Genomic DNA, 56,253 nt, shown 5'->3' with positions numbered 1-56,253 from the left:
TGAGCTGCGGCAGAAGCCGCTCGGCACGCTCGCGCAGATCGGCCAGCGCACGCGGCTTGTCCTCGACCTGGTCCCACTTGTTGACGGCGAAGACCACGGCGCGGCCCTCGCGCTCGGCGAGGTCGGCGATGCGCAGGTCCTGGGCCTCGAAGGCGTTGTCGGCATCCATCAGCACGACCACGACCTCGGCGAAGCGTACCGCGCGAATCGCGTCCGAGGTCGAGAGCCGCTCGACCTTCTCCTGCACCTTGGCCTTCTTGCGCAGCCCGGCCGTGTCGAAGATGCGGAACGGCCGCCCGCCCCAATCGGTGGTGACGGCGATGGCGTCGCGCGTGATTCCGGCCTCGGGCCCGGTCAGCAGGCGGTCCTCGCCCAGCACCGCGTTGACCAGGGTCGACTTCCCGGCATTGGGGCGGCCGACGACGGCGATCTGCAGCGGCCGGTTCTCGGCCAGCGCGTCCTCCTCGGCGTCGGGATCGAACTCGATCTCGGCGGCAGCGGCCTCGAAGCGCTCGGCATAGGGCTCGAGCGTCGCATAGAGGTCGCCCATCCCCTCGCCATGCTCGGCCGAGATGGCGAGCGGCTCGCCGAGGCCCAGTTCGAACGCCTCGTAGAGACCCGCCTCCCCGGCGCGCCCTTCCGACTTGTTGGCGACCAGGATCACCTCGGTGCCGCGCTTGCGCAGGATCTCGGCAAAGATCCGGTCCACGGGCGTGATGCCGCTGCGCGCGTCGATCACGAAGAGGCACAGGTCCGATTCGGCGACCGCGCGTTCGGTCAGGCGGCGCATGCGTGCGGGCAGGCTGTCGTCAGTCGCATCCTCGAGCCCGGCGGTGTCGACGACGGTGAAGCGCAGGTCGCCCAGCCGCCCCTCGCCCTCGCGCAGGTCGCGCGTGACGCCCGGCTGGTCATCCACCAGCGCCAGCCGCTTGCCGACGAGGCGGTTGAACAGGGTCGATTTGCCGACATTGGGCCGGCCGATGATGGCGAGGGTAAAAGACATGGCGGCGTTGTCTACGCGTTGCCGGGGCGGGTGGCAAGCAGCCTTGCGCGGACTGCAATCGAAAGCTCTGGCGCCGTGCGCCAAGGAAGGCCATTAGGGGGGCTCAGATCCATTCCGGCGCCGCGTCCGGGCCAATTTCCGGCCCGACCGTCGCATGCGCCCAATTCCGGAGGCTCTCGAGCAATGATCGCCGGTCTGACCGACAACATGCGCGGCGCTGCTTTCATGTCGGTCAGCATGGCAGGCTTCGTGGTCAACGACACGCTGGTCAAGCTGGCCTCGTCCGATATGAGCGTCTTTCAGCTCCTGTTCGTGCGCGGTCTGATGGCCAGCGCCCTGATCGCGGTCATCGCCTGGCGCGCCGGCGCCTTCCGGGCCCACATCGTGCCACGCGACCGGCGGGTGCTGGCGCTGCGGGTCGTGGGCGAGATGGCGGCGGCGACGCTGTTCCTCACCGCACTGTTCCAGATGCCGCTGGCGAATGTCACCGCGATCCTGCAATCGGGCCCGCTCGGCATCACGCTCGCGGCCGCGGTTTTTCTTGGCGAGCCCGTGGGTTGGCGCCGCGTGTCGGCCATCATCATCGGCTTCACGGGCGTTCTGCTGATCGTGCGGCCGGGGGCCGAGGGCTTCTCGTCCGCCTCGCTGTTCGCGATCGCCGCGGTCGCCTTCGTCGTCCTACGCGAGCTTGCGACCCGCCAGCTCTCGCCGGGCGTGCCGTCGCTGCTGGTCGTGTTCGCCACCGCCAGCGCGGTCAGCATCATGGGGGGCGCGGTGACCCTGTTCGACGACTGGCGCCCGCTCAGCGGCCCCACGCTGGCGCTGCTGGCCGGATCGGCGATCGCCGTCAATGTCGGCTACTTCTTCGGCGTGAAGGCCGTGCGCGTCGGCGAGATCGGCTTCGTCGCGCCGTTCCGCTATGCCGTGATGATCTGGGCGCTGGTCCTGGGCTATGCCGTGTTCGGCGACCTGCCCGACGCGCTGACCCTGACCGGCGCCGCGCTGGTCGTGGGCAGCGGCGTCTACAGCTTCCACCGCGAGCAGCGCCTCGCCCGCGCTGCCGCCGCCGCCGCGCGCCGGGCCGAAGGCGCGCGCGGCGTCCTCTGAGCCCTGCCCACGCGCGGCGTCAGCGCAGGGCCTGCACCGTGCCCCGGTCGGTCAGCACGAAGATCGTGTCGCCCGATACCACCGGCCCGGTGATCGACCCGCCAGCGAGGTCGATGCGGCTCAGTTCCTCGCCGCCCACGCCGTCGAAGGCGATCAGCTCCCCCTCGGACGAGGTGATCAGCAGCCGTCCCTCGACCAGCACCGGGCCGGAATACGAAATCGGGTCCTCCCGGTCCTCGGGGTCGTCGAAGGCCTGAAGCTCGGTCTCCCAGATCGTGGTGCCGTCGCGCGCCGAGATGCGCATCAGCTTCGAATCGTCAGTGGTGACGAAGACCGTGTCGCCCGCCGCCCAGATCGGCCCCTGCGCGCCGACCGACCGGGTCCAGGCCCGCTGGCCCGAGCGCGCGTCGATGGCGACCATGCGCCCGGCCTGGTTGGCCGCGATGACATAGGGGCCGACGACCACCGGATCGCCGGTCACGTCCGAGATTGCCGCACGGGCAAGGCCGCGCCTTCCGCCGGACAGCACCGCGCTCCACAATCGGCGCCCGCTGCGCGCCTCGATGGCGATCAGCTCGCCCGAGGCGAAGGGCAGGAACGCCAGTCCGCCAGCCAGCGACGGGCTGGCCCCACCCAGAACGCCCGCGTCCGAGGTCACCGAAGGAACCCGCCAAACCGGCGTGCCCGTCTCGGCATCCAGCCCGAAGGCACGGTTGTCGCGGGTCACCGCCACGACAAGGCCGGCCTCGGCCGCCGGCGCCGCGCGCACCGGGGCGCCCAGCGGAGTGCGCCACGCGATCTCGCCCGAGGCAGGGTCAAGCGACACGACCTCGCCGAACCCCGTGGCGGCGAAAATCCGGCCACCCGAGGCGGCAAGCCCGCCGCCAAAGCCCTCGCGCCCGCTCTCGCCCTCGGGCGACAGGTCGACCCGCCATTTCTCGGTGCCGCTCGCGGCATCGAGCGCGCTGACCTCTGCAGCGGCGTCCATGGCGTAGACGACACCGCCGACCACGATGGGCGCGCTGGTGATCGCGCTCTCGGAGCTGCTGCCGGCGCCGATGTCCCGACTCCAGGCCACCGCCAGCGACGCGGGCCCGGCCAGGTGACCCGAGTTGTGCGAGGCGCTTCCGTTGGTTTGCGTCCAGTCGCGAATCTCGCGCGGCTGTGGCAGCGCGGCGCCGCCGAAGTTGCTGGGGGCGGCCGAGGATTCGGAACGCAGACGGATGCGCTCGCCTTCGAGGATCTCCTCGTCATCGAAGAGCCCGCAGCCGCTCAGCAAAGCCGCCGCGGCGATGACCATCGCCGTCGTCCGCGCCACCGCGCCGACCGAACGCCACTCACCCCTCATGCGTCGTCCCTCCCCTGCGCCGCCGGACCAGGCCGACGGCGGGATCAATATCCTCTTGCACCACGCGGCTCCGGCGCGGCTCAGCTCGCCGACGCCGCCGGCCCCAGCGTCTGTATCACCGCCTGTACGCGGCTGCGCGTCTCGCCCGTCGCTGCGGGATCCGAGACGATGGCATCGAGATCCGCGCGCGCCGCCGCGACATCGCCCGCGTTGAGCGCCAGCGCCGCGCGCAGCTCCAGCGCCAGCAGCCGGTAGGGCGCACCCTCGGCGACCAGCGGCGCAAGCTCGGCGATCATCTCGTCCGGCGCCGCGCTCGCCGAACGCAGCCGGATCGCCTCGAGGCGCGCGAGATCGGTATAGGCCGCGCCCGCCTGCGCCTCGGCCGCAACCTGCTCATAGGTGGCAATCGCCGCGTCGGTGTCGCCCGAGGCCGCCTGCGCCTCGGCCATCCGCAGCCCGGCGAGCGCGGCAGCCGCACCCTCCTGCTGCGCGATCAGTGCCTGGTGCGCCGCGACATCGCCCGCCGCGACGGCCAGGAACGCCTCGCCACGCTCGGCGCGGGCCTGCAGTTCCTGCTGCTCGAGCCACGACCACACCGCCGTGCCGCCCACGATCACCGCGATCGCGCCGATCACCAGCGCTCCGTACTTCTTCCACAGACGGAACATCCGGTCCTGCCGGACTTCCTCGCTCACCTCGCGGATGAAGCTGTCGGTATCGCTCACACTGCCCCCATGACGGTTGCGCCCGCTGTCCGGGCCGCGCGCACATTATCGCCGCCGTCGCCCCAGTCAAAGGCGGAAGTGCCCTGCCGAGCCGATCCCGCACGGCTCATTTCGCCGCGCGCGGTGCACGCTGGAAGAAATCCGGCGGATTGATCCAGTCGCAATAGGTCCCGTCCGGAGCATAGAAGCCCTCGAGATGCGCCTCGGGCGCGACTCGCTCGCGCGCCTCGTCGCTCAGGGCGATCAGGGTCGCGATGTCCTCGGTGCCCGTGACTGCCAGTATTCCGGGAGCGGACAGCGCGAACGGGCCAAAGAACGGGATGCGCCGGGCGATGGCGGGCGCCGCGGCAAGATCGCCCGGCGTCAGCATGGTCGAAACCTCGCGCGTCTCGTCCCAGGCCGTGACCTCGCCGACGCCCAGCCGCGCGAAGGCCTCGCCCAAGGGGCGCTCGAGAATCGGCGCCACCGTGTCCTCCCACGGCGCCGCCAATTCGTTGGCGGCCAGCGTGCGCTCGATCCGGTCGACCAGACGGGCATCGGCATCGTCGCGGTTCGCGGCCAGCGCCGCGCACCACAGCGCCAGCGCGAATGTCGGGAATGGCGGTGTTCCGACCGCGCGGCGCAACTCGTCCCAGCGGACCGGCCGCGCGGTCTTGATCGCGTCGAGATCGTCCTCGCCGCCGCGATGCAGCGCCACGCGGTGAAGCGGGTGCAGGGCCACAAATACATGGTCGTATACACCCGCCCACCAGTCGTGCAGCTCGATCTCGAGCGGCGGGTAGGCAATCTCGCGCGGGGGCGTGCTCACTTCTTCTTGTAGGTGTGCTCGTCGCCCGGGAAGCTGCGCGCCTGCACCTCGGTCGCGTAGGTTGTGACCGCGTGGCGCATCATCTCCTCCATGGTGCCGTAGCGCTTCACGAAGGACGGGACGGTCGGGAACAGGCCGACCATGTCCTCGAACACCAGGATCTGGCCGTCGCAGTTCGCCGAGGCGCCGATGCCGATGGTGGGAATCGAGATCGCGTGAGTGATCCGGTCTGCCAGCGGCGCCGCCACCCCCTCGACGACGACCGAGAAGGCGCCCGCCTCCTCGACCGCCTTCGCGTCATCGACGACCGCGTCGAATTGCGCCTCGTCGCGCACGGCCTTGAACCCGCCGGCGGTGTTCATCGCCTGGGGCATCAGCCCGATATGCGCCATCACCGGGATCCCGCGCCGGGCGAGGTACTGGATCGTCGGTGCCATCTCGCGCCCGCCCTCGAGCTTGATCGCGTGGCACCCGGTCTCCTTCACCACCCGGCTCGCGTTGCGGAACGCGACCTCGGGGCTTTCCTCGAAGCTCCCGAAGGGCATGTCCACGACGACCAGGGACCGCTCGGCCCCGCGCACCACGGCCTGGCCGTGCATGATCATGTGCTCAAGCGTCACACCCAGAGTGTTCGGCATGCCGTGGATCACCATGCCGAGGCTGTCGCCCACCAGCAGCAGGTCGCAGACCTCATCACAGATCCGCGCGACATGGGCGGTATAGGATGTCAGGCAGACCAGCGGGTCGCCGCCCTTGCGTGCCATGAAGGCCGGCACGGTCATGCGCTTGCGCCCACCCGGTTTCTGGTCCGGGTCGCTGATCGCGGATTTCTTCGAGATGGTGCTCCGCGTGGACATCGCTCTACTCCCTCTGCGCCGTGGCGGGGCGACGACCATAGCCCGGCGCCATGCGACGGTGAAGGGGCCTGAAGCGGGGCCTTGCCGGGCCTCCGCGTGTTTACGCCGCGGCACCCTTCCCCGCACGTCACGAAGCGATTATCTTCTGCACTGCAACGGAAATCCGGCCGGACGGCGTTAGACGTGCCGACGCTTTAGACCGGCGGAGAGTGAGGAATGCGCGTCGCGCCGCTGATACTGGCCCTTGGCCTCGCCGCCGGCCTTGCCTGGTGGTTCGTCCCGCATGTCTCGGGGCGGCAGGATTCTGCTGGCGCGCAGGACGCCACGGCGACGGCCGAACAGGCAACCACCAGGGCCGGAAGCCCCGCCAGCGCCGACGCCCCCTCGCCCGGCGCCCCATCGCCCGGCGCCGTGCCCGTGATGATCATGGAGATCAGCGCCGAGCCGACCATCGACCGCATCACCCTGCGCGGCAGGACCGAGGCGAACCGCAACGTCGTGGTGCGGGCCGAGACGCCTGGCCGCGTGATCTCGGAGCCGCTGCGCGCGGGAACGCGGGTCGACGACGGGACGCTCTTGTGCCGGCTCGAGCCGGGCGCGCGCCAGGCCCAGGTGGCCGAGGCCGAGGCCGCGCTGGCCGAAGCGCAGGTCGAGGCCGATGCCGCGACCCAGCTCTCGCAGAAAGGGTTCACCGCCGAGACGACCCGCGTTGCGCGGCTCGCAGCGCTTCAGCGCGCCGAGGCAGCGCTCGACCTCGTGCGCCTCGACATCGCGCGGCTCGAGATCCGCGCCCCCTTCGCCGGCATTCTCGAGAGCGACACGGCGGAATTCGGGGCGCGCCTTGGCATCGGTGACGCCTGCGCGACGGTGATCGACCTCTCGGAGGTCAAGGTCACCGGCTATGTCTCGGAACAGGATGTCGACCGGCTCTCGGTCGGCCAGCCGGTGACCGTGCGGCTGATCTCGGGCGCGGTGCACGAGGGCGCCATCGGCTTCATCGGCAGCATGGCGGACGAGAGCACCCGCACCTATCGCGTCGAAGCCCGCCTGCCGAACGCGGACGGCTCGATCCGCGACGGAATGACGGCCGAGATCGGGGTGGAATTGCCGGCCGAACGCGCCCACCGCATTCCCCAGGCCGCGCTCACGCTCGACGACGAGGGGCGGCTGGGCGTGCGGCTTGCCGACGACAGCACCGCCCGCTTCCTGCCGGTGCGCATCGTGCGCGAGGATACCGGCGGCGTCTGGGTCACGGGCCTGCCCGAGACCGCGCGCGTGATCGTCGTTGGCCAGGAATTCGTGCGCGACGGCCGGCCAATCCTTTCCACGCCCGTGAGCTGGGACGACCTCGGATGACGCGCGTCGTCGACTGGCTCGCCGCCCGTGCGCGGATGATGATGGTGTTCATCGCGGTGTCGATCGGCGCCGGCATGCTCGCCTATCTCGGCCTGCCGAAGGAAGGCGCGCCCGACATCGACGTGCCCGTGCTCTACGTCTCGGTGCCGCTGCCGGGCGTCTCGGCGACCGATTCCGAGCGCCTGCTGGTCAAACCGCTCGAACAGGAGCTGCGGGGCCTCGAGGGGCTCAAGCAGATGACCGGCATCGCGAGCCAGGACCACGCCGGCGTCCTGCTCGAATTCGAGTTCGGATGGGACAAGGCCGCCGTGCTGGCCGATGTGCGTGACCGCGTGGACCGCGCCCAGGCCGAGTTTCCCGACGACGCCGAGGTCGCGGTCATCAACGAGGTCAATCTCAGCCAGTTTCCGATCCTCGTGATCTCGCTCTCGGGCGAGGTGCCCGAGCGCGCGCTGCTGCGCCTGGGCAAGGACCTTCAACGCGCCGTCGAGGCCGTGCCCGCCGTCCTCGAGGCCGAGCTCGCCGGTCATCGCGACGAGATGATCGAGGTGCTGATCGACCCGCTCAAGATGGAGAGCTACGGCGTCACCGCAGCCGACCTGCTCAGCATCGTCGACCGCAACAACCGCCTCGTCGCCGCGGGCCAGGTCGAGAGCGGCAGCGCCGAGTTCGCCGTCACCCTGCCCGGCGCCTTCGAGAACCCCGCCGAAGTCGGCAACCTGCCCGTGAAGGTCAAGGGTGACCGGGTCGTGCGCCTCTTCGACATCGGCGAGGTTCGGCGCACCTTCGAGGACGCCGAGGGGCGCGCGCGCTACAACGGCGAGCCGGCAATCTCGCTCCAGGTCTCGAAGCGCGTGGGCGAGAACATCATCGATACGGTCCGGACCGTGCGCGGCGTCGTCGAGAGCGAGATCGCGGCATGGCCCCCGGCGCTGCAATCGGCCGTGAACGTCGACTTCTCGATGGACGAGAGCGCGCGCGTCCTCGACATGGTGGGCCAGCTGGAAAGCTCGGTCATGACGGCGGTGCTGCTGGTCATGATGGTGGTGCTGGCAACGCTGGGCTTCCGCTCGGCTGTGCTGGTGGGCATCGCCATCCCCTGCTCGTTCCTGCTCACCTTCGCGCTCATGGCCGTGCTGGGCATGACCGTGAACAACATGACGATGTTCGGGCTGATCCTCGCCGTCGGCATGCTGGTCGACGGCGCCATCGTGGTGGTCGAGTACGCCGACAAGCGCATCTCGGAGGGCGTGGGCCCGATGACCGCCTACACCGAGGCCGCGCGCCGCATGTTCTGGCCGATCACCGCCTCGACGGCGACGACGCTCTGCGCCTTCCTGCCGATGCTGTTCTGGCCGGGAATGCCGGGCGAATTCATGGGGCAGCTGCCCGTGACGCTGATCTTCGTGCTTTCGGCCTCGCTGATCGTGGCGCTGCTCTATCTGCCGGTGATGGGCGGGGTCGCGGGCCGCATCTCGCGGTTGCTGGGCCGCATCGTTCCGCAGCGCAAGGCCGCACCAGCCCCCGGCGTGCAGCCCTACCGCCGCACACCCTTCGGCCGGTTCATCGCCGCGATCGTGCTGCGCCCGCTCGGGCCGTGGCTCGCGCTGGGTGTCGCCGGCGCGGCCCTTGCCGGCGTCTTCACGTGGTATGGCGCGGCCAACAACGGCACCGAGTTCTTCGTCAAGACCGACCCCGAGCGGGCCATCGTCTATGTCCGCGCCCGCGGCAACCTTGGTGTCGACGTCCGCGACCGGCTGGTGCGTTCGGTCGAGGAGCGCGTGGCGGGCGTGCCCGGCGTCGCGTCGGTCTTTTCCTTCTCCGGCACTGGCGGGCTCGCGGCGAAATCCGGGGCCGAGGGGCCGCCCGACGCGATCGGCCAGGTCCAACTCGAACTCGCCCCGTGGGCCGAGCGCGGCTCGGGAGACCCGATCATCGAGGAGATCAAGCGCCGCGTCGCCAGCGTGCCCGGCGTCATCGCCGAGCTCTCCGAGCAGCAGGACGGCCCACAGCAGGGCAAGCCCATCCAGCTCGAGCTGCGCTCGAACAACTGGGCCGAGCTGCACGCGGCCGCCGACATCGCGCGCGCCAAGTTCGAGACGATGCCGGGCCTGATCAACATCGACGATACGCGGCCTTTGCCCGGCATCGAGTGGCAGGTCACCGTCGACCGCGCCACCGCGGGGCGCTTCGGCGCCGATGTCGCGAATGTCGGGCCGATCGTGCAGCTCGTCACCCGAGGCGCCACGCTCGACACCTTCCGCCCCGACGATTCCGACGACGAGCTCGACATCCGCGTCCGCTTCCCCGCCCAGGACCGCAGCCTCGGCACTCTCGACACCCTCAAGATGCCGACCGCGCTTGGCCTCGTGCCGGTTTCGAACTTCGTCGAGCGCAACGCCGTGCCCAAGCTGGGCGAGATCCAGCGCCGCGACGGCGAGCGCTTCTTCATGGTCCGCGCCGGTGTCGACGCCGACACCTCCGAGATCGCGCGGATCGAGGAGCTCGAGCGCTGGATCGCCGAGGAGAACCCCTTCCCGCCCGCCGTCGCCACGCGCTTCACCGGCGACCGCGAGGAACAGCAGGAAAGCATGGCCTTCCTGGGCATGGCCTTCGCGGGCGCGCTGGGGCTGATGTTCGTGATCCTGCTGGCGCAGTTCAACTCGCTCTACAACGCCGTCCTCGTCCTCTCGGCCGTGGTGATGTCGGTGGCCGGCGTGCTGGTCGGCATGATCGTGATGGGGCAGACCTTCTCGATCATCATGACCGGCACGGGCATCGTGGCGTTGGCCGGCATCGTGGTGAACAACAACATCATCCTGATCGACACCTTCCAGGAATTCAGCCGGCGCATGCCGCAGCTCGAGGCCATCGTGCGCACCGCCGAGGCGCGCATCCGACCGGTCCTGCTGACCACCGTCACCACCATGGCGGGGCTTGCGCCGATGATGTTCGCAGCCTCGCTCGATTTCTCGGAAGGGCGGATCATGCAGGGCGCGCCGACGGCGCTCTGGTGGGTGCAGCTTGCCACGGCCGTCGTCTTCGGGCTGGGCATTGCGACCTTCCTGACGCTGATCGTGACGCCCGCGGCACTCGCCGCACGGGTCTGGGTGACGCATGGGGTGGGCGTCGGGCTCAGGCTCGGATGGCACCTCGCGCTGGCCGCAATCTGGCCCGCGCATCGCGCGCATCCCTATCTCGCCGACTGGCGGCTGCGTACGGCCCTGGCGCGCAAGGCCGAGACCGAGATCATCTGGGACGAGCCCCCCAGGGTCAGCCGCCGCATCGTCCGCGCCGCCGAGTGAGCCCGCAGGCCGGGCCCCGCGCCCTCTCGGTCTAAGCCGTCTCGGCCTCCGCCTCCTGGCGCGCCCACATCTCGGCATAGCGACCGCCCAGCGCCAAGAGCCGCTCGTGCCGGCCGCGTTCGACCACCCGGCCGGCCTCGAGCACCACGATCTCGTCGGCATCGACCACGGTCGACAGGCGGTGCGCGATCATCAGCACGGTGCGTCCCTGCCCCAGCCGCCGCAGCTCGGCCTGGATCTCGCGCTCGGTCCCGGTATCGAGCGCCGAGGTCGCCTCGTCGAGGATCAGGATCGGCGGGTCCTTCAGGATCGTCCGCGCGATGGCGACGCGCTGCTTCTCGCCACCCGACAGTTTCAGGCCCCGCTCGCCCACCATGGTGTCGTAGCCCTCGGGCAGCGTCATTATGAAGTCATGGATGCGCGCCGCGCGCGCCGCGCGCTCGACATCGTCGCGTGACGCTTTCTCGGCGCCATAGGCGATGTTGTAGCCGATCGTGTCGTTGAACAGCACCGTGTCCTGCGGGACCACGCCGATCGCGGCGCGTATCGAGGTCTGCTGCACCCCACGCAGGTCCTGCCCGTCGATCTCGATGGCGCCACCGGTCACGTCGTAGAAGCGGAACAGCAGCCGCGCGATGGTCGACTTTCCCGCCCCCGACGGCCCGACCACCGCCAGCGTGCCGCCGCCCGCCACGTCAAAGTCGACGCCGCGCAGGATCGGCCGCTCGGGGCCGTATCCGAACTCGACATCGCGAAACCGCACCCGCCCCTCGCCCACACGCAGCGGCGGCACGCCGGGGCGGTCGACGACCTCGGGCGCGGTGTCGGCCAGCGCATACATCTCGCGCATGTCGATCATCGACTGCCGGATCTCGCGATAGACGGTGCCGAGGAAGTTGAGCGGAACCGTGATCTGGATCAGGAAGGCGTTCACCATGACGAAGCTGCCGACCGTCAGGCTTCCCGCCTGCACCTCGACTGCCGACATCGCCATCACGCCGACCAGCCCCGCGGCGATGATCGCAGCCTGGCCCGAGTTCAGGATCCCCAGCGACGTCGCCGTCTTGATCGCGGCCTCCTGGTAGGACGCCATCGCCCGGTCGTAGCGCGCGCTCTCGCGCGACTCGGCGTTGAAATACTTGACCGTCTCGTAGTTCAGCAGGCTGTCGACCGCCTTCTGGTGCGCGTCCTGGTCGTCCTTGTTCATCTGCACCCGGATCTTCAGCCGCCACTCGGTGACGCGGAAGGTGAAGACCACGTAGGCGGCGATGGTCGCCAGCAGGACGGCGAAGTAGGCGAATCCGAACTCGACCCAGAAGATGATGCAGACGACGACCAGCTCCAGCGCCAGTGGCACGACGTTGAACACCAGGAAGCGCAGCAGGAAGTCGATGGCCTTGATGCCGCGGTCGACCACGCGGCTCAGCTCGCCCGTGCGCCGCGCCAGGTGATAGCCAAGGCTCAGCCGGTGGACATGGGCGAATGTCCGGTTCGCCAGACCGCGCAGTGCATGCTGGCTGACCCGGGCAAAGATCATGTCGCGCACCTGCTGCAGCACCGTGCCCGACAGGCGCACCACGCCATAGGCGACCACCAGCATGACCGGCGCCGCCACGGCCTGGGCCGCCGTACCGGGCTCGAGCGCATCGACCGCGGCGCGGTAGAGGAAGGGCGTCACGAGGGTCGCGCCCTTGGCCGCGACCAGCAGCAGCAACGCGATCACGACCCGGACCCGCAGCTCGGGCCGGCCCTCGGGCCAGAGGTCGGGCAGCACACGCCACAGCGTCTTGATGTCGGGCGTCCCCTGGGTCAGGGCACGCCGCCGCGATCCACGCATCACTCTCTCCGCGTCACGCGCGCGGCGCGAGCTGCCACGCGGCACATGCGCTCCATCTAAGCGCTGAAAGCCTCTTTCCAACCCGGGAGGCGCGCACAAGTCGTCGGGCCCACCTGCCTCGGGCCGGGAAGCGGGCCCGGACGGGCGACCGCTCAATCGGCGGCAATCAGTTCGGGGATGCTGAAAACCTGCCCGGGATAGATCAGGTCCGGATCGCGGATCAGCCCGGAATTCGCGCCGAAGATCACCGAGTAGCGGATCCCCTCGCCATAGTGCTGCTCGGCGATGCGCCACAGGTTGTCGCCGCGCTGCACCACGATACGCCGCTGGCGCGTCTCGACCCCGCCCGACCCGTTATCGTAGCTGAACGGCGTCTCGAGCCGGCTGGTCACCTCGCCCGACGCCGAAACCTCGTCGAAGCGCAGCAGCTTGGCGGTCTCGGCCACGGCGCGCGGCAGGGTCAGCTGCCAGTCCCCGGTGGCCGAGACCGCGGCATCCGTCACGAATTCGGCGTTCGCATAGGCGCGCACCGCGTGTCCGGGACGCGCGCGCCCCGCTGCGACGGCGTCTCCGCCCTGGCTGTAGGAAATCCGGTCGAGCACGACGCGCGCGCTCTCGGTCGCCGCGGGTTGCAGAAGGGCCACGCTCTCCGCCTCGGGCGCCACGATCAGCGGCGCATCGCTGCCGGTCTCGGAGGGCAGGATCACCACGGGCGCGCTCAGCCCCGCGCGGGCAGGCTCGGCCGTCAACGCGGCCTTCGCCTGGCCGGCCGCCGTATCGGCATCCGCCGCGGCCGCGACCTCGCCCTCGGCCGTGCCGGCCTGCTTCCCGTCGCTGGCGGCCTCGGGCGACGTGGTGACGACCTCCACCGCCTCCTGATCCACCGCCGATGCCGCCGCCGCGCCGGCGGCGCGCAGCTGCAGCGCGCGCGCCCGGTCACTGCGGCCAAGGCTTGCGAGGACCACGAAGCTGCCATCGCCGCCCGCGATCGCACTGGCGATCACCACGCCGTCGATCAGCAACTCGACCTCGGCGCCCGGCTGGGCGCTCCCCGCGATGACCGCCTCGCCTTCGGGGTCGACGCGCACCACGTCGAACACCGGCGTCGTGTCGTCGGCCAGGGCGACGACGGGCGCGGCGTCCTCGGCCGTGACCGTCTCGGCGTCCGTTCCGATCGCCGGCATGTCGGCGGCGGCCGGCTCGGTCTCCGCCTCGCCCGCGTCCGCAGGGGCGGCGCCATCGGCCGCGGCCTCGGGCACGGCGGCGATCTCGGCGTCGCTGGGTATGATCTCGGTCTCGGAGGGCTCGGCCTGGGTGTCCGTGGCCACGTCCGTGGCCGGGGCGGCGGCGCCATCGGCAGCCTTCTCGGCGGGCGCGGCGTTGTCGGGCGCGGGCTCGGCCGGCGCATCGGCCGCGGGCGTCACGGTGCCATCGGCCTGCGCGACCGCCTCGGGCACGGGCGCCTCAGGGCGCTCCAAGCCGAGCCGCACGCGCCAGTCCGGCACAAGATGGGTCAATGCGACCCCCGCCAGCGCCAACACGACGGCAGAGATCAGCCAGCCTCGGCGAGCCCTCTTCATCCCAGATGCCTCATCCTGCGGCCCAGCCGCAACACCCCGTTCCTCCGCCCCTCTATTGCATGAAAGCCACGCCATGTGGATAGTCAAGCCACGTTCAGGCACGAGGGGGCAGGATGACCGGGCAGACGGCAACGATTTGCATCTATTGTGGCTCTCGTGCCGGAAGACGGCCCGGTCACGTCAAGGTCGCACGCGCAGTGGGCGAGTCGCTCGGGCGCGCCGGATTCGGTGTCGTCTACGGCGCCGGGGACCTTGGCCTGATGGGCGAAACCGCCCGTTCAGCCCGCAATGCCGGCGCCCGCGTCACCGGGTTCATCCCGCGTCACCTCTTCGAGCTCGAGGTCTGCAAGAACGACATCGACGCCCTGATCGTCACCGAGACCATGCACGAGCGCAAGAAGCTGATGTTCGGCAACTCCGATGCGGTGCTGGCCCTGCCCGGCGGTCCCGGCACGCTGGACGAACTGATCGAGGTGCTGACCTGGCGCCACCTCGGCCTGCACGAGAAGCCCGTCGTCCTGCTCAATCCCGAGGATTACTGGGGCCCGCTCCTCGCGCTCTTCGACCACATGATCGACGAGGGCTTCGTCGGCGCGCCCTTCCGCGACTACCTGACGGTCGTCGACACCGTCGACGCGGCCGTCAGCGCCCTGCGCGACGCCCTGTCGCGCCGGTAGGCCGAGGCGGAATAGAGCGCCAGCGCCGCCCAGATCATCGGCAGCGCCACGGCGTGCCAGTCGGTAAGGTGCTCGCCCAGCACGGTCACGGCCAGCAGCACCTGCAAGGTCGGGCCGATATAGAGGATCAGCCCCGTGGTCGAGTAGTTGAGCCGCCGCGCGGCCTCGGCGAACAGGATCAGCGGGACCCCGGTCACCGGACCCGCCGCGATCAGCAGCAGCGAGGTTTCGAGGTCGGTGCCGAAATGCCCGCCCTGGAGGCCCGACAGGCCGCTCCACCCCAGCGCGTCCGCGCCCCAGACCCAGGCCAGCGCCAGCGGCACCAGCACCAGCGTCTCGACCACGAAGCCCGAGATCGCGCCCGTCGCCGCGCGTTTGCGCAGAAGCCCGTAGACCGAGAAGCTCAGCGCCAGCGACAGCGGCAGCCAGGGCGCCGTGCCGGTGCCGACCGACAGCACCACGACTGCCAGGCCCGCCAGCGCCACCGCCGCCCATTGCGCGCGGTCGAGCCGCTCGCCCAGCACCATGACGCCCAGCACCACACCGACCAGCGGCATGATGTAGTAGCCGATGCCGCACTCGGCGACGCGGCCCGCCTGGATCGCCATGAGGAAGATGAACCAGTTCGCGCCGATCAGGAGCGCGCTCAACGCCAGCACGCGGCGCTCGCTGCGGTCCGCGAGCGCGGCGCGGATCCGCTCGGTGCGCCCGGTCAGCAGGCAGAAGCCACCCACGAACACGGCCGCCCAGATGATGCGGTGCGCCAGCAGTTCCTCGGCCGGCACGTGACGCAACAGCGCGAAGAACAGCGGCGCGAAACCCCAGATGGTCGCCGCCGTCACCGCGGCCCAAAGCCCCGCCATGCCCGTCCTCCACGCAAAGACCCCGGGGCAAGCTGCCTCGCCCCGGGGCCGTTCCTCGCAGGGCCCCGTGCCGGGGCCCGCCGTTGCCTCAGCCGCCGGCCTTCGCCAGCCGCTCGGCCACGTTTTCCCAGTTCACGAGATTGTCGAGGAAGTTCGACAGGTATGCCGGCCGCTTGTTGCGATAGTCGATGTAGTAGCTGTGCTCCCACACGTCGCAGCCCAGCAGCGCGGTCTGACCGAAGCACAGCGGGTTCACGCCGTTCTCGGTCTTGGTCACCTTCAGCGAGCCGTCCTTGTCCTTGACCAGCCAGCACCAGCCCGAGCCGAACTGGCCCGCACCCGCGGCGGCGAAGTCGTCCTTGAACTTCTGGACCGAGCCGAAGGCGTCGGTGATCGCCTTCTCCAGCGCGCCGGGCATGCCCGTGCGCTTGGGGCCCATCATTTCCCAGAACTGGTTGTGATTCCAATGCTGCGAGGCGTTGTTGAAGATGCCCGACTGCGCCACGGCACCGGCCTGGTAGGTGCCCTTGACGATCTCCTCGAGCGACTTGCCCTCCCACTCGGTGCCGGCGATCAGCTTGTTGCCGTTGTCGACATAGGCCTTGTGGTGGAGGTCGTGGTGGAACTCGAGCGTCTCCTTCGACATCCCGAACGGCGCCAGCGCGTCATGGGCATAGGGAAGGTCGGGAAGCGTGAAAGCCATGGGGGTCCCCTCTCTGTCGGGTCGCTGAAATCCTCGGGGGCGTGGTCGCCCCTCGGGGCGGAATATATGACCTTGCCGCCCGGATGAAAGGGAATTCGGCGCGATCCGGCCAATGCCGGCGATACGGTAAGCCAGCGCGACGCCCGGGCTATGGCCCTGCCCCTCGCCGGCCGCGCGGCCGGGCTCAGCCCACAGCGATCAGCAGCGCCGCGACCCGGCGATCCTCGGCCAGAAGAACGTTGTAGGTGCGGCAGGCGGAGGGGGTCGACATCATCTCGACACCGATGCCCGCGGCCTCGAAAGCCTCGCGCAGCGCCCGCGGCAGGGGTGCGATCTCGGCACCCTGCCCGACCAGCACCACGTCGATCTCGGCCGCCGCCGCCAGCACGGGGGCAATCGCGGCATCGCCCAGCGCGCCCCCGGCCATCGGCTGGATGCCCGAGGGCAACAGCACCAGTGGCCCCTCGTGCCATTCGCCCGCGATGCGAAAGCCGCCGGGCCCATAGCCATCGACCGGGCGCTGGCCGCCGAATGTGATCTCGTTCATGCGCATGGCCCCGAGTGATGGGGGCTCACCGCCCCCGCGTCAAGGCCGCGCGCCGAACGGCGCTCATCCCTCGGCGCTGCCGAACTGGACGCCCGCCTTCTGCGGGTCTTCCTCGGTCCAGTCGCGCTTGATCTTCAGCGACAGCAGCAGCGCCGCCGCCACGAAGATCGAGGAATAGGTGCCGATCACGATTCCCCAGATCATGGCGAAGGTGAAGCCCTGGATCACCTGCGGTCCCAGCAGGAACATCGCGACCAGCGCGACCAGCGTGGTGAGCGAGGTCATCAAGGTGCGCGAGAGGGTCTCGTTGACCGAGAGGTCCAGCAGCTGGGCCAGATCCATCTTCTTGTATTTTCGAAGGTTCTCGCGCACGCGGTCATAGACGACCACGGTGTCGTTGAGCGAGTAGCCGACGATCGCCAGCAATGCCGCGATGATCGACAGGTTGAACTCGATCCCGACCAGCGCAAAGACCCCGATGGTCAGTGCCACGTCATGCACCAGCGCGATCACCGCACCCACGCCGAACTGCCATTCGAACCGCAGCCAGATGTAGACCAGCACCGCCGTCACCGCGAGCACGATGGCCAGGATGCCCGCCTCCAGCAACTCGCCCGAGACCTTGGGACCGACGACCTCGACGCGCCGCACCTCGCCGCCCTCGAAGACCTCGGTCAGCCGGTCGCCCACGGCGTCGGCCACGGCCATGCGCTCGTCGCCATCGGCGCCCTGCGCCTCGACCCGGACCAGCACGTCGCGCTCGGTGCCGAAGCTCTGGACCTGGACATCGCCGATCCCAAGCCCCGAGACCTCCGAGCGGATCGCGCCCAGATCGGCCTCCTGCGCGGTGCGGAACTCGATCATCGTGCCGCCGCGGAAGTCGATGCCGAAGTTCAGCCCCATCGCGACCAGCAGGCCCAGCGACACCACGACGCCGGCGACCGAGACGCCGAAGCAGGCCCGGCGCATCTTCATGAAGTGGAGATGCGTCTCGTCGGGCACCAGCCGGAACCGCTCGACCTGCAGCGTCTTGGGTCGAGCGCGCTCGAGCCACATCGAGATCATCAGGCGCGTCAGCAGCACCGCGGTGAAGACCGAGGTCACGATGCCGATGCCCAGCGTCACGGCGAAACCCTTCACCGGCCCCGAGCCGATCGCAAACAGGATCACCGCCGCGATGAGCGTGGTGATGTTGGCGTCGATGATGGCCGAGAACGCCTCGGAATAGCCCTTCTCGATGGCGCGGCTCACGCCTTTCGAGCGGCGCAGCTCCTCGCGTATTCGCTCGAAGATCAGCACGTTGGCATCGACCGCCATGCCGATGGTCAGCACGATGCCGGCGATGCCCGGCAATGTCAGCGTGGCCCCGATGGCCGACAGCACGCCCATGATCAGCGCGACGTTGACGACCAGCGCGACGCAGGCAAAGACGCCGAAGATCCGGTAGACCAGCAGCATGAAGCCGATGACCGCGGCGAAGGCCAGCGCGGTCGCGACCTCGCCCTTGGCAATCGAATCCGCGCCGAGATCGGGCCCGACCGTGCGCTGCTCGAGCACCTTGATCGAGGCGGGCAGCGCGCCCGAGCGCAGCAGGATCGACAGCTCGGTCGCGCTCTCGACCGTGAAGTTGCCCTCGATGAAGCCCGATCCGCCCAGGATCGGCGACTGGATGCGCGGCGCGGTGATCACCTCGTTGTCCAGCACGATGGCGAAAAGCTGCCCGACATTCGCGGCCGTGTAGTTGCCGAAGATGCGCGCGCCGCCGGAATCGAAGCGGAAATTGACCACCGGCAGGCCGGTGTCGGGGTGGAAGCCCAGCTGGCTGTCGACCAGCTGATCGCCGGTCAGGATCGCCCGGCGCTCCAGCAGCAGCGGCTCGGCGCTCGTGGCGTCGTTCAGCACCATCTCGCCCGGCCCCGGGTTCTGCGCCTCGGCGCCGATGCCCTTGACCGCGTGGAAGGTCAGCTTCGCGGTGCGCCCGATCAGCCCCAGAAGTTCCTCGGCCGAGCCGATGCCCGGCACCTGGACCAGGATACGGTCCTCGCCCTGGCGCTGGATGGTGGGCTCGCGCGTGCCGCTCTCGTCGATGCGGCGGCGCACGATCTCCAGCGACTGCGCCATCGTGCGCTCGTTCATCGCGGCGATGGCGGGCTCGGTCAGACCGATGCGCAGGGTCTGGTCGCCGCTGTCGGTCACCTCGAGGTCGCTGCCCGCCGCCATGCCCGGCAGGCCCGTGCCCAGCAAGCCCGTCACCGGCTGGGCGAGCGCGCGCAGCGCCTCGAGCGCGCGCGCCATGTCGTCGGCATTGGTGATGCGGACCGAGACGTGGTCCTCCGCCGCCCGCAGGCCGGTGAACCGGCGCACATCGGCGTCGATCAGGGCCTGGCGCACATCGGCGCGCAGCGCCTCCATCCGGTCGGCCTCGACCTCGCCGACCTGGACCTCGACCAGCAGATGCGCCCCGCCCCGCAGGTCGAGCCCCAGGTTCACCGAATCGCGCGGCAGCCAGTCGGGGATGCTGTCGCGCATCTCCTGCGTCGCCAGGTTCGGCAGGGCGAACAGGATGCCGAGCACGCAGAGCCCGATGATCCAGATCTTTTTCCAGAGCGGGAAGTAGAGCATAGGGCGCGGCCTTCAGGGGCTTGGTGTCGTGGGTCCCGAGGGCGAATGGCCAGGCCCGCGATCGCGCCCGGCCCTCCGCGGGTCTCAGGCGTCGTTCGCGGGCTCGGTCTTGGAGACGACCTGGGCAATGGTCGACTTGACCACCCGGATCTTCACGCCCTCGGCGATCTCGACCTCGGCCTCGTCCTCGTCGCGGACGCGGACGACCTTGCCCATGATGCCGCCCGCCAGGACGACCTGGTCGCCGCGCCGCAGCGCCTCGATCATCTGCTTGTGCTCCTTCGCGCGTTTTTGCTGCGGGCGGATCAGCAGGAAGTAGAAGATGACGAAGATCAGGATCAGCGGCAGCAGCGAAGGCAGGAAGCCTCCACCGGGCGCGGCGCCGGCGGCCTGGGCGTAGGCGGGGGTCGCAAACATGCGGACTCCTTTCGTGACAACTGTTTCTGGCGCGCCACGAACGTCGCGAGCGCAGGCACCGGCGATATATACGGCGCCCCCGCCCCATGCAAGCAACGCCCGGCCCGACCGGCCCGCTTCACCCGGCAACGCCCGCAGGGTGCCTTGTGGCGCGCTTTTTCGCGCTTGCAGCACGACTTCGCACTTGCAATAAATTTTTATCCCTGCAATATTGTTGCGCGGAGATCGAGACCTTTGACACATGTCAAAGTTGCTCGGCTCTGGTGCGGTTATCGTACCAACGGCGAAAAGAAAAACGATCTGCCCGGGAGAGAACGCATGCTCGACGTCATGTATTACAGTGCCGCCGCGCTCGGCATTACCCTCTACGCCGCAGTGATGGCCATCGCGTTCGTCTGATACCCGACCCGTAGGACCTGCCTGCCCTGCATGCCCGCGCACGCCCAACGGGGCCGCGCGCGCCGGTTCGCGCGTGCTGGAAAAGCCCATCAGGATCGGCTATGCCGCGCCGGGTCCATCCCGCCCGCTCGGTCCCGAAGGAGCTGACCATGCACGACATCCGCGCCATCCGCGAAAACCCGGCTGCATTTGATGCCGCGCTCTCGCGCCGCGGGCTCGCGCCGGTCGCGGCCGAGATCCTCGCGATCGACGAGGCGCGCCGCGCCAGGATCACCGCGGCCGAGGCCGCACTGGCCGCACGCAACGCGGCATCGAAGGACGTGGGCAAGGCCAAGGCCAGCGGCGACGAGGCCGAGTTCGAGCGGCTGCGCGCGCTGGTGGCCGAGAAGAAGGACGAGATCGCCCGCCTCGAGGCCGAGGCCAAGGCCGAGGACGAGCGTCTCGAGGCGCTCCTGCTCACGATCCCCAACCTGCCGCTCGATTCGGTGCCCGACGGCGCCGACGAGAGCCAGAATGTCGAGCTGCACCGCTGGGGCACCCCGCGCACGTTCGATTTCGCGCCGCGCGAGCATTTCGAGTTGGGCGAGGCCATGGGATGCATGGATTTCGAGTTCGCCGCCCGCCTCTCGGGCGCGCGCTTCGTCACGCTCAAGGGCGCGCTCATCCGCCTGCATCGCGCGCTGGCGCAGTTCATGCTCGACACCCATGTCGACGAGAACGGCCTGACCGAGGTCTGGACCCCCGTGCTGGTCAAGGACGAGGCCATGGTCGGCACCGGGCAGCTGCCGAAATTCGCCGAGGACAGCTACCAGACGACCAATGGCTGGTGGCTCATCCCCACGGCCGAGGTGACGCTCACCAACATCGCGGCCGGCGAGATCCTCGATGCCGGCACCCTGCCCCTGCGCTTCACCGCCTGGACGCAATGCTTCCGGTCCGAGGCGGGCTCGGCCGGCAAGGACACCCGCGGCATGCTGCGCCAGCACCAATTCGAGAAGGTCGAGATGGTCTCGATCACCACGCCCGAGGACGCGCTGGCCGAGCACGAGCGCATGACCCGCTGCGCCGAGGGTATTCTCGAGAAGCTCGGCCTGCCCTACCGCACCGTGGTGCTCTGCACCGGAGACATGGGCTTCGGCGCCCAGCGGACCCACGACATCGAGGTCTGGCTGCCCGGCCAGGACACCTACCGCGAGATCTCGTCGTGCTCGGTCTGCGGCGATTTCCAGGCCCGGCGCATGAACGCCCGCTTCCGCCGTGAAGGGGAAAAGCGGCCCGATTTCGTGCACACCCTGAACGGCTCGGGCCTCGCGGTCGGCCGCGCGCTGATCGCGGTGATGGAGAACGGCCAGCAGGCCGACGGCTCGATCACTATCCCCGAGGTGCTGCGGCCCTACATGAAGGGCGCCACGGTCATCCGCGCGGACGGCTCGCTCGGCTAAGTAACCAGCAGGATCCCGGACCAGCGCCGGGATCCCTTCCGCGCGGGCAATGATTGCCGAAGACCCTTCCTGTCGTCGATGCACTCACGTGCGTTCACACATAAACTATATAAAAACAATATGTTACGTAGGGTTTCACGCGTGAAAGCCCGCGTCCTCGACATGTCGCGGCGTCACTTCCACGCGATCCGCGGCCGCATATCGGCCCGCTCACCGGAGCGCCCGCCCATCGCACCCGAGAAATCCGCCATGGACGCGGCTCCGCCTCACCCCTAAAACGCCCCACAGGCAAGACAGGCGGCGGGAGCGGGCAGCATGCGGATTCTCATCACCAACGACGACGGCATCAACGCGCCGGGCCTGAAGCTGGCCGAGTCGATCGCGGCTGAGATCGCCGGCCCGTCAGGCGAGGTCTGGGTGGTGGCCCCCGACAACGAGCGGTCGGGCGCGAGCCACGCGATCTCCTACACCGCGCCGATGCGCCTCACCCGGCTCTCGGACCGGCGCTTCTCGGTCGACGGCTACCCCGCCGACTGCGCGCTGGTGGGGCTCCATCGCGTCATGAAGGAATGCCCGCCCGATCTGGTGATCTCGGGCATCAACCGGGGCCACAACGTGGCCGAGGACCTTGTCTATTCCGGCACCGTGGGCGCGGCGATGGAGGCGGCGCTGGCCGGCTTCCCCGCGATCTCGATGAGCCAGTTCTTCCGCAACTGGGAAGGCGCGCCCGACGACCTTTGGGACCCCGCGCGCGCCCATGGCACCGAGACGCTGCGCCGCGTCCTCGCCATGCCCCGCCGGCGCGGCGTGTTCTACAACGTGAACTTCCCCGCCGTGCGCCCCGAAGCGGTCAAGGGTTTGGCCGTCTGCCCGCACGGCCTGCGCGCCGAGGCCACCTTCGAGGTTGTCCCCTACACCGCGCCCAACGGGCGCGAGTTCCAGTTCCTGCGTCACACCACGGCGAACAGCTCGGCGCCCGAGGGCTCGGACGCGCGGCTCTGCCTCGAAGGCTGGATCACCGCGACGCCGGTCATCCCGCAGATGACCGCCTATGACCTGATCGAGGGCGCCCGGGCCACGCTGTCGAATGACAGCCGCGCGGCTTCGGTCTAGGCTCGGCCAGATGTCGCGTCCTTCCAGTCGGAGCTTCCCATGACGCCCGATCATCGTTCCGAGAGCCTGATGCGCCTGATGCTCAGCCTCAGACAGGCGGGCGTCACCGACAAGCGCGTGCTGACGGCCATGGAGTCGGTGCCGCGCGACGTGTTCGTCGACCGCGCCTTCAAGGATCGCTCGTGGGAGGACCGGCCGCTTCCCATCGCCTGCGGCCAGACGATCTCGCAGCCCTCGATCGTCGCCGTGATGACCGAAGCGCTCAACGTGACACCACGCTGCAAGGTGCTCGAGATCGGCGCAGGCTCGGGCTACCAGACCGCGATCCTCGCGCGCCTCGCGCGCCGGGTCTACGCCATCGAGCGGCACCGACCGCTGGTCCGGCTGGCCCGCGAGCGGCTCGAGGGCCTTGGCATCCACAACGTCACCATCCGCACCGGCGACGGCACGCGCGGCTGGCCGGAGCAGGCGCCGTTCGACCGCATCCTGGTCGCCGCCGCGGCCGACGACGCGCCGCGCATGCTGTTGGATCAGTTGCGCCCCGGTGGCATAATGGTGGTGCCCGTCGGGCAGTCGGACGAGGTTCAGCAGCTGATCAAGATCGAGAAGACTGAGGACGGTCTCGATTACACGGTCTTGTCGGACGTGCTTTTCGTTCCGCTGATCGAGGGGATGCCCGAGGAGAACGGCCCCTGAGCAGGCGGGCCGCAGCGGGTAGATGCGGCGGCCGCCGACGGCGGTCGCAACCGGACCAGAAACGAAAGAGGCAGGAGCTGGAAGCACCATGCGGTCCATCAGTCAGAAGGCGGGGCTCGGCCTCGCGCTCGTATCGGCGATGACGCTCGCCGGCTGCGCCGGCAGTAAATCCTCGAACCAGGCCGCGGTCGAGTATCGCGGCACGGGCAGCGGCGGCGCGGTCACGCAGCCGGCCCCCGGCGCGCCGGCCACAGGCCCCGGAGGCGTGATCGCCTATGACGGGTACGAAGCCATCCGTGCGAGCCAGGGAGACACGGTCGCAAGCCTCGCAGACCGGGTCGGCCTGTCGGCCAGCGAGCTCGGCTCATACAACGGCCTCTCGCCGACGCAGCAGCTGCGGGCCGGCGACGAGCTGGTCCTGCCTCCGCGACCGGGCGGCTATGGCGGCACAGCGGTCGCGTCGGCCAGCACCGCCACGGGCGCTGGCGCAACGCCGGGCATCGTGACGACGACCCCAGGCCCGACCTTCGACACCGCTGCCCCGGCGAGCGCGGGAACCGCCGCCGCCGAGAGCGCAGCCCCGGCGACGTCCAGTGGCGGCTGGTCGCCGGACCTCGCGGCCGCGGCGATCGATCGGGCAGGCACGGCGGACGCGCCGCTCGAGCCGCCTCCCTCGGCTGCCACGCCGCTTCCGCCGGAGCCGGAACGCCCGGCGGATCTGCCCTCGCCCGATCTGGGGCAGTATCAGACCCCTGCCCCGAGCGCGGACCCCTCGGGCACCGCAGCCGCTACCACCGCAGCAACCGAGCGCGCCGCCGTCGAGGCAGAGCGCGCCGCCGAGCAGGAACTTGCCGCCGCCTCGCCGTCGGCGCGGCCCGCCGGGCTCGAGAACCTGCGCCTCACCAAACCCGTCGATGGCCCCGTGGTGGTCGGCTACGATACCTGGGGTGCCGGCGGCACCCGCAACGAGGGCGTCGACTTCGCCGCCCCTGTCGGCACGCCGGTGGTGGCGGCCGCGGACGGCTCGGTTGCGCTCGTCTCGCCGTCGCTGGGCGGTCTCGGCACGATCGTGGTCGTCCGTCACCCGGACGAGCTGCTCACCGTCTATGGTCGCGTCGAGGGCGTGACGGTCGGCAAGGGCACCACGGTGCGGCGTGGGCAGCCGATCGGGACGGTTGCCCCCTCGCCCGACGGCGGCGAGCCGCGCATGCATTTCGAGGTGCGCCGCGGCGCGGTCAGCGTCGACCCGATGCCGTTCTTCTGACGCTCGGGCCGAGAGGCCGGACCGATCAGGCCCGAAACCGCGAAGGGCGCTGCTGCGATCAAACGGCAGCGCCCATTTCATTAGAGCCCGTACACGCCGACCAAGGCCCGGCGCATTCGATCAGAGGTCGAGCGGCACGCCCTCGCGTCCGGCGAGGTCCTGGACGAACTGCCAGGCCACGCGGCCAGACATGGCACCGCGTGACTGTCGCCATTCCACCGCCTCGGCCCGCAGCCGCGCGTCGTCGATGTCGATGCCGAAGTGATCGCAGTAGCCACGGATCATCGCCAGGAACTCGTCCTGCGTGCAGGGGTGGAAGCCAAGCCACAGCCCGAAACGGTCCGAGAGCGAGACCTTCTCCTCGGTCGCCTCCGACGGGTTGATCGCCGTCGAGCGCTCGTTCTCGATCATGTCGCGCGGCATCAGGTGGCGGCGGTTCGAGGTGGCGTAGAACAGGACATTCGCGGGACGCCCGGCAATACCGCCGTCGAGCACCGCCTTGAGCGACTTGTAGTGGCTGTCGTCCTTGTCGAAGGAAAGGTCGTCGCAGAACACCAGGAATCGCAGGCCCTGATCGCGCAGCAGGCCGAGCAGACGGCCGATGCTCGGGATATCCTCGCGGTGGATCTCGATCAGGCGCAGCGTGCCTGTTTCGGCATTGGCGCGCGCATGCGCCGCCTTTACCAGCGACGACTTGCCCATGCCGCGCGCGCCCCACAGAAGTGCGTTGTTCGCGGGCAGGCCTCGGGCGAAGCGAAGCGTGTTCTCCATCAGCGTATCGCGCGACCGATCGATGCCGACCAGCAGCCCCATCTCGACGCGGTTGACGCGGGGGACGGGGATCAGGCGGTCGGGCTCGGGCGCCCAGACGAACGCGTCCGCGGCCGAAAAATCCGGTGCCGGCGCAGGCGGAGGCGCGATCCGTTCGAGCGCCTCGGCGATCCGTACCAGCACCGCGTCGTCAGCGCTCACGAGTCCTTCTCCGGCGTCGAGGAGGCGGACTCGACACTCTCGGGCAAGCCTGCTTCCTCGTCTTCCTCCTCGTCGGCCGCGGCGGCCGCGCGCTTTCGTTCGTTGAAACGAACGAGATGGATCGAGATCTCGTAGAGGAGATAGACCGCCGCGCCGAGGCCAACCTGGCTGATCACGTCGGGCGGCGTCAGCACGGCCGCGACCGCGGCGATCCCGACGATGGCGTATTTGCGCTTGCGGGCAAGACCATCGGCCGTCACGAGCCCCGCCCGACCCATCAGCGTCAGCAGAACGGGCAGCTGGAAGCACACGCCAAAAGCAAGAATGAAGGTCATGGAGAGCGTGAGATACTCGTTCACCTTGCCCAGGAACTCGATATGCGTAGCGCCCGTGCCATCCCCCGGAACCTGGAAGTTCAGGAAGAAGTCGATGGCGAGCGGCATGATCAGGAAGTAGACGAAGCTGCCGCCAAGGATGAACAGGATCGGCGTCGCGACCAGAAACGGCAGAAACGCCTTCTGCTCGGAGGTGTAGAGGCCGGGCGCGACGAAGCGCCACAACTGGTTGGCGATCACCGGGAAAGCTAGGCAGAAGCCGCCGAACAGCGCGAGCTTGAGGTAGGTGAAGAAGGCTTCATGCAGGGCGGTGAAGATCAGCCCGCAACGCTGGCCGCGGTCTTCGAGCGCTTCGCACAACGGCAGCGTGAGGATCGTGTAGATGTCCTCGGCGAAGATCCAGCAGACCACGAAGCCCCCGCCGAGACCGACGAGCGACCAGATCAGGCGGCTCCGGAGTTCGATCAGATGCTCGATCAGCGGCGCAGAGCTGTCGTCGATATGCTTTTCAGTCATCTGCCATCCGGTGTCAGGCGTCTTCTGCGCCACCGGACCGGGCCGCCGCCGGTTCGGGCGCGGGCGCCGGTGCTGGCGCCTCGGCTACTTTCTTTGGCTCGGCCGGAGCCTTGTCGGGAACGGCGGTCTTGGTGGAGCCCGATGATGTCGTGCCACCGCTCTTGCCGCCCGCCGCCAGGCTCGCGCTGCTGCGCTTTGCCTGCTCGGCGAAATCGAGCCGGGTCATCGAGTCGAGGTCGCGCTTGGCGTCACGAAGCTCCTTGAGGTTCCCGATGTCGGCCTCGCGCGCGGCATCCTCCATCGACCTCTGGAACTCGCGCGCGACCGAGCGCGCCTTGCCGACATACTGGCCGACCGTCCGCAGCAGCCCAGGAAGCTCCTTGGGGCCGACCACGATCAGCGCCAGCATGCCGATGACGAGAAGCTCGCTCCAGCCGATGTCGAACATGGGGCGCGCTCCCCCTCCCGCCGATCAGGCGTTGTCCTTGCCCTGCTCCGACTTGCTGGGCGTCACGTCGATGGTCTGGTCGCGCTGTTCGGCAACCTTCGGAGCCTCGTCGGGATCTTCGGCCATCCCTTTCTTGAAGCTCTTGATGCCCTTGGCCATGTCGCCCATCAGCTCGGAAATCTTGCCGCGCCCGAAGAGCAGGACCAGAAGCAGCACCACAATCAGGATTTGCCAGATGCTGAGGCCCATGAATCTCGTCTCCCTGTCACTGCGATGCGCCGCCTCTCGGGCGGGCGCGGATCGTCGGTCCCGGACACACATATTCGCTCGGCGTCGCGGTTGAAAGACCTGATTTGACGTGCTGACACAATCGCCCGAGGCGGACGGAATCCGCGAGGGCGATGCTTGCCGAAACCGCTACTCGGCCGCCGCCGCGTAGGGTGTCGCGACGCGGCTCTGCTGGGCGCAGGGGAACACGAAGCAGCGGTCGCGCCGCATCGACAACCATACGGGCGCCCCTGCCTCGGGCAGCCAGGCATGCGGCACGGTCGCGCGCAGCACCTGGCCGTCATGGTCCATCGCGACCTCGATGAGGCTTTGCGCGCCCACGAAGCGGGCACGCACCACGCGTCCGCGGGCGGCGATCCCGTCGTCGGGGCTGAGCGCGGGCGCCTGCCCCTTGTCCGCCGTCACCTTGAGGTGCTGGGGCCGTACGATGATCTCGACATCCGCGCCGTCGACGAGCCCGGGCGTCAGGAACAGCCCGAAAGGCGTATCCGTCTGGCGGTCGTTAACCACCCCGTGGATCACGTTCAGATCCGAGAAGAAGGCCGCCGCCGCGCGGTCCTTGGGGTAATTGTAGATGTGATAGGCCGCGCCCACCTGCACGATCCGTCCCTCGCGCATCAGCGCGATGCGGTCGGACATGCGCATCGCCTCGTCGGGGTCATGGGTCACCAGAAGGACGCCCGCCCCCTCCTCCTTGAGGATAGAGAGCGACTCGTCGCGCACTTCATCGCGAAGCCGGTTGTCCAGCCCCGAGAAGGGCTCGTCCATCAGCATCACGCGCGGCCGCGGCGCGAGCGCGCGCGCCAGGGCCACGCGCTGCTGTTCTCCGCCCGAAAGCTGGTGGGGATACTTTCGCTCGTATCCCGAAAGACCTACACGCCGCAGGTAATCGGTCACCGTCGCCGCACGTTCGGCAGCGCCCACGCCCTTGCGCAGCCCGAAACCGACATTTTCCGCCACCGTCAGATGGGGAAACAGCGCGAAATCCTGGAACATGAGGCCAACCGACCGTGCCTCGGGCGGAGCGTGGACGCGCTCGTCGGACACCACCGAGCCGTCGACAAAAACCCGACCGCTGGTCTGGCGCTCGACACCGGCTGCGACACGCAAGGTCGTGGATTTTCCGCAACCCGATGGGCCCAGAAGGCACACCAACTCGCCCGCCCCGACATCAAGCGTCAGGTCCTGAACGGCGGGAACGCCATCGAAATTCACGCAAATACCGTCGAGCGCGAGCCGCGGCGGCGGCTTGCCCCCTTCGATCACGTGCACGACGTTCTTTCCAGCCGGCATACCCATCCCGAGCAATTTTGTCAGGCTCGCATCAAGTCACAGGTAACAAGCCGCCCCAAGGCTGACAAGGCCTGCACCGCGGGGCGAGACAGTGAGGCGCACCACCCATGCCGCTTCGCCCTTCACCTCGGCGCGGCGCCGGGCTATACGGCGCGCCATGCGCGACCATGGATCAAATGCCCCCGTCCTGCCGCCCGAGATCGCGCGGCGACGGACCTTCGCAATCATCTCGCATCCCGATGCGGGCAAGACGACGCTGACCGAAAAGCTGCTGCTGTTCGGAGGCGCGATCCAGATGGCGGGCCAGGTCCGTGCCAAGGGTGAGGCACGACGGACACGGTCGGACTTCATGAAGCTCGAGCAGGAGCGCGGGATCTCGGTCTCGGCCTCGGCGATGTCGTTCGAGTACGGCAAGAACTGGTTCAACCTGGTGGACACGCCGGGCCACGAGGATTTCTCGGAGGACACCTACCGCACGCTGACCGCCGTCGACGCCGCGATCATGGTAATCGACGGCGCCAAGGGCGTGGAAAGCCAGACAAAAAAACTGTTCGAGGTCTGCCGCCTGCGGGATCTGCCGATCCTGACTTTCTGCAACAAGATGGACCGCGAGAGCCGCGACACCTTCGAGATCATCGACGAGATCCAGGAGAGCCTGGCCCTCGACGTCGCACCCGCGTCCTGGCCGATCGGCATGGGCCGCGATTTCCTCGGCGCCTACGACCTGATCCACGACCGGCTCGAACTGATGGACCGGGCCGACCGCAACAAGCGCGGCCAGTCGATCGCGCTTGACGGCCTCGACGACCCGCGGATCGAGGCTCATGTGCCGACCGAGCTGCTCGGCAAGCTGCGCGAGGAAGTCGAGATGGCGCGCGAATTGCTGCCGGCCTTCGACAAACAGTCTTTCCTCGAAGGGCATATGACCCCGATCTGGTTCGGCTCGGCCATCAATTCCTTTGGCGTCAAGGAGTTGATGGATGGAATTGCCGAGAACGCCCCCGCGCCTCAGCCCCGCCTGACCGCCTCGCGCCAGGTGGGCGCCGAGGAGAAGAGGGTCACGGGCTTTGTCTTCAAGGTGCAGGCAAACATGGATCCGAAGCACCGGGATCGTGTCGCTTTCGTAAGGCTTTGCAGCGGACACTTCATGCGAGGCATGAAGCTGCACCACGTCCGCGCGGGCAAGCCGATGGCGGTCTCAAACCCGGTTCTCTTCCTTGCCAGCGAGCGCGAGATCGCCGAGGACGCCTGGGCGGGCGACATCATCGGCATCCCCAACCACGGGCAGCTTCGCATCGGCGACGCGCTGACCGAAGGCGAGGATCTGCGCTTCTCGGGCATCCCCTCCTTCGCGCCCGAGTTGCTGCAGGCCGTCCGGGCAGGCGACCCGATGAAGGCCAAGCATCTCGACAAGGCGCTCACACAGTTCGCCGAGGAAGGCGCCGCCAAGCTTTTCAAACCCGCCATCGGCTCGGGCTGGATCGTGGGCGTCGTCGGCTCGCTCCAGTTCGACGTGCTGGCCAGCCGCATCGAGATCGAATACGGCCTGCCCGTCCGCTTCGAGCAGACGCAATTCACCTCGGCCCGCTGGATCTCGGGGCCGCAGGACAAGATCGACGCCTTCGTCAAGGCGAACCGGGGCCACATGGCGACGGACCACGACGGCGACCCAGTCTACATGACGCGGCTGCAATGGGACATCGACCGGGTCGAGCGCGACTGGCCGGAGCTCAGATTGAGCGCGACCAAGGAAACGCACGTCTAGGGCGCCGCTATCGCGTTGAGAGGACAGTTATTCTGCCCTTTGCCATGAAACGGTCCCAGATTGGTGTTTCATTGCGTCAGGCAGACGAGCGGACCGCGGCACATGTTTCTCGATACCCTGATCGATCAGACCACCTCGCACCTCACAGCGCTGGTTCTCCCCAGCCAACGGGTGTTCTGGCTCTATCTTCTGGCGGCCTTCGTCATCGCGACGGGCACCTACATCTTCTTCAAGGCCCATGAGGAAGGCGCGGATCGTCCCGATGGCGTGAGCAAGGGGCTCTGGGGGTATATCTTCGACCGCGAGGTTTGGCTCCACCGCTCGGCCCGGCAGGACTACGTGTATTTCGTGGTGAACGGCCTGATCTATGCCGGCATCGTCTCGCAACTGCTGATCGGCGCGCACATCTTCTATGGCGTCTTCGGTGTCACGCTCGACGCGATCTTCGGGCGCCCGGAAACTCCGGTCTTCCCGGCAACGCCGCTGACCGCGATCCTCTACACCCTCGCGGCCGTGATGGCGGCGGATTTTGCCGTGTTCATAACGCATTACCTGCAACACAAGGTGCAGGTTCTCTGGCAGTTCCACCAGGTGCACCATTCGGCCGAGGTCCTGACGCCGGTCACGGTCTACCGCATGCACCCTGTCGACCTGTTCTTCACGGGGATCGTGGGCGCGGCCTGCGTGGCGCTGGCCCTGGCGCTCTTCGTCTACCTCACGGGCGAGCCGCCGAAGGAGACGACCATCGCCGGCGTCAACGTGGTGATCTTCGTCTTCTACCTCGTCGGCTATAACCTGCGGCACTCGCATATCTGGCTCGGCTATCCTCGCTGGCTCAGCTTCATCCTGATCAGCCCCGCCCAGCACCAGACGCACCACTCGGTCGAGGTGCGGCATTTCGACAAGAACTTTGGCCTCGTCTTCGCGTTCTGGGACTGGATGTTCGGAACGCTCTATGTGCCGAAGGGCTACGAGAAGCTGAGCTTCGGCATCAACCGGTCCGAGCCCAACCCGTTCTCGTCGGTGCGCGAGCTCTATCTCAAGCCCTTCGCCAATGCCTGGGAGATCATCGCACCGCGCGAGGGCGGCAAGCGCCGGCGCATCGTGATGGCGGCATCGGTGGGCATGTGCGTTGCCGCCTATGGTCTCGTGTTTCACGCCCAGCGGCAGGTGATCGCGGCGGCGTCGGCGGTCCCCAGCGTGCATCTCGAGGACCTGACCTGGACCGAGATTGCCCGCGCACAGGACCGCGGCTTCGACACCGTGATCATCCCTACGGGCGGAACCGAGCAGAACGGGCCCCACGTCATCCTCGGAAAGCACAACTACATCATTCACGAGACGGCAGAACGCATCGCGCGCGCGCTCGACCGCACATTGGTCGCTCCGGTCCTGTCATACGTCCCCGAGGGCGACCCCGCGACGCGCGAGGGCCACATGGCGTTCGCCGGAACCCTCAGCCTGCCGGAACCCCTGTTCCAGTCGGTTCTGGAAGCCGCGGCGGCAAGCTACAAGGCGCATGGCTTCAGGAACATCCTGCTCATCGGCGACAGCGGCGGGAACCAGGCCGCTCAGGCCGAAGTCGCCCAGCGGCTCACCGCGGCCTGGGCCGACGAGGGCGTGCGCGTCCTCCATGTCGGCGCCTACTATGCCGCCAACGGTCAGATCGACTGGCTCAGGGCCCAGGGCTTCACCGACGCCGAAATCGGCTCGCATGCCGGCATCCGCGACACGTCGGAACTGATCGCCGTGAACCGCGAGGGCGTCCGCATGCGCCCGGTCGAGCCGCCAGAAGGTGCCGAACCTGGATATTCCGGTGCCCCGTCGCGCGCGACGGCCGAGATCGGCGAGCAGATGCTGATGCTGAAAGTCGAGGCCGCGCTCAGACAGATCCGCGAGATGGGGATCGAACCTCGCGGCGCGGCCGGCGACCGTGAGGGGATGGGCGCCTCGATCCTCAACTGAGCCGTCTCGCCGAACCGGACTGACGTGGCACACTCGCACGGATTTCGCGGCTTTCGGCCGCGATCGGGCCTGTTTCCGCCCCGCTTCATTGACTTTTCGCGCCCGATCCGCCATCTAGGCGCCACGAGATGCAGGGCACCAATCCGGGTGCCCGGGGCCGCGAGATGATGCGGCCACCCTGAAGCCGCACAATCGCGAACAAGCCAGCATCCAAGGAGCCCTATGAAATTCTCAGAACTCGAGCTCGACCCCAAGGTTCTCCAGGCGGTCGAGGAAGCGGGGTATGAAACCCCGACCCCCATCCAGGCGCAGGCCATTCCCGAGGCCCTGAAGGGCCGCGATGTTCTTGGCATCGCGCAAACCGGCACGGGCAAAACGGCGTCCTTCACGCTTCCGATGATCTCTCTCTTGGCCAAGGGCCGTGCCCGGGCCCGGATGCCGCGCTCGCTGATCCTTTGCCCCACGCGGGAACTGGCGGCCCAGGTCGCCGAGAACTTCGAGATCTACGGCAAGTATCACAAGCTCACGATGGCGCTCTTGATCGGCGGCGTCAGCTTCAAGGATCAGGACAAGCTGATCGACCGCGGCGTCGACGTTCTGATCGCGACCCCGGGCCGCCTGCTCGACCATTTCGAGCGCGGCAAGCTGATGCTCACCGGCGTCCAGGTCATGGTGGTCGACGAGGCCGACCGGATGCTCGACATGGGCTTCATCCCCGATATCGAGCGCATCTTCAGCCTGACGCCGTTCACCCGTCAGACGCTGTTCTTCTCGGCGACCATGCCGCCCGAGATCACGCGGCTGACCGAGCAGTTCCTCCACAACCCCATCCGGATCGAGGTCGCGCGGCAGGCAAGCACCGCCGAGACCGTCACTCAGGGCGTGTGCATGTTCCGGCCCTCGCGCCGCGACAAGGCCGACACCGAGAAGCGGGCGCTTTTGCGCGCGATGATCGACGGCGAGGGCGACAAGTTCCGAAACGCGATCGTCTTCTGCAACCGCAAGCGCGACGTTGGCATCCTGTTCAAGTCGCTGCAGAAGTACGGTTACAACTGTGGCGCGCTGCACGGCGACCTGGATCAGTCGGTGCGCACCGCGACCCTCAACGCGTTCCGCGATGGCGGTATCAAGATCCTGGTTGCGTCGGACGTGGCGGCGCGCGGGCTCGACATCCCGAATGTCAGCCACGTGTTCAACTTCGATCTGCCGATGCACGCCGAGGACTACGTCCACCGGATCGGCCGCACCGGACGCGCCGGGCGCGAGGGGATCGCACTGGCCATCTGCTCGCCCTACGACCAGAAGTATCTCGACAAGATCGAGGAGCTGATCGGCAAGCAGGTCCCGCGCCGGGAGCTGCCCGAAGGCGTCGTGGCACCGGAGCAGCCGGAAGCCGCCGAGACCATCGACGAGGAACGTCGTGATCGACGGCGGCGCGGAGGCGACAGCCGCAAGCGGCGCGGGGACGACGCGGACGCGCCCGCGCAGAAGCAGCAGAACAAGTCGGAAGCCCCTGCCCCGAGCAGCGAGGATACGACGCCGCGACGCGCGCCCGAGCGTGACCGTCGCCGTGGCGAAAAGCGCGACGACAAGCCCGTGGTCGGGCTAGGCGATCATGTGCCCGACTTCCTGTTGCGCCCGGTTCCGGTGCGCTCGACGCGAAAGAGCGCGTCGTCGCAGACCGAGGGTCAGGACGAGGACAGCGACAGCGAAGCCGCGTGACGCCAGGGCCGAATCCGGCCTTTCACAGGAACTCGGGATCGGCCTCGGCACCACGCCGAGGCCTTTCTCTTTTGCGCCGGAGATGACGCGTGCCCGTGCGGCCCTCGAAATGGGGTTACCGAAGGCCCGCGAGCAAGAACGCCTCGAGGATCAGCGGCCTGCCGGCGGAGACACGCGGCCGCCACGGTAATTGTCGGCCCAGGCGCTGGGCCGTTCGGCCGCATTCAGGTTGACGGGCTCGAACGTCAGGTTGCAGCCCGAAACCGTGAATGCAAGCGCCAGTACGGAGACCTGCAAGACCGTCAGCATCACAGATCGCATCTCGATCCCTTTCTCTCGCCGCCGCTTGTCAACGCCTCGCGGCAATCACAGCACGGAGCCGGCGAGCCCGTCAACGACGGGCGCATGGGCACCCCGTTTCTTGCCGCGTGACGCGGCTGCGTCGCCCGCGCGGCCATGCGCGGGCGCCCTTCGCGTCACCCCTCCTCGAGACGGTGGATGATCAGGCTCACCATCGGCTTCTTGCCCCAGAAGCGATTGGTCACCCTGCGGACCGCCCGCATGACGATCTCCTCGATCCCGTTGTCGGTGCGCTTGGCCTTGCGCGGCGCACTTTCCATCGCGGTGTCGACTTCGTGAGCGATCATCTCGGCAAGCGGCGCTGACCAGCCCGGTCCATCCTTCGGAGCGCCGTGGCAACGGATCTCGGGATCCGCGATCAGCTCGCCTTCCTCGTCGGTCACCAGCGAGACGATGACGACGCCAAGCCGCGCCATCTTCAGCCGTTCGCGGATTACCCCGTCATAGGCCCCGACATGCGCGGTGCCATCGAGATAGACGCGTCCGGTCTCGACTTCCTCGACGATTCCCGGGGCATTTCCGTCGAGCCGGGCGACCGAGCCGTTGGGAGCGACGATCGCATGCGCGGCACCCCAGCCCGGTGCCGAGGCCGCATGCTCGACCAGATGCCGATGCTCGCCGTGGATCGGGACCGCGACGCGCGGCTTGAGCGCGGCATAGATGCGTTCGAGGTCGCCTCGCCGGGCATGGCCCGAGACATGGATCCGCTCCATGTCACCATCGATCACCTTGATCCCCTGCTCGGAGAGGCGATTGTAAAGGCGATAGATACCGCCCTCGTTTCCGGGGATCGTCTTCGAGGAGAACAGCACAAGATCGCCGGCCGACAGCGACACCGTCGGATGGTTTCCGGCCGCGATCCGCGCGAGCGCCGCCCGCCCCTCTCCCTGGCTGCCGGTGACGAGGTAGAACACGTTCTCGGGCGGGATCGACGACGCGTCCTCGTCCGGAACCACCTTGGGGAAATTGTCGATCTGGCCGGTCTGCACCGCCACCTCGATCATCCGGCGCATCGCGCGGCCCACGATCACGATCGAACGGCCCGCTTCCGACGCGGCCTCGGCCAGCGTGCGAAGACGCGCCACGTTCGAGGCGAAGGACGTCGCGGCAACGGCTCGGGGTGCCTCGCTGATGAGGCGCGTGAGATTACCGATGATGTCGCCTTCCGACCCGGCCTGCCCATCGAGAAACACGTTCGTCGAGTCGCAGGCGAGCGCCTGGACGCCCTCGTCGCCAAGGGCTTCGAACTGCGCCATGTCCATCGGCTCGCCGATCTGCGGTGCGGGGTCGAGCTTGAAATCCCCCGAGTGAACCGCAAGCCCGGCCGAGGTTCGGATCGCCAGCATCGATGCCTCGGGTATCGAGTGCGTGACATTCAGATACTCGACCGAGAACGGTCCCGCCTCGGTGTGCTCGCCAAGCTCGACCTCGCGCACGATGGAAGGGTCGAGGCCGAGGTCGGCCAGCTTCCGGCGCGCCAGCTCGGCCGTGAAGGGCCGCGCGTAGACCGGCACCTTGAGCTTGGGCCACAGATGCGGCAGCGCGCCGATATGATCCTCGTGGCCATGAGTGAGAAAGATCGCGTCGATGCGTGATCGCTCCTCGACCGCGAAGGTGATGTCGGGCAGCACCAGTTCTACGCCCGGCGCGGTTTCCATGTCACCGAACCCGATGCCCAGATCGACGATGATCCAGCGCCGTGCGCTGCCCTCGCCCACCCCGTACATGTAGCAATTCATCCCGATCTCGCCCGCGCCGCCAAGCGCGACGTAGACGAGCGGGCCAGCAGAAATATCTTTCATCCGTTCAGCTTGCCTGTCTTGTTGTAGTTGTGGATCAGCACCAGCCCGCGCACGGTCAGGTCCTGATCCACCGCCTCGATCACATCGGTGCCGCGGGCAAAGAGGGGCGAGAGCCCTCCGGTCGCGATCACCCTCATCTTGCGCTCGCGTTCCGCGGCGAGCCTCGCGCATATTCCTTCGATCAGCCCGACGTATCCCCAGAAGATGCCCGACTGCATGCACGCGACCGTATTCCGGCCCAGCACCGTCTGCGGCTGCGTCACGTCGACCCGCGGAAGATGGGCCGCGGCGGTGTGCAGCGCGTCGAGAGAGAGATTCACGCCAGGGGCAATGACGCCGCCAACATAGGCGCCATCATGAGCCACAACGTCAAATGTAGTCGCGGTTCCGAAATCCACAACGATCAGATCCGGACCGTAAAGCTGGAATGCGGAGACCGTGTTCACCAGGCGATCGGCGCCGACCTCGTGCGGATTGTCGACGCGAACATCGACCGGGAGCCGGCATCCCGGTTTGCCGACCACGAGGGGGCGGCAGTTGAAGTACCTGTCGCACAGCACCCGAAGATTGAACAGCGTGGCGGGCGCGACGTTGGAGATCACGACATCATCGATGTCGGTCATCGCGTGCCCGCCATGCTCCATCAGTTGCTTGAGCCAGACGAAGTACTGGTCGGCGGTGCGAACGCTCTCGGTGTTGCAGCGCCACTCGCCGACACTCACGCCGTCCCGGAAGAGCGCGAAGACTGTATTGGTGTTGCCTACGTCGATCGCGAGCAGCATCTCGCTCTCCTTTCGCGCTCAGTCGGGAAGATGGACATCGGCAGCCGAGATCACCTCGCGACCCGCCCCCGTTCTCAGCACCAGTGCGCCATCGGGGCTCACATCCTCGAATATCCCGCCCAGGGTCCTGTCGGGAAGGCGGGCCTCGATCCTGCGCCCGAGATGCGCGGCCCGTGCAAGCCAGGCTGCGCGGATCGGCTCGAAGCCGCGCTCGGTATCCTCGGCAAGCCAGAACGCCATCCGAGTGGCAAGATGCGCGAGCACATCCTCAGGGTCTGGCGCAACGCCCGTGGTCGCCGCGACCGAGGTCGCGGGCCATCGGGTTTCAGTGGCCGGGGGAAAATGCGCCAGGTTGATGCCTATCCCGATTGCGATGTTCGCCGCAGGGGCACGCGTCGAAAAGCTCTCGAGCAGGATGCCCGAGACCTTGGCATCATCCAGCAGGACGTCATTCGGCCACTTCAGGGTGACCTGCTTGCCTGGCGCATGGGCCGCGATCACGTCGGCAACCGCCAGTGCGGCATGGAACGACAGACGGGCCTTGGCGGCCGGCGGCTCGTCACGGCGCAGCAAAAGCGTAGCGGCGAGGTTTCCCTCGGGCGAGGCCCAGGCCCGGCCGCTCCGTCCCCGCCCCGCGATCTGGCGGCGCGCCGCGATCCATGTGGGGGCGAAGACCGATGCCGCGCGGCGCTGGGCTTCCGCGTTGGTCGAGTCGATCTCCGCGAGAACGACCCTCTCGACGCCCTCGGGCCAGCTATTCACCCCGCATCGCTCCGCCCCGTCGATCAGCGAAGCAGCGACTGGGCCGCGGCCGCGGCCATCTCCGGAAGACCGAAGCCATCGAAGATCGGCAGCCACCCGGCGGCCATCACCAGGGCCGAGAGGCCCAGAGCGCCCTGACCGATCAGGTTGGTCCGGATTTCGAGAGGCCGCTCTGCCTGCGAGAGATACATCACGCGCACGATGTTGAGGTAATAATACGCACCGATGACCGAAGCGACGGCGCCCGCGACCGCAAGGGGCGCGAGGCCCGCATCGACGGCCGCCTTGAACACGAAGAACTTGGCGAAGAAGCCGACCATCGGCGGGATTCCAGCCAGCGAGAACATCAGGACGCCAAGCGCGAGCGCCTGGGCAGGCCGCGTCTCGGCAAGCCCGGCAAGGTCCGAGATCTGCACCACCGGCTTGCCGTCGCGCTCCATCGACAGGATGAAGGCAAAGGTGCCGATGTTCATGATCACGTAGATCACCAGGTAGGTCAGCAGCGACTCCGCTCCGGCCTGTGTGCCGGCCGCAAGGCCCACCAGCGCGAATCCCATGTGTCCGATCGACGAGTAGGCGAGCAGTCGCTTGAGATTGCTCTGGCCGATCGCCGCGATCGAGCCTAGGAACATCGACGCAATCGAGATGAACACCAGGATCTGCTGCCAGTCCGCCACGGCGTTGCCAAACCCGTCATAAAGCGCACGCGCGAACAGCGCACCGGCCGCGACCTTGGGGGCCGTGGCGAAGAACGCGGTCACCGGGGTCGGGGCGCCTTCGTAGACGTCCGGCGTCCACATGTGGAACGGCACCGCCGAGATCTTGAACGCAAGCCCGGCGCAGATGAACACGAGCCCGAAAGTCAAACCGAGCGAGACACCATCATCGGCGATGACTTCCGCGATTGCCGAGAAACTCGTCGAGCCCGAGTAGCCATAGACCAGCGAGGCGCCGTAGAGCAGCATGCCCGATGAGAGCGCGCCGAGGACGAAATACTTCAGTCCGGCCTCGGTCGAGCGGGCGCTGTCACGGTTGAAGGCCGCGACGACATAGAGCGAGAGCGACTGAAGCTCGAGCCCCATGTAGAGCGCGATCAGCCCGCCCGACGACACCATCATCATCATGCCGAGCGTCGCGAGGACGATCAGGATCGGGTACTCGAAGCGCAGGATCCCGCGCCGCTCGAGGTATTCCTTCCCGATGACGAGCATCAGTGCCGAACTCGTCAGGATCAGGACCTTGGTGAAGCGCGCGAAGCCGTCATCGACGAAGGCGCCGCCAAAGGCGGTCGCCTCGGCACCGCCACGCGTCGCCACGATCGCCGCTACCAGCGCCATGAGCCCGGCCGAGGCCCAGGTGATCAGGTTCCTCTGCCGCTCCTCCCCGCCATAGGCGCCGACCATCAGAAGAAGCATGGCGCCCGCAGCCATCAGGATCTCGGGCACGACCAACGCGAAATCGGAATTCATCGTCATGGTCTCCCGGTCACTTCAGGGCAAGCTGGATCGCGTCGGCCGCCGACTGGGCGGTGCGAACGCCCTCGAGCAGCGACTCGACGGCCGGCGAAAAAAGATCGATTGCGAGCGACGGATAGACGCCAAGCAGGATCGTGAAGAACACCAGCGGCGCAAGCACAATGGTCTCGCGACGGTCCATGTCGCTGATGGTCTGCAGGCTCTGCTTGATCAGGTCGCCGAACACGACACGCCGGTAGAGCCAGAGCGCATAAGCCGCGGACAGGATCACGCCGGTCGCCGCGCCGAATGCCGCCCAGGTCGAGACCTGGAAGGTTCCCGCCATCGTCAGGAACTCGCCCACGAAGCCCGACGTGCCAGGCAAGCCGACATTGCCCATGGTAAACAGCATCATCACCGTGGCGTAGATCGGCATCCGGTTGGCGAGCCCGCCATAGGCCGCGATCTCGCGCGTATGCATCCGGTCATAGATCACGCCGACGCAAAGGAACAACGCGCCCGAGATGAAGCCGTGGCTGATCATCTGGAACATTGCGCCGTCGATACCCTGCTGGTTCGCGGCGAAAATGCCCATGGTCACGAAGCCCATATGCGCGACCGACGAGTATGCGATCAGCTTCTTTATATCGTCCTGCATCAGCGCGACCAGCGAGGTGTAGATGATCGCGATGACGCTGAGGACGAAGACGAAGTCCTGCATGATCTCGGATGCGACCGGGAACATCGGCAGGCTGAATCTCAGGAAGCCGTAGCCGCCCATCTTCAGCAGGATCGCCGCCAGAATGACCGAGCCCGCCGTCGGCGCCTGCACGTGGGCGTCGGGAAGCCAGGTATGCACCGGCCACATCGGCATCTTGACCGCGAAGGACGCGAAGAAGGCGAGCCACATCAGCGTTTGCGCGCCACCGACGATCTGCCAGCCCATGAGTTCGATCGTGCCGAAGTCGAACTGGTGCGCCAGCAGGCGGGTGATGTCGGTCGTCTGCGCGTCGAAGTACATGTAGATCATCGCGACGAGCATCAGGAGCGAGCCGAGCAGCGTGTACAGGAAGAACTTGAACGCCGCGTAGATCCGCTCCTTTCCACCCCAGATCCCGATGATCAGGAACATCGGGATCAGGCCGCCCTCGAAGAACAGGTAGAAGAGCACGAGGTCGAGCGAGGTGAAGACGCCGATGATCAGCGACTCGAGCACGAGGAACGCCACCATGTACTCCTTGACCCGGTGCTCGACCTGCCACGAGGCGAGGATCGTCAGCGGGAAGAAGAAGGTGGTCAGCATCACGAAGGGCAGGCTCAGCCCGTCCACGCCCATCTTGTAGGTCAGGCCCGCGATCCACGCCCCTTCCTCGACGAACTGGAAACCGGGCGCCGACGGGTCGAACCCGCTCAGCACACCGAGCGAGAGCGCGAAGGTGAACAGCGTCACGAAGAGCGCAAGGCGCTTGGCGTTCAGCGCCGTCGCCGCGTCGTCGCCACGCAGCAGGAGCACGAGCGCCAGTGCCCCGCCGAGGGGCACGAAGGTGATCATGGAGAGAAGGTTCGACATCAGTGTGCCCCTCCGGAGATCGCGAACCAGGTGATGAGGAGCGAGACGCCGATGAGCATCGCGAAGGCGTAGTGGAAGACGAAGCCCGACTGCACCCGCCCCGCGAACCGCGTCAGCCGCGGAATGATCGAGAAGGCTATGCCGTTGATGATGCCGTCGATGGTTCCGCCGTCACCCTTCTTCCAGAGCGTGTAACCGATCCATTTGGCCGGCCGCACCAGAAGGAAGTCGTAGATCTCGTCGAAATACCACTTGTTGAGCAGGAACTGGTAGAGCGGCTGGTGACGCTCCGCCAACTCGGCCGGCAGATGCGGCGCGCGGATATACATCAGCCACGCCGTGCCGAGCCCGACGAGCATCGCGATGAACGGGGAGACCTTGACCCAGACCGGAACGTCATGGGCATCGTGCAGCACATGGTTGTCGGCGCTGTTGAAGATCGACGGGCCCCAGAACGCGCCCTCGTGATGGCCGACGAATTCCGGATACCAGAACATCCCCGCGAGCACCGCGCCAGCCGCGAGCACGTAAAGCGGAATCATCATCACGTTCGGGCTTTCATGCGCGTGATCGTAGGTGTGATGATCGGCCCGCGTCTCGCCGTGGAACGTCATGAAGATCAGGCGCCACGAGTAGAACGAGGTCATGCAGGCCGACGCCACCAGCAGCCAGAAGGCATACATTCCTGCCGACGAGTGAGCGGCAAAGGTCGTCTCGACGATCACGTCCTTCGAAAGGAAGCCCGCAAAGCCGATGGGCGTGCTGAGGATCGTGAGCAACGGCACGCCGACACCCGTGATCGCCAGCGTTCCCGCCAGCATCATCGCGTAGGTCACTGGGATCTTGGCCTTGAGACCGCCCATCTTCCGCATGTCCTGCTCGTGATGCATGGCATGGATCACCGAGCCGGCGCCAAGGAACAGGAGCGCCTTGAAGAAGGCGTGGGTAAACAGGTGGAACATCGCCGCCTCGTAGGCGCCCACGCCTGCGGCCGCGAACATGTAGCCCAGCTGCGAGCAGGTCGAATAGGCGATGACCCGCTTGATGTCGTTCTGAACGAGGCCGACCGTCGCCGCGAAGAACGCGGTCGAGGCGCCAACAACCGTCACCAGGAACAGGGCGTCAGGCGCGTATTCCATCACGGGCGACATGCGGCAGACGAGGAAGACGCCGGCCGTCACCATGGTTGCGGCGTGGATCAGCGCCGACACTGGCGTCGGGCCCTCCATCGCGTCGGGCAGCCACGTGTGCAGGAACAGCTGCGCCGACTTGCCCATGGCTCCGATGAAGAGCAGCGTCGCAATCGTCTCGGCGGCGTTGAGCTCCATCCCGAGGAAGCCGACGGTCTGCTCGGCCAGCGCCGGCGCGGCCGCAAAGACGTCGTCGAGTTCGATCGAGCCCACCAGCCAGAACACCATGAAGAGCCCGAGCAGGAAGCCGAAGTCGCCGACGCGGTTGACCACGAAAGCCTTGATCGCGGCGGCGTTGGCCGAGGCCTTCTTGAACCAGAAGCCGATCAGCAGATAGGACGCGACGCCGACCCCTTCCCAGCCGAAGAAGATCTGCAGAAGGTTGTCGCCGGTCACCAGCGCCAGCATCGCGAAGGTGAAGAAGCTGAGATAGGCGAAGAAGCGGGGCTTCGCGTCGTCCTCGTCCATGTAGCCGATCGAGTAGAGGTGCACGAGCGAGGAGACTGAGGTCACCACCACCAGCATCACATGGGTCAGCGTGTCCACGCGGATGGCCCAGTCCACCGCCAGATCGCCCGAGGCAATCCAGGTGAATAGCGTGACCGTGTCGCCGTGCTCGCCGTGACCACTCAGGAAGGCGATCCATGACAGGATGGCGCAGAAGAAGAGGATGCCCGTCGTCAGGTACATCGCGAACTTCTCGCCGGTGAAGCGGTGGAAGAAGCCCGCGATCACCGCGCCTGCGAGCGGCAGGAGAAGGATGGCCGTATACATCGCCGCTCAGCCCTTCATCATGTTCATGTCTTCGACATCGATCGTTCCCCGGTTGCGGAAGAAGCAGACCAGGATGGCGAGGCCGATCGCGGCCTCGGCCGCCGCAACCGTCAGCACGAAGAGGGTGAAGACCTGGCCAACCAGGTCACCCAGATGCGCCGAAAATGCGACGAAGTTTATATTGACCGCCAACAGCATCAGCTCGATCGACATGAGAATGACGATCACGTTCTTCCGGTTGAGGAAGATGCCGAAGATGCCGGTCACGAAAAGTATCGCCGCGACGGCGAGATAGGCCTCGAGCCCGACGCCCGCGATCAAGGCTGCGCCTCCGTGTTCCATGGTCAAACCCCCTGCCCCGGCTCGACGTCCTTAAGCTCGACGTCCCGGCCGCGATAGATCTGTGTGAGCACGTCCTGGCGCTTGACGTTCGGGCGATGACGCAGCGTGAGCACGATCGCGCCGATCATCGCGACGAGAAGGATCAGCCCGGCCGCCTGGAACATGTAGAGATACTTGTCGTAGAGGATCGCGCCGAGCGCGGGCGTGTTGGCCACCCCCTCCTCGATCGCGAACACCGCCTCGCGCGACTCCGGCGCCGCGCCTGCCAGCGCCCAGTGCCCGAGCACGAGGCTCAGCTCGACCAGCAGGACCAGGCCGACGAGCGCGCCGACGGGAAGATAGTCTGCCAGCCCGCGTTTGAGCTCGGCGAAATCGACGTCGAGCATCATGACCACGAACAGGAACAGCACCGCAACCGCGCCGACATAGACGATCACCAGCAGCATCGCGATGAACTCGGCCCCGAGCAGCACCATAAGTCCCGCCGACGAGAAGAACGCCAGGATCAGCCACAGCACCGAATGCACCGGGTTTCGCGCGAGGATCACGAGCACGCCCGAGCCCACGGCTACGGCGGCGAACACGTAAAAGGCCAGTTGGGTCAGTCCCATCGTCCCCTCTCGATCCCGGCGCAGGCACGCCGGATACTTACGTCGTCGCGTATCGGGCGCCCGCGCCCCATCCGCCTGGTCGCTCCGGAGGCGGTCCGGAGCCATTCTTGCGTCACGCCCCGAGACATCCCGGGGCCATCGTCATCTCCCCGCCGGAGCAGGCGCCCAAAGGCGCAAGCCGCCGGCCGCAGGGGCGAACTCACCGGTAGGGTGCGTCCAGCTCCTGGTTCCTTGCGATCTCGCGTTCCCAGCGCTCGCCGTTCGCGAGCAGCTTTTCCTTGTTGTAGAAGAGCTCCTCGCGCGTCTCGGTCGCGAACTCGAAGTTCGGGCCCTCGACGATGGCATCGACCGGGCAGGCCTCCTGGCAGAAGCCGCAGTAGATGCACTTCGTCATGTCGATGTCGTAGCGCGTGGTCCGACGCGAGCCGTCGGCGCGCGGCTCGGCCTCGATCGTGATTGCCTGCGCCGGGCAGATCGCCTCGCACAGCTTGCAGGCAATGCAACGCTCCTCGCCGTTCGGATAGCGTCGCAGGGCGTGCTCGCCACGGAAACGCGGGCTGAGGGGGCCCTTCTCGAAGGGATAGTTCAGTGTCGCCTTGGGCCTCACGAAGTACTTGAAGCCAAGCCTGAACCCCTCCCAGATGTCGGCGAGCAGGAAGTAGCGGACGGCCTTGTCGAAGGGGATGCCCATCTCAGTTCCTCCGGTCGATCATCTGGCGGCCCACCACATAGCTGGCCTTGACCTGTTTGAGTTGCAGCGTCTCCGCCGGTGAAAGCGCGGTGGCGCGATCGTCGAGCGCCCAGAGCGCCGTGCGAATGCGCTCGTCGACCTTGTCCGACAGTTCCGCGTCACCGCAGAAGCTCGCCGTCGTCATGGTGCTGATCGCCGCATAGATCCGGTCGAAGCCCTGGTTCTCGGCCTCGCGCTGTGCGTCGATCTCGGCGAGGTTCTCGCAATAGAGCGTCCCTTCGCTCGGCGCCACAGGCGCCGACTGTGCGTCCGCCTGCGAGGCCGCGAGCAGTGCGAGTATGGCAATCGTCATGCGCATCCGATCAGCCTCCCGCCGCGAAGCGCGCATAGCCGATCACATCAAGCCGGGCGAGGATCGCTGCGATCACGACCCAGCCCAACGACATCGGCAGGAAGACCTTCCAGCCAAGCCGCATAAGCTGATCGTAGCGGTACCGGGGCACGATGGCCTTCACCATGGCGAAGAGGAAGAAGAAGAACACGATCTTCACCACCATCCACAGGACGCCGTCCGGCAGTCCGGGAATGGGCGAGAGCCAGCCGCCGAAGAACAGGATCGAGAGCAGCGCGCACATCAGCACGATGTTCATGTACTCGCCGATCATGAAGAGCAGATACGGCGTCGACGAATATTCGACCTGGTAGCCCGCAACCAGCTCGGATTCGGCCTCGGGCAGATCGAAGGGCGGGCGGTTCGTCTCGGCCAGCGCCGACACGAAGAAGAGAACCACCATCGGCAGATGAGGCAGCCAGTACCACGAGAACAGGCCGTAGGCGCCGTCCTGCGCGCGCACGATCTCGGACAGGTTGAGCGATCCCGTCGAGATCAGGACACCAATGATGATCAGGCCGATCGAGACCTCGTAGCTGACCATCTGAGCCGCCGAGCGAAGCCCCCCGAGGAACGGGTATTTCGAGTTCGACGCCCAGCCGCCCATGATGATCCCATACACGCCGAGCGACGATATGGCGAAGATATAGAGCACGCCGACATTGAGATCGGAGATCACCCAGCCATCGGCGAAGGGGATCACCACCCAGGCGATGCAGGCCAGCACGAAGGTCAGCAGCGGAGCGATCAGGAACACCGCCTTGTCGGCGCCCGCGGGAATGACGATTTCCTTGAGCACGAACTTCAGGAAATCCGCGAAGGACTGCAGCAGCCCCCAGGGCCCCACCACGTTCGGGCCGCGTCGCATCTGCACGGCGGCCCAGACCTTGCGGTCCATGTAGAGCAGGAACGCGAGGCTCACGAGAATCGCGACCGTGACCGCCAGGCACTGGGCCAGGATGATGATGAAGATGCCGAGGGAGGTGTCGAAGAACGCCATCGGGTCACTCCGCCGCGAGGGCCTTGGAACGGCGCTCGGCCGCCAGGCGGGAACATTCGGCCATCACCTCGGAAGCGCGGGTGACCGGGTTTGTGAGGAAATGGTCGGAAATCGGGTTCCTGAACGGCCGGGCCGCGATCTTGCCCGCCTCGACCGGCTGCCATGCAGACGGCGCGATCGTGTCCACCGCCGCGAAATGCGGATGCGCGGCATAGAGGTCCCGCCGGAGCGCGTCGAGCGTGTCGAACGGCAACGTCGCCCCAAGTTCGGCTGAGAGCGCACGCAGGATTGCCCAGTCCTCGCGCGCATCGCCCGGCGGAAAGCCCGCCCGGTTGGCGATCTGCACGCGGCCCTCGGTGTTCACATAGGTCCCCGGCTGCTCGGTCCAGGCCGCCCCGGGCAGGATCACGTCGGCGCGATGCGCCCCGCGGTCGCCATGGTGGCCCTGGTAGATGACGAAGGGTCCGTCTGCGATCTCGATTTCGTCCGCACCGAGGTTGAAGATCACCTTCGCGCCCTCGAGCGCGCCTGCGACCCCGCCCGGATGGGTGAAGCCGACATCCATGGCGCCAACCCGGGCTGCCGCGGTATGCAGGATCAGAAGCTTCGCCCCCACCTCGTCGGCCAGAGCCATGACGTGGCCAAGGATCGCCGCGCCGTCGTCGCGGGCAAGCGCGCCCTGCCCCAGGACGATCAGAGGTGCGTTGCGACCCTTCATGTAGTCGACGATCTTGCGCCGGCTCTCGCCGGTCAGGGCATCGGGCCCCGAACCCAGATGATGCGTCTCGAAGCTCAGGTCGACCGGTTCGCCGATCACGGCAACCTCGGCACCGGCAAGCCAGGCCTTGCGGATGCGGGCGTTGAGCACCGGCGCCTCGTCGCGCGGGTTCGAGCCGACGACCAGGATCGCATCCGACCCGTCGATGTCGGCCACCGCGGCGTTGCCGACATAGGCCGAACGGTTTCCGGGAACCAGCCGCGCGCCATCCTGGCGGCAATCGTGCCGCTCGGATCCCAGCGCGTTCACGAGCTTCTTGAGCGCCCAGAGCGGCTCGACCGAGACGAGATCCCCCGCCACGGCGGCGATGTCGCCTCCGGCCGCCTTCACGGACGCGGCGATGGCCGCGAAGGCCTCGGACCAGCTTGCCGGCTTGAGCTTGCCGTTGCGCCGCACATAGGGCCGGTCGAGGCGCTGGCGCCTCAGCCCGTCCCAGACATACCGCGAGCGGTCGGCCAGCCACTCCTCGTTCACGCCGTCATGGTTGCGTGGCAGGATGCGCATGACCTCGCGCCCGCGCACATCGACGCGCGTGTTCGAGCCGAGCGCATCCATCACGTCGATCGACTGGAACTTGCGCAGCTCCCACGGCCGGGCGGTGAAGGCATACGGCTTGTTGGTCAGCGCCCCCACCGGGCAGAGATCGACGATATTGCCCTGCAATTCGGACGAAAGCCCGGCCTTCAGCGTCGCCACCACCAGGTCCGGCCCGCTGGCGCCCATCTCGGTGCCCAGTGTCGCCGTCTCGTAGGAGGTGATCTCGCTGTCCTCGCCGCGCCCGACCTGCCCCATCTCGGGCACGCCCGCCACCTCGGTCATGAAACGCACGCAGCGGGTGCACGAGATGCAGCGCGTCATGTGCGTCTCGACCAGCGGGCCCAGCGCGAGATCGGTTGCAGATCGCTTCGGCTCGCGGAAGCGGCTGAAATCGACGCCATAGGCCATCGCCTGGTCCTGCAGGTCGCACTCCCCGCCCTGGTCGCAGATGGGGCAATCAAGGGGGTGATTGATGAGCAGGAACTCCATCACCCCTTCACGCGCCTTCTTGACCATCGGCGTGTTGGTGCGGATCACCGGCGGCGCTCCCTCGGGTCCCGGGCGCAGGTCCTTGACCTGCATCGCGCAGGATGCGGCGGGCTTCGGCGGGCCGCCCACGACCTCGACGAGGCACATCCGGCAGTTCCCGGCGATCGAGAGCCGTTCGTGGTAGCAGAAACGAGGGATCTCGACGCCCGCCTCCTCGCAGGCCTGGAGGAGGGTAAGCCGCGGATCGACCTCTACCTCGCGGTCGTCGATGATGATCTTGCGAAGCTCGCTCATGCTCTCTCCCTCAGGCGCACCGCATCGTGCGCCAGTCCTGCACCTGCGGCAGGCTCTCCCAACCAAAGGCATCCGCCGTCGGACCCATGCGCTCCAGGAGAGCGAGCCGCTCGCGCGCCTCATCGAGGGTGGGCTCGTGGCCCGGCTCCACCCACCACATGGCGAAATGCTGGCTTTCCAGCATCTCGAACCACTCGGCCCGGCGCGCGTAGAATTGCCGGTGGACGGTGCGCCAGACGAAGTTCTCCAGCGCCTCGGCGGTCTCCCAGACCGACATGTTGACGATCACGTTCTCGTCGTCGCTCCAGGCGATGCCGGTCGCCCCGTCGCTGTCGCCGTCCTGCAGGCGCCACACGAAACCGGGGCTGCGCTCGGCAACCGCATTCACCCTGCCCAGATTCTCGACGAAAGGCGCGACGCGCGCGTCCTCGATCGGAAACTTCAGCCGCGCGATGTTGATCTCGGCAAGGTGGCGCTCGGGTCTCATCGTCAGCTCCCCGCGCTTTCCGGACAATAGGCGAAGACGACCCAGGCGTCGCGGGTCCCGCGATACATGGTGCGTGCATCTCCGTTGTCGTCACGCCGGATCTCCATCGGCGCGCCACCGTTACAGATCGTCCCGTCCCTGCTTACCTGCTTGGCGATCGTCAGCGCCACGTCGCGGAAGCGCTCGTCTTCGAAAGGCACCCCGGACGGCTGCGGCTGATCTCCCGAGACCGCGATCGTCGGCCAGGCCTCGGACGTGGCCTCGCCGGCGCCGCGACGCACGGCAATCACCGACTGGCCGATCATCTCGACGTACTGCACGTTCACGCGATAGGGCAGCGCGCCATAGGTCACCAGGAACTTGCGGTCCTCGTGGCGCATCGACTCGCGCTCGGGCTGGGGCGCGGCGGCGCTTTGCCCGTCGCGCGCGGCTTCATCGCCGCAGCCCCCGAGGGTAAGCGCGGCCAGCGCAGCAAGCGCGCAAGGATATGCCCTTCTCGCCGGAACCATGCGTCTGTGCCCTACTCCGCCGCGACCGCGCCGATGCGGCCGGTCTTGCGGGCGCGGATCCTGTCCTCGATCTCCTCGCGGAAGTGACGGATCAGCCCCTGGATCGGCCAGGCGGCCGCGTCGCCGAGCGCGCAGATCGTGTGGCCCTCGACCCGCGTCGTGACATCGAGCAGCGTATCGATCTCCTCGATCTCGGCGTCTCCGGTCACGAGGCGATCCATGACCCGCATCATCCAGCCCGTGCCTTCCCGGCAGGGCGTGCACTGGCCGCAGCTCTCGTGCTTGTAGAACTTCGACAGACGCCAGATCGCCTTGATGACGTCCGTGGACTGATCCATGACGATCACCGCCGCGGTGCCAAGGCCCGAGCGCTGCTCGCGCAGCCAGTCGAAATCCATGATCGCATCGTCGCACAGATGCGCGGGAAGCAGCGGAACCGACGAGCCGCCGGGGATCACCGCCTTGAGGTTCTTCCAGCCGCCGCGCACGCCGCCGCAATGGCGCTCGAGGAGTTCCTTGAGGCCGATCGACATCGATTCCTCGACCACGCAGGGCCGCTCCACATGCCCCGAGATCGCGAAGATCTTGGTGCCCGTGTTGTTCGGCCGGCCGAACGAGGCGAACCACGCAGCCCCGCGGCGGAGGATCGTCGGCGCGACCGCGATCGACTCGACATTGTTGACGGTCGTCGGGCAGCCATAGAGTCCCACGCCCGCGGGAAACGGGGGCTTGAGGCGCGGCATGCCCTTCTTGCCCTCGAGGCTCTCGATCAGAGCCGTTTCCTCACCGCAGATGTAGGCGCCGGCGCCGTGGTGCAGGTAGAGATCGAAGTCCCAGCCCGAACCGGCTGCGTTCTTGCCCAGGAGACCCGCGTCGTAGGCCTCGTCGATCGCCGCCTGCAGCGCCTCGCGCTCGCGGATGTATTCGCCGCGGATGTAGATGTAGGCCGCATGCGCGCCCATCGCGAAGGAGGCGATCAGGCATCCCTCGATGAGCGTGTGCGGATCGTGCCGCATGATCTCGCGATCCTTGCACGTGCCCGGCTCGGATTCGTCGGCATTGACCACCAGATAATGCGGGCGGCCGTCCGACTCCTTGGGCATGAACGACCACTTCAGCCCCGTCGGAAAGCCTGCGCCGCCGCGACCGCGGAGCGCCGAGTTCTTGATCTCGTCGATGATCCAGTCACGTCCCTTCGCGATCAGCCCGGCCGTGCCGTCCCAATGGCCACGCGCCTTCGCGCCGGCGAGGCTGCGGTCGTGCATGCCGTAAAGGTTCGTGAAGATGCGGTCCTTGTCTTCGAGCATCACGCATCCTCCCCACGCGCCAGCTTGGCCGCCTGCGCCACCCAGTCATCACGCTCGATCCGGCCACGGAACTTGAGATGCTCGTCCACCCACGCGATCTCGTCCGCCGTCCAGGCCGCGATCTGGTCGTAGTGGAAGACGCCGAGCTCGAGCAGGAGCCCCTCGAGCTTGGGCCCTACGCCGCTGATCTTCTTGAGATCGTCCGCCCCGCCCTTGCGCGGTTTCTTGAGCAGCCGGGGCTTGCTGCCGACGACGGCACCGGTCTCGGGGCGTCCCTTGGTCTCGGCGTCGCGCAGTTCCGCATCGGACTCGCCCGCGCCCGTGGCGCGTGCCTTCTTGGTAGCCTTCTTCGGAACAGGGGCCGGCGATTTCGCGCGATGGGTGCCGCGCATCAGGTCGGTCGCCGTAGGCTCCGAGCCATCGATCCGCTTGATCGTTTCCCCCAGCGCGGTCGCAAGCGCCACAGACGCGTTCGCGTCATGGGTCTTCTTGAGCGCGGTGAGCGAGGTCAGCCCGCCCAGCGGCTCGGACGCGAAGCGCCCGTTCTGCGGCCCGGGTGTCGGCACCCGGCCAGCCGCCAGCTCGTCGAGGATCCAGGCGAATTTCTCTGCCGTCAGATCCTCGTAGTAATCCTTGCCGATCTGCACCATCGGCGCGTTCGCGCAGGCGCCCAGGCACTCGACCTCTTCCCACGAGAACTTGCCGTCCGCGCTGAGCGCGTGAGGCGCCTTCGCAATTTTTTCCTTGCACACCCCGATCAGGTCCTCGGCGCCGCAAATCATGCACGAGGTCGTCCCGCATACCTGGACATGCGCGACCGATCCCACCGGCGCCATCTGGAACATGAAGTAGAACGACGCGACTTCGAGCACCCGGATCGGCGCCATGTCGAGCATCTGGGCGATCGCCTCGATCATCGGCCGCGTGACCCAGCCTTCCTGCTCCTGGCCACGCCACAACAGTGGGATCACCGCGGATGCCTGGCGGCCTTCGGGATACTTCTCGATCTGGCCCTTCGCCCATTCGAGGTTCGCGGGCGTGAAGGCGAAGCTCTCGGGCTGTTGGTGGTAGAGTCTGCGAAGCATTATTGATCAGCCTTCAACAATCGCCAGTTGCCGGTTTCCGCGAGCGTGACGCGCCTCGTGCCGTCTGCATCCTCGGCGATGGCAAGGCTGCCATCACCCTCGAACGGGGCGATGCCGATCGCGTCACCATACGCGACGCGCTCGGACAGCGCGGCATCGACGCGCGCCGTCTCGGCAACCGCCGACGCGCGCAGGGTTTCGATCTCGTCCAGTGCGGTCGCGTGCGCGTCGCGCAGCGCCGCGATCTCGGCCTGGGCCGCAACGATCGCGGCCTCGGCGGCTTCAATCCGCGCGTCACGCTCCATCGCCTGGCCACGCAGCTCGGCCACCGCGAGGTCAGGCCGCGCGTCGCGAACCGCCTTCCAGGCCTCCCACTCGCCACTCGCGAAGAACGCGGTGCCGAGCGCGACCAGCGTGACCATCGCGACGATGCCGAGGAAACGGAGGACCTTGTCGATCACCGGTCGATCTCCCCGAACACGATGTCGATCGACCCGAGGATCGCGGAGACGTCGGCGAGCAGGTGCCCGCGGCAGATATGGTCCATTGCCGCGAGGTGCGGGTAGCCCGGCGCACGGATCTTCGCGCGGTAGGGTTTGTTCGTCCCATCCGACACGAGATAGACGCCGAACTCGCCCTTTGGCGCCTCGACGCAGGCATAGACCTCGCCCTCGGGCACGCGGAAGCCCTCGGTGTAGAGCTTGAAGTGATGGATCAAGGCCTCCATCGAGGTCTTCATCTCACCCCGCTTGGGCGGGCTGATCTTGCCCCGGTGGATCACGTCAGAACCCTTGCAGGCGTCAAGTTTTTCAAGCGCTTGCCGCATGATCTTGACGCTCTCGCGCATCTCCTCCATGCGGCAGAGATAGCGGTCGTAGCAATCCCCGTGCTTGCCGACGGGAATGCGGAAGTCGAACTCGTTGTAGCACTCGTATGGCTGCGCGCGCCGCAGGTCCCAGGCCCAGCCCGAGCCGCGCACCATCACGCCCGAGAAGCCCCAGGCTTGCGCCTCGGCAAGGCTCACGACGCCGATGTCGACGTTGCGCTGCTTGAAGATGCGGTTCTCGGTCAGCAGCCCCTCGATGTCGTCCAGCACTGCCGGGAACTCTTCGGTCCACTGCCACATGTCATCGCAGAGTTCCGGCGTCAGGTCCTGATGCACGCCACCCGGGCGGAAATAGGCGGCGTGGAGCCGCGCCCCGCAGGCGCGCTCGTAGAAGACCATGAGCTTCTCTCGCTCCTCGAACCCCCAGAGCGGCGGCGTGAGTGCGCCGACGTCCATCGCCTGCGTCGTCACGTTCAGGAGGTGGTTGAGGATGCGCCCGATCTCGGAGAACAGGACCCGGATCAGCTGCCCGCGGCGCGGAACCGGCGTCCCTGTCAGTCTTTCGATCGCGAGGCACCAGGCATGCTCCTGGTTCATCGGCGCGACGTAGTCGAGACGATCGAAATACGGCAGGTTCTGCAGGTAGGTCCGGCTCTCCATCAGCTTCTCGGTGCCGCGATGCAGCAGCCCGATATGCGGATCGACCCGGTCGACGATCTCGCCGTCCAGCTCGAGAACCATGCGAAGAACGCCGTGCGCCGCAGGGTGTTGCGGCCCGAAGTTGATGTTGAAATTGCGGATCCGCTGCTCGCCGCTGAGCTGGCTGCCGTCCATCAGAACCTCCCCTGCCCGCCGAGCTTGTCGCGGAATGCCATCACCCACAGCAGGACGATCGCGCCAAGCGGAATGATCGCCGCGAGCGCAACCCATGACGGGATGCCGAACCTCGGCAGGAGCTTCCAGAACGGCACGATCAGCAGAACGCTGATCACCAGAAACCCTATGAGGCCCATCGGATGTCCGCCTCCCATCATCACGTGCCGCGGTTCTTCTCGTCACCGGGAAGGATGTACTCCGCTCCCTCCCATGGGCTCATGAAGTCGAACTGGCGATACTCCTGGACCAGCTTCACGGGCTCGTAGACGACCCGCTTCTGGGTCTCGTCGTAGCGAACCTCGACATAGCCGGTCGTCGGAAAGTCCTTCCGCAACGGGTAGCCGCGGAAGCCGTAGTCGGTGAGGATCCGGCGCAGATCGGGATGCCCCGAGAACATCACGCCGAACATGTCGAAGACTTCGCGCTCGAACCAGTTGGCCGACGGGTGAAGATCGTTGATCGAGGGAATGACGTCGTCCTCGCCCGCGACCACCTTCACCCGCACGCGCTGATTCTGCGGCATCGAGAGGAAGTGATAGACCACGTCGAAACGGCGCTCGCGGCCCGGCCAGTCGACACCGGTGATGTCGATCAGCGTGGTGAAGGCACAGGCCGGGTTGTCCCGCAGATAGCCGATCAGCGTCCGAAGGCCCGATGCCGTCGACTCCAGCGTAAGCTCGCCATGCGCGACGGAATGCGCAACGACCGCGTCGGCCTGCGCAATCGCGATCATCTCGCCCAGTTCTTCGAGTGCGCTCGCCATTCCTCTCCCCCTGCCACCCGCCTGTCAGGCGTGTGCTTTGTCCGCGCGCGACTCAGCGCGCAATCGTGCCGGTCCGGCGAATCTTCCGCTGCAGCTGCAGAATGCCGTAGAGCAGCGCCTCGGCCGTCGGAGGGCACCCGGGAACATACACGTCGACCGGAACGACCCGATCGCAGCCGCGCACGACGGAATAGCTGTAGTGGTAGTACCCGCCGCCATTGGCGCAGGACCCCATCGAGATGACGTAGCGCGGCTCGGGCATCTGGTCGTAGACCTTCCTGAGCGCGGGGGCCATCTTGTTGGTCAGGGTGCCCGCGACGATCATCAGGTCCGACTGCCGCGGGCTCGCGCGTGGCGCAACGCCGAACCGCTCGAGGTCATAGCGCGGCATCGCGGTCTGCATCATCTCGACCGCGCAGCAGGCCAGGCCGAAGGTCATCCACATCAGCGAGCCGGTGCGCGCCCAGTTGATGACGTCATCAACCGTCGTGAGGATGAAACCCTTGTCCGCCAGTTCGTTCGAGAGATTGGCGGCAAGCACATCCTTGTCTGCCGCTGCGAGCGTCGACAGAGCGGGCGTCGAGGTCATTCCCATTCCAGCGCCCCCTTCTTCCATTCGTATGCGAAGCCCACCGTGAGCACGCCCAGGAACACCATCATCGACCAGAACGCCACATCCGAGAGCCCTCCGAAGGCGGCGGCCCACGGGAACAGGAAGGCGATTTCGAGGTCGAAGATGATGAACAGGATCGACACGAGATAGAAGCGCACGTCGAACTTCATGCGCGCGTCGTCGAAGGCGTTGAAGCCGCATTCGTAGGCAGAAATCTTCTCGGCATCAGGCCGGCGCACGGCCAGCACCCAGGCGGCGACCAGAAACACCAGGCCGAGCGCAACCGCAAGCCCGAGGAAGATGATGATCGGCAGGTATTCTCGCAGAAGCTCGTCCACTCTCGTGTTCTCCCAATAGCTTCCGTCGCTTGTTGTGCTTCGCTTAGCGGGCGCAGCATTCACAGTCAATGCGGCGGCGGAGCGGGGGCGACAACTTCACGCGGCGCAGTGACTCTGCCCCAGAGCCGTTGCGTGACACAACCGAAACCGGGACGCGGGGCCAGAGTTTTCTGAGTGCCGCCACGCGAACGGGGCGGCGGTCGGGTGTGGGCTTCAAATGTGGGGAAGATGGCGCGGTTGACGGGGCTCGAACCCGCGACCCCCGGCGTGACAGGCCGGTACTCTAACCAACTGAGCTACAACCGCGCAGGTCTGCGCATTCGGCGGGACGGGCAGCGCTGGCGCGGTTGACGGGGCTCGAACCCGCGACCCCCGGCGTGACAGGCCGGTACTCTAACCAACTGAGCTACAACCGCGCTGGGCGCTGCGTCCCTCGCCGAAGCGTGAGGGGCTGTTTAATGGCCCCCTTCTGACGCGTCAAGCACCGAAAGACGGACTTGGCGCCGGACCGTCAGATCATCAGATCGCCCCGGCCGCGGCGCTTTGCATGACGAAACGGGGATGAGTTTGGTGGGCGGTGAGAGACTCGAACTCCCGACATCCTCGGTGTAAACGAGGCGCTCTACCAACTGAGCTAACCGCCCTGCCGTCGGGGTTTATGGGGTGCGCCATGCGCGCCGTCAATGGCACTGAATTGCGCGCCACGAGGCAGGACCACGCCTTCGGCGCCCCTGCCCCATTAAGCGGATGCCGCGCCGTCACTGAGCCTTCATGGGCAGACCGCGGGCAACCCAGCCCGGGCCGGCGGAGGAGCCCTTGATCCCCTCGGCCACGTCGATCGGGCGCGCGTAGCCGCGCTTCATCAGCTCCTCGGCAGCATGGTGCGTGCGCCCGCCGGTGGAACAGATCAACGCGATAGGCTTGGACTTGTCGCCCTCGGTCATCAGGTCGACGACGTCGTAGAACATCGGGTCGTAGAGATCCACCGTCTCGGCGTATTCCGGAACCCCGCCTGCCCAGGCCTCGGACGGGCGGATATCGAGAAGCACGACCTTGCCCTCGGCCGCCAGTTCATAAGCACGGTCCGCCGACATTTCCTCGACCACGACAACCGCCTCGGCCTCGTCCCTGCCCTGCGCCTGCACGGGGGATGCTGGCGGCAGAACCGCCAGCATCGTCAGAGCAGCGAGGATGTGTCGTGCGTGCCGCATCAGTGCGGCAGCGGAGCGCCGGTCTCCACCCCTCCGTCATCGGTGACCGCCTGGTCGAGTTCGGCCTCCTCCCAGTCGATCGGCTCAGGCATGCGGGTGAGCGCAACCTTCAGCACCTCGGACACGGTCTCGACCGGGATGAGCTCGAGCCCCTCCTTCACATTGTCGGGGATCTCGGCCAGGTCCTTCACGTTCTCGCGCGGGATCAGCACCGTCTTGATGCCGCCCCTGAGGGCCGCGAGCAGCTTCTCCTTCAGCCCGCCGATCGGCAGGACATTGCCGCGCAGCGTCACCTCGCCCGTCATCGCGACATCGCGGCGAACCGGGATCTGCGTGAGGACCGAGACGATCGAGACGACCATCGCGACACCCGCCGAGGGGCCGTCCTTCGGGGTCGCCCCCTCCGGCACGTGCACGTGGATGTCGATCTTCTCGAAC

Annotated in this window: 54 protein-coding genes and 3 tRNA genes (2 of these 57 cut by a window edge); 12 read left to right on the top strand and 45 right to left on the bottom strand. The window is 67.5% G+C overall.

Going from position 1 to position 56,253, the window contains the following annotated elements; translation table 11 throughout:
- Positions 1–1,003 carry the 5' portion of a ribosome biogenesis GTPase Der gene (gene der, locus H0I76_RS01350; protein ID WP_200606030.1) on the bottom strand. 368 nt of this gene lie to the left of the window's left edge, so only the first 1,003 of its 1,371 coding nucleotides appear in the window; its start codon is at positions 1,001–1,003; its stop codon lies off the left edge, out of view.
- Positions 1,004–1,186: 183 nt separating this feature from the next.
- On the opposite strand from der, the gene H0I76_RS01345 reads away from it, so the two are divergent.
- Complete coding sequence (locus H0I76_RS01345) at positions 1,187–2,110, top strand: DMT family transporter (RefSeq protein ID WP_200606029.1); 924 nt, start codon at positions 1,187–1,189, stop codon at positions 2,108–2,110.
- Positions 2,111–2,129: 19 nt separating this feature from the next.
- Here the strand turns inward: H0I76_RS01345 and H0I76_RS01340 are convergent, their stop codons facing one another.
- The 4 genes from H0I76_RS01340 to panB form a co-directional block, all read right to left on the bottom strand.
- Positions 2,130–3,458: an outer membrane protein assembly factor BamB family protein gene (locus H0I76_RS01340; RefSeq protein ID WP_200606027.1), complete on the bottom strand. Its 1,329-nt coding sequence runs from the start codon at positions 3,456–3,458 to the stop codon at positions 2,130–2,132.
- Between the two features lie 80 nt (positions 3,459–3,538).
- Positions 3,539–4,183, bottom strand: coding sequence for a tetratricopeptide repeat protein (locus H0I76_RS01335; RefSeq protein ID WP_200606025.1), 645 nt, complete (start codon positions 4,181–4,183; stop codon positions 3,539–3,541).
- Between the two features lie 106 nt (positions 4,184–4,289).
- Positions 4,290–4,991, bottom strand: a complete 702-nt coding sequence (locus tag H0I76_RS01330) for a hypothetical protein (protein WP_200606022.1) — start codon at positions 4,989–4,991, stop codon at positions 4,290–4,292.
- Entirely contained in the window at positions 4,988–5,773 is a 786-nt protein-coding gene (panB, locus tag H0I76_RS01325) for a 3-methyl-2-oxobutanoate hydroxymethyltransferase (protein ID WP_200607754.1), read from the bottom strand. Before panB ends, H0I76_RS01330 begins: the two co-directional genes overlap by 4 nt.
- A gap of 291 nt (positions 5,774–6,064) precedes the next feature.
- Between panB and H0I76_RS01320 the strand changes: the two genes are divergently transcribed.
- Both H0I76_RS01320 and H0I76_RS01315 read left to right on the top strand, forming a co-directional pair.
- Entirely contained in the window at positions 6,065–7,204 is a 1,140-nt protein-coding gene (locus H0I76_RS01320; RefSeq protein WP_200606019.1) for an efflux RND transporter periplasmic adaptor subunit, read from the top strand.
- Positions 7,201–10,509 carry an efflux RND transporter permease subunit gene (locus H0I76_RS01315; RefSeq protein WP_200606017.1) on the top strand — a complete coding sequence of 1,103 codons (3,309 nt, stop codon included), beginning with the start codon at positions 7,201–7,203 and terminating at the stop codon, positions 10,507–10,509. Before H0I76_RS01320 ends, H0I76_RS01315 begins: the two co-directional genes overlap by 4 nt.
- A 31-nt stretch (positions 10,510–10,540) precedes the next feature.
- On the opposite strand, the gene H0I76_RS01310 is transcribed toward H0I76_RS01315, so the two are convergent.
- Together H0I76_RS01310 and H0I76_RS01305 are read right to left on the bottom strand one after the other, a co-directional pair.
- On the bottom strand, positions 10,541–12,346 hold the full coding sequence (locus tag H0I76_RS01310) for an ABCB family ABC transporter ATP-binding protein/permease (RefSeq protein WP_200606015.1): 1,806 nt from the start codon (positions 12,344–12,346) through the stop codon (positions 10,541–10,543).
- Between the two features lie 152 nt (positions 12,347–12,498).
- Positions 12,499–13,926 carry a LysM peptidoglycan-binding domain-containing protein gene (locus H0I76_RS01305; RefSeq protein ID WP_200606013.1) on the bottom strand — a complete coding sequence of 476 codons (1,428 nt, stop codon included), beginning with the start codon at positions 13,924–13,926 and terminating at the stop codon, positions 12,499–12,501.
- 113 nt (positions 13,927–14,039) lie between these two features.
- On the opposite strand from H0I76_RS01305, the gene H0I76_RS01300 reads away from it, so the two are divergent.
- On the top strand, positions 14,040–14,603 hold the full coding sequence (locus H0I76_RS01300; protein ID WP_200606005.1) for an LOG family protein: 564 nt from the start codon (positions 14,040–14,042) through the stop codon (positions 14,601–14,603).
- On the opposite strand, the gene rarD is transcribed toward H0I76_RS01300, so the two are convergent.
- From rarD to yajC, 5 genes are all read right to left on the bottom strand, one after another.
- The gene (gene rarD, locus H0I76_RS01295) at positions 14,534–15,466 is read right to left on the bottom strand and encodes an EamA family transporter RarD (RefSeq protein ID WP_200605994.1); all 933 of its coding nucleotides are present in this window, start codon (positions 15,464–15,466) and stop codon (positions 14,534–14,536) included. The genes H0I76_RS01300 and rarD overlap by 70 nt on opposite strands.
- 88 nt (positions 15,467–15,554) lie before the next feature.
- Complete coding sequence (locus H0I76_RS01290; protein ID WP_200605993.1) at positions 15,555–16,169, bottom strand: superoxide dismutase; 615 nt, start codon at positions 16,167–16,169, stop codon at positions 15,555–15,557.
- A 184-nt stretch (positions 16,170–16,353) separates the two neighbouring features.
- Positions 16,354–16,716 (bottom strand): Mth938-like domain-containing protein, encoded by a 363-nt coding sequence (locus H0I76_RS01285; protein ID WP_325166142.1) that lies wholly within the window; start codon positions 16,714–16,716, stop codon positions 16,354–16,356.
- A 63-nt stretch (positions 16,717–16,779) separates the two neighbouring features.
- On the bottom strand, positions 16,780–19,338 hold the full coding sequence (gene secD, locus H0I76_RS01280) for a protein translocase subunit SecD (RefSeq protein ID WP_200605989.1): 2,559 nt from the start codon (positions 19,336–19,338) through the stop codon (positions 16,780–16,782).
- Between the two features lie 84 nt (positions 19,339–19,422).
- On the bottom strand, positions 19,423–19,755 hold the full coding sequence (gene yajC / locus H0I76_RS01275; protein ID WP_200605979.1) for a preprotein translocase subunit YajC: 333 nt from the start codon (positions 19,753–19,755) through the stop codon (positions 19,423–19,425).
- A gap of 234 nt (positions 19,756–19,989) precedes the next feature.
- Between yajC and H0I76_RS01270 the strand changes: the two genes are divergently transcribed.
- The 5 genes from H0I76_RS01270 to H0I76_RS01250 all read left to right on the top strand — a co-directional run bounded on the left by H0I76_RS01270 (position 19,990) and on the right by H0I76_RS01250 (position 24,669).
- Positions 19,990–20,154 carry a hypothetical protein gene (locus tag H0I76_RS01270; RefSeq protein WP_200605970.1) on the top strand — a complete coding sequence of 55 codons (165 nt, stop codon included), beginning with the start codon at positions 19,990–19,992 and terminating at the stop codon, positions 20,152–20,154.
- Positions 20,155–20,303: 149 nt separating this feature from the next.
- Positions 20,304–21,596: a serine--tRNA ligase gene (gene serS / locus H0I76_RS01265; protein ID WP_200605968.1), complete on the top strand. Its 1,293-nt coding sequence runs from the start codon at positions 20,304–20,306 to the stop codon at positions 21,594–21,596.
- Between the two features lie 315 nt (positions 21,597–21,911).
- The gene (gene surE, locus H0I76_RS01260) at positions 21,912–22,709 is read left to right on the top strand and encodes a 5'/3'-nucleotidase SurE (protein WP_200605964.1); all 798 of its coding nucleotides are present in this window, start codon (positions 21,912–21,914) and stop codon (positions 22,707–22,709) included.
- Positions 22,710–22,748: 39 nt separating this feature from the next.
- Positions 22,749–23,405 carry a protein-L-isoaspartate(D-aspartate) O-methyltransferase gene (locus H0I76_RS01255; protein WP_200605962.1) on the top strand — a complete coding sequence of 219 codons (657 nt, stop codon included), beginning with the start codon at positions 22,749–22,751 and terminating at the stop codon, positions 23,403–23,405.
- Between the two features lie 88 nt (positions 23,406–23,493).
- A complete protein-coding gene (locus H0I76_RS01250) occupies positions 23,494–24,669 on the top strand; it encodes a M23 family metallopeptidase (RefSeq protein ID WP_200605960.1) in 1,176 nt (391 codons plus the stop codon).
- Between the two features lie 120 nt (positions 24,670–24,789).
- On the opposite strand, the gene H0I76_RS01245 is transcribed toward H0I76_RS01250, so the two are convergent.
- The 5 genes from H0I76_RS01245 to H0I76_RS01225 all read right to left on the bottom strand — a co-directional run bounded on the left by H0I76_RS01245 (position 24,790) and on the right by H0I76_RS01225 (position 28,521).
- Positions 24,790–25,641 carry an ATP-binding protein gene (locus H0I76_RS01245; protein WP_325166133.1) on the bottom strand — a complete coding sequence of 284 codons (852 nt, stop codon included), beginning with the start codon at positions 25,639–25,641 and terminating at the stop codon, positions 24,790–24,792.
- A complete protein-coding gene (gene tatC, locus H0I76_RS01240) occupies positions 25,638–26,492 on the bottom strand; it encodes a twin-arginine translocase subunit TatC (RefSeq protein ID WP_200605958.1) in 855 nt (284 codons plus the stop codon). The genes H0I76_RS01245 and tatC overlap by 4 nt, the downstream gene beginning before the upstream one ends.
- Before the next feature lie 13 nt (positions 26,493–26,505).
- Positions 26,506–26,940 carry a Sec-independent protein translocase protein TatB gene (gene tatB / locus H0I76_RS01235; protein WP_200605949.1) on the bottom strand — a complete coding sequence of 145 codons (435 nt, stop codon included), beginning with the start codon at positions 26,938–26,940 and terminating at the stop codon, positions 26,506–26,508.
- 24 nt (positions 26,941–26,964) lie between these two features.
- Positions 26,965–27,189: a twin-arginine translocase TatA/TatE family subunit gene (locus H0I76_RS01230; RefSeq protein WP_200605946.1), complete on the bottom strand. Its 225-nt coding sequence runs from the start codon at positions 27,187–27,189 to the stop codon at positions 26,965–26,967.
- A gap of 168 nt (positions 27,190–27,357) precedes the next feature.
- Positions 27,358–28,521, bottom strand: coding sequence for an ABC transporter ATP-binding protein (locus H0I76_RS01225; protein WP_407704238.1), 1,164 nt, complete (start codon positions 28,519–28,521; stop codon positions 27,358–27,360).
- A gap of 157 nt (positions 28,522–28,678) precedes the next feature.
- On the opposite strand from H0I76_RS01225, the gene H0I76_RS01220 reads away from it, so the two are divergent.
- The 3 genes from H0I76_RS01220 to H0I76_RS01210 all read left to right on the top strand — a co-directional run bounded on the left by H0I76_RS01220 (position 28,679) and on the right by H0I76_RS01210 (position 33,973).
- On the top strand, positions 28,679–30,286 hold the full coding sequence (locus H0I76_RS01220; RefSeq protein WP_200607750.1) for a peptide chain release factor 3: 1,608 nt from the start codon (positions 28,679–28,681) through the stop codon (positions 30,284–30,286).
- A 102-nt stretch (positions 30,287–30,388) separates the two neighbouring features.
- Positions 30,389–32,251, top strand: a complete 1,863-nt coding sequence (locus H0I76_RS01215; RefSeq protein ID WP_200605939.1) for a creatininase family protein — start codon at positions 30,389–30,391, stop codon at positions 32,249–32,251.
- 222 nt (positions 32,252–32,473) lie between these two features.
- Positions 32,474–33,973 (top strand): DEAD/DEAH box helicase, encoded by a 1,500-nt coding sequence (locus H0I76_RS01210; RefSeq protein WP_200605937.1) that lies wholly within the window; start codon positions 32,474–32,476, stop codon positions 33,971–33,973.
- Positions 33,974–34,123: 150 nt separating this feature from the next.
- On the opposite strand, the gene H0I76_RS01205 is transcribed toward H0I76_RS01210, so the two are convergent.
- The 28 genes from H0I76_RS01205 to lon form a co-directional block, all read right to left on the bottom strand.
- On the bottom strand, positions 34,124–34,282 hold the full coding sequence (locus tag H0I76_RS01205; protein ID WP_200605934.1) for a hypothetical protein: 159 nt from the start codon (positions 34,280–34,282) through the stop codon (positions 34,124–34,126).
- Positions 34,283–34,449: 167 nt separating this feature from the next.
- Positions 34,450–36,135, bottom strand: coding sequence for a ribonuclease J (locus tag H0I76_RS01200; protein WP_200605931.1), 1,686 nt, complete (start codon positions 36,133–36,135; stop codon positions 34,450–34,452).
- A complete protein-coding gene (locus H0I76_RS01195) occupies positions 36,132–36,917 on the bottom strand; it encodes a type III pantothenate kinase (RefSeq protein WP_200605928.1) in 786 nt (261 codons plus the stop codon). The genes H0I76_RS01200 and H0I76_RS01195 overlap by 4 nt, the downstream gene beginning before the upstream one ends.
- An 18-nt stretch (positions 36,918–36,935) precedes the next feature.
- The gene (locus H0I76_RS01190; RefSeq protein ID WP_200605925.1) at positions 36,936–37,679 is read right to left on the bottom strand and encodes a biotin--[acetyl-CoA-carboxylase] ligase; all 744 of its coding nucleotides are present in this window, start codon (positions 37,677–37,679) and stop codon (positions 36,936–36,938) included.
- A gap of 23 nt (positions 37,680–37,702) precedes the next feature.
- Positions 37,703–39,148 carry an NADH-quinone oxidoreductase subunit NuoN gene (nuoN, locus tag H0I76_RS01185; RefSeq protein ID WP_407704237.1) on the bottom strand — a complete coding sequence of 482 codons (1,446 nt, stop codon included), beginning with the start codon at positions 39,146–39,148 and terminating at the stop codon, positions 37,703–37,705.
- Between the two features lie 16 nt (positions 39,149–39,164).
- Complete coding sequence (locus tag H0I76_RS01180) at positions 39,165–40,703, bottom strand: NADH-quinone oxidoreductase subunit M (protein ID WP_200605913.1); 1,539 nt, start codon at positions 40,701–40,703, stop codon at positions 39,165–39,167.
- Positions 40,703–42,667 carry an NADH-quinone oxidoreductase subunit L gene (gene nuoL / locus H0I76_RS01175; protein ID WP_200605906.1) on the bottom strand — a complete coding sequence of 655 codons (1,965 nt, stop codon included), beginning with the start codon at positions 42,665–42,667 and terminating at the stop codon, positions 40,703–40,705. The genes H0I76_RS01180 and nuoL overlap by 1 nt, the downstream gene beginning before the upstream one ends.
- Positions 42,668–42,673: 6 nt before the next feature.
- The gene (nuoK, locus tag H0I76_RS01170) at positions 42,674–43,009 is read right to left on the bottom strand and encodes an NADH-quinone oxidoreductase subunit NuoK (RefSeq protein ID WP_200605891.1); all 336 of its coding nucleotides are present in this window, start codon (positions 43,007–43,009) and stop codon (positions 42,674–42,676) included.
- A 2-nt stretch (positions 43,010–43,011) separates the two neighbouring features.
- Positions 43,012–43,620 (bottom strand): NADH-quinone oxidoreductase subunit J, encoded by a 609-nt coding sequence (locus H0I76_RS01165; protein ID WP_200605889.1) that lies wholly within the window; start codon positions 43,618–43,620, stop codon positions 43,012–43,014.
- Between the two features lie 199 nt (positions 43,621–43,819).
- Complete coding sequence (gene nuoI, locus H0I76_RS01160; RefSeq protein ID WP_200605886.1) at positions 43,820–44,311, bottom strand: NADH-quinone oxidoreductase subunit NuoI; 492 nt, start codon at positions 44,309–44,311, stop codon at positions 43,820–43,822.
- A 1-nt stretch (position 44,312) separates the two neighbouring features.
- Complete coding sequence (locus H0I76_RS01155; RefSeq protein WP_200605883.1) at positions 44,313–44,669, bottom strand: hypothetical protein; 357 nt, start codon at positions 44,667–44,669, stop codon at positions 44,313–44,315.
- Positions 44,670–44,673: 4 nt separating this feature from the next.
- Positions 44,674–45,702 (bottom strand): NADH-quinone oxidoreductase subunit NuoH, encoded by a 1,029-nt coding sequence (gene nuoH, locus H0I76_RS01150; RefSeq protein WP_200605881.1) that lies wholly within the window; start codon positions 45,700–45,702, stop codon positions 44,674–44,676.
- A gap of 4 nt (positions 45,703–45,706) precedes the next feature.
- Positions 45,707–47,800, bottom strand: a complete 2,094-nt coding sequence (locus tag H0I76_RS01145; RefSeq protein WP_200605880.1) for a molybdopterin-dependent oxidoreductase — start codon at positions 47,798–47,800, stop codon at positions 45,707–45,709.
- A 10-nt stretch (positions 47,801–47,810) separates the two neighbouring features.
- The gene (locus H0I76_RS01140; protein ID WP_200605878.1) at positions 47,811–48,287 is read right to left on the bottom strand and encodes a DUF3291 domain-containing protein; all 477 of its coding nucleotides are present in this window, start codon (positions 48,285–48,287) and stop codon (positions 47,811–47,813) included.
- A gap of 2 nt (positions 48,288–48,289) precedes the next feature.
- Complete coding sequence (locus tag H0I76_RS01135) at positions 48,290–48,796, bottom strand: hypothetical protein (protein WP_200605876.1); 507 nt, start codon at positions 48,794–48,796, stop codon at positions 48,290–48,292.
- An 11-nt stretch (positions 48,797–48,807) separates the two neighbouring features.
- On the bottom strand, positions 48,808–50,103 hold the full coding sequence (gene nuoF / locus H0I76_RS01130; protein WP_200605874.1) for an NADH-quinone oxidoreductase subunit NuoF: 1,296 nt from the start codon (positions 50,101–50,103) through the stop codon (positions 48,808–48,810).
- Entirely contained in the window at positions 50,103–51,188 is a 1,086-nt protein-coding gene (gene nuoE, locus H0I76_RS01125; RefSeq protein WP_200605865.1) for an NADH-quinone oxidoreductase subunit NuoE, read from the bottom strand. The genes nuoF and nuoE overlap by 1 nt, the downstream gene beginning before the upstream one ends.
- On the bottom strand, positions 51,188–51,649 hold the full coding sequence (locus tag H0I76_RS01120; protein ID WP_200605858.1) for a hypothetical protein: 462 nt from the start codon (positions 51,647–51,649) through the stop codon (positions 51,188–51,190). The genes nuoE and H0I76_RS01120 overlap by 1 nt, the downstream gene beginning before the upstream one ends.
- Positions 51,646–52,848, bottom strand: coding sequence for an NADH-quinone oxidoreductase subunit D (locus tag H0I76_RS01115; protein WP_200605857.1), 1,203 nt, complete (start codon positions 52,846–52,848; stop codon positions 51,646–51,648). Before H0I76_RS01115 ends, H0I76_RS01120 begins: the two co-directional genes overlap by 4 nt.
- Positions 52,848–53,027 carry a hypothetical protein gene (locus H0I76_RS01110; protein WP_234455040.1) on the bottom strand — a complete coding sequence of 60 codons (180 nt, stop codon included), beginning with the start codon at positions 53,025–53,027 and terminating at the stop codon, positions 52,848–52,850. The genes H0I76_RS01115 and H0I76_RS01110 overlap by 1 nt, the downstream gene beginning before the upstream one ends.
- Positions 53,028–53,047: 20 nt before the next feature.
- Complete coding sequence (locus H0I76_RS01105) at positions 53,048–53,653, bottom strand: NADH-quinone oxidoreductase subunit C (protein ID WP_200605853.1); 606 nt, start codon at positions 53,651–53,653, stop codon at positions 53,048–53,050.
- 52 nt (positions 53,654–53,705) lie between these two features.
- Positions 53,706–54,248 (bottom strand): NuoB/complex I 20 kDa subunit family protein, encoded by a 543-nt coding sequence (locus H0I76_RS01100; RefSeq protein WP_200605852.1) that lies wholly within the window; start codon positions 54,246–54,248, stop codon positions 53,706–53,708.
- Entirely contained in the window at positions 54,239–54,604 is a 366-nt protein-coding gene (locus H0I76_RS01095; RefSeq protein ID WP_200605851.1) for an NADH-quinone oxidoreductase subunit A, read from the bottom strand. Before H0I76_RS01095 ends, H0I76_RS01100 begins: the two co-directional genes overlap by 10 nt.
- Positions 54,605–54,833: 229 nt before the next feature.
- Positions 54,834–54,910 (bottom strand) — tRNA-Asp (locus H0I76_RS01090).
- A 33-nt stretch (positions 54,911–54,943) separates the two neighbouring features.
- A tRNA-Asp gene (locus H0I76_RS01085) sits at positions 54,944–55,020 on the bottom strand.
- Between the two features lie 152 nt (positions 55,021–55,172).
- Positions 55,173–55,248 (bottom strand) — tRNA-Val (locus H0I76_RS01080).
- Positions 55,249–55,362: 114 nt separating this feature from the next.
- Positions 55,363–55,815, bottom strand: coding sequence for a rhodanese-like domain-containing protein (locus tag H0I76_RS01075; protein WP_200605850.1), 453 nt, complete (start codon positions 55,813–55,815; stop codon positions 55,363–55,365).
- Positions 55,815–56,253: the end of an endopeptidase La gene (gene lon / locus H0I76_RS01070; RefSeq protein ID WP_200605849.1), read on the bottom strand. The gene runs 1,970 nt beyond the window's last position; 439 of the gene's 2,409 nt are visible here — the last part of the coding sequence; its start codon lies beyond the right edge, outside the window; it ends in the stop codon at positions 55,815–55,817. The genes H0I76_RS01075 and lon overlap by 1 nt, the downstream gene beginning before the upstream one ends.

It is taken from the genome of Thermohalobaculum xanthum (assembly GCF_016623495.1).
GTDB classification, from domain to species: Bacteria; Pseudomonadota; Alphaproteobacteria; order Rhodobacterales; family Rhodobacteraceae; genus Thermohalobaculum; species Thermohalobaculum xanthum.
The sequence above is the reverse complement of the archived record's forward strand: the minus strand, read 5'-3'. Positions and strand labels throughout refer to the sequence as shown.

Bases quoted from the DNA above. Each gene is read 5' to 3' on its own strand.
- H0I76_RS01345 (WP_200606029.1), top strand. From the start codon at position 1,187: ATGATCGCCGGTCTGACCGACAACATGCGCGGCGCTGCTTTCATGTCG.
- H0I76_RS01340 (WP_200606027.1), bottom strand. From the start codon at position 3,458: ATGAGGGGTGAGTGGCGTTCGGTCGGCGCGGTGGCGCGGACGACGGCG.
- panB (WP_200607754.1), bottom strand. From the start codon at position 5,773: ATGACCGTGCCGGCCTTCATGGCACGCAAGGGCGGCGACCCGCTGGTC.
- H0I76_RS01320 (WP_200606019.1), top strand. From the start codon at position 6,065: ATGCGCGTCGCGCCGCTGATACTGGCCCTTGGCCTCGCCGCCGGCCTT.
- H0I76_RS01315 (WP_200606017.1), top strand. From the start codon at position 7,201: ATGACGCGCGTCGTCGACTGGCTCGCCGCCCGTGCGCGGATGATGATG.
- H0I76_RS01310 (WP_200606015.1), bottom strand. From the start codon at position 12,346: ATGCGTGGATCGCGGCGGCGTGCCCTGACCCAGGGGACGCCCGACATC.
- H0I76_RS01305 (WP_200606013.1), bottom strand. From the start codon at position 13,926: ATGAAGAGGGCTCGCCGAGGCTGGCTGATCTCTGCCGTCGTGTTGGCG.
- H0I76_RS01300 (WP_200606005.1), top strand. From the start codon at position 14,040: ATGACCGGGCAGACGGCAACGATTTGCATCTATTGTGGCTCTCGTGCC.
- rarD (WP_200605994.1), bottom strand. From the start codon at position 15,466: ATGGCGGGGCTTTGGGCCGCGGTGACGGCGGCGACCATCTGGGGTTTC.
- H0I76_RS01290 (WP_200605993.1), bottom strand. From the start codon at position 16,169: ATGGCTTTCACGCTTCCCGACCTTCCCTATGCCCATGACGCGCTGGCG.
- H0I76_RS01285 (WP_325166142.1), bottom strand. From the start codon at position 16,716: ATGAACGAGATCACATTCGGCGGCCAGCGCCCGGTCGATGGCTATGGG.
- secD (WP_200605989.1), bottom strand. From the start codon at position 19,338: ATGCTCTACTTCCCGCTCTGGAAAAAGATCTGGATCATCGGGCTCTGC.
- yajC (WP_200605979.1), bottom strand. From the start codon at position 19,755: ATGTTTGCGACCCCCGCCTACGCCCAGGCCGCCGGCGCCGCGCCCGGT.
- serS (WP_200605968.1), top strand. From the start codon at position 20,304: ATGCACGACATCCGCGCCATCCGCGAAAACCCGGCTGCATTTGATGCC.
- surE (WP_200605964.1), top strand. From the start codon at position 21,912: ATGCGGATTCTCATCACCAACGACGACGGCATCAACGCGCCGGGCCTG.
- H0I76_RS01255 (WP_200605962.1), top strand. From the start codon at position 22,749: ATGACGCCCGATCATCGTTCCGAGAGCCTGATGCGCCTGATGCTCAGC.
- H0I76_RS01250 (WP_200605960.1), top strand. From the start codon at position 23,494: ATGCGGTCCATCAGTCAGAAGGCGGGGCTCGGCCTCGCGCTCGTATCG.
- tatC (WP_200605958.1), bottom strand. From the start codon at position 26,492: ATGACTGAAAAGCATATCGACGACAGCTCTGCGCCGCTGATCGAGCAT.
- tatB (WP_200605949.1), bottom strand. From the start codon at position 26,940: ATGTTCGACATCGGCTGGAGCGAGCTTCTCGTCATCGGCATGCTGGCG.
- H0I76_RS01230 (WP_200605946.1), bottom strand. From the start codon at position 27,189: ATGGGCCTCAGCATCTGGCAAATCCTGATTGTGGTGCTGCTTCTGGTC.
- H0I76_RS01225 (WP_407704238.1), bottom strand. From the start codon at position 28,521: ATGCCGGCTGGAAAGAACGTCGTGCACGTGATCGAAGGGGGCAAGCCG.
- H0I76_RS01220 (WP_200607750.1), top strand. From the start codon at position 28,679: ATGCGCGACCATGGATCAAATGCCCCCGTCCTGCCGCCCGAGATCGCG.
- H0I76_RS01215 (WP_200605939.1), top strand. From the start codon at position 30,389: ATGTTTCTCGATACCCTGATCGATCAGACCACCTCGCACCTCACAGCG.
- H0I76_RS01210 (WP_200605937.1), top strand. From the start codon at position 32,474: ATGAAATTCTCAGAACTCGAGCTCGACCCCAAGGTTCTCCAGGCGGTC.
- H0I76_RS01205 (WP_200605934.1), bottom strand. From the start codon at position 34,282: ATGCTGACGGTCTTGCAGGTCTCCGTACTGGCGCTTGCATTCACGGTT.
- H0I76_RS01200 (WP_200605931.1), bottom strand. From the start codon at position 36,135: ATGAAAGATATTTCTGCTGGCCCGCTCGTCTACGTCGCGCTTGGCGGC.
- H0I76_RS01195 (WP_200605928.1), bottom strand. From the start codon at position 36,917: ATGCTGCTCGCGATCGACGTAGGCAACACCAATACAGTCTTCGCGCTC.
- nuoN (WP_407704237.1), bottom strand. From the start codon at position 39,148: ATGAATTCCGATTTCGCGTTGGTCGTGCCCGAGATCCTGATGGCTGCG.
- H0I76_RS01180 (WP_200605913.1), bottom strand. From the start codon at position 40,703: ATGTCGAACCTTCTCTCCATGATCACCTTCGTGCCCCTCGGCGGGGCA.
- nuoL (WP_200605906.1), bottom strand. From the start codon at position 42,667: ATGTATACGGCCATCCTTCTCCTGCCGCTCGCAGGCGCGGTGATCGCG.
- nuoK (WP_200605891.1), bottom strand. From the start codon at position 43,009: ATGGAACACGGAGGCGCAGCCTTGATCGCGGGCGTCGGGCTCGAGGCC.
- H0I76_RS01165 (WP_200605889.1), bottom strand. From the start codon at position 43,620: ATGGGACTGACCCAACTGGCCTTTTACGTGTTCGCCGCCGTAGCCGTG.
- nuoI (WP_200605886.1), bottom strand. From the start codon at position 44,311: ATGGGCATCCCCTTCGACAAGGCCGTCCGCTACTTCCTGCTCGCCGAC.
- H0I76_RS01155 (WP_200605883.1), bottom strand. From the start codon at position 44,669: ATGCGCATGACGATTGCCATACTCGCACTGCTCGCGGCCTCGCAGGCG.
- nuoH (WP_200605881.1), bottom strand. From the start codon at position 45,702: ATGGCGTTCTTCGACACCTCCCTCGGCATCTTCATCATCATCCTGGCC.
- H0I76_RS01145 (WP_200605880.1), bottom strand. From the start codon at position 47,800: ATGAGCGAGCTTCGCAAGATCATCATCGACGACCGCGAGGTAGAGGTC.
- H0I76_RS01140 (WP_200605878.1), bottom strand. From the start codon at position 48,287: ATGAGACCCGAGCGCCACCTTGCCGAGATCAACATCGCGCGGCTGAAG.
- H0I76_RS01135 (WP_200605876.1), bottom strand. From the start codon at position 48,796: ATGGTTCCGGCGAGAAGGGCATATCCTTGCGCGCTTGCTGCGCTGGCC.
- nuoF (WP_200605874.1), bottom strand. From the start codon at position 50,103: ATGCTCGAAGACAAGGACCGCATCTTCACGAACCTTTACGGCATGCAC.
- nuoE (WP_200605865.1), bottom strand. From the start codon at position 51,188: ATGCTTCGCAGACTCTACCACCAACAGCCCGAGAGCTTCGCCTTCACG.
- H0I76_RS01115 (WP_200605857.1), bottom strand. From the start codon at position 52,848: ATGGACGGCAGCCAGCTCAGCGGCGAGCAGCGGATCCGCAATTTCAAC.
- H0I76_RS01110 (WP_234455040.1), bottom strand. From the start codon at position 53,027: ATGGGCCTCATAGGGTTTCTGGTGATCAGCGTTCTGCTGATCGTGCCG.
- H0I76_RS01105 (WP_200605853.1), bottom strand. From the start codon at position 53,653: ATGGCGAGCGCACTCGAAGAACTGGGCGAGATGATCGCGATTGCGCAG.
- H0I76_RS01100 (WP_200605852.1), bottom strand. From the start codon at position 54,248: ATGGGAATGACCTCGACGCCCGCTCTGTCGACGCTCGCAGCGGCAGAC.
- H0I76_RS01075 (WP_200605850.1), bottom strand. From the start codon at position 55,815: ATGCGGCACGCACGACACATCCTCGCTGCTCTGACGATGCTGGCGGTT.